This is a genomic window from Cohaesibacter marisflavi (genome assembly GCF_900115225.1).
GTDB lineage: Bacteria > Pseudomonadota > Alphaproteobacteria > Rhizobiales > Cohaesibacteraceae > Cohaesibacter > Cohaesibacter marisflavi.
In genome coordinates, this window is the sequence record NZ_FOVR01000005.1 from 57672 (window position 1) to 114157 (window position 56486).

General features: G+C 53.8%; 56 protein-coding genes and 1 pseudogene (2 of these 57 cut by a window edge). 33 read left to right on the forward strand and 24 right to left on the reverse strand.

The features are described from left to right. From mnmG to hemE, 5 genes are all read right to left on the reverse strand, one after another. Positions 1-417, reverse strand: the 5' portion of a protein-coding gene (gene mnmG / locus BM258_RS11345) for a tRNA uridine-5-carboxymethylaminomethyl(34) synthesis enzyme MnmG (protein WP_090072320.1). Its footprint begins 1428 nt before the window's first position; 417 of the gene's 1845 nt are visible here — the first part of the coding sequence; it begins with the start codon at positions 415-417; the stop codon falls past the left edge of the window. Positions 418-726: 309 nt separating this feature from the next. Continuing rightward, positions 727-2070, reverse strand: coding sequence for a tRNA uridine-5-carboxymethylaminomethyl(34) synthesis GTPase MnmE (gene mnmE / locus BM258_RS11350; protein WP_090072322.1), 1344 nt, complete (start codon positions 2068-2070; stop codon positions 727-729). Positions 2071-2387: 317 nt separating this feature from the next. Continuing rightward, the gene (rho, locus tag BM258_RS11360) at positions 2388-3653 is read right to left on the reverse strand and encodes a transcription termination factor Rho (RefSeq protein ID WP_090072325.1); all 1266 of its coding nucleotides are present in this window, start codon (positions 3651-3653) and stop codon (positions 2388-2390) included. Positions 3654-3920: 267 nt separating this feature from the next. Beyond that, complete coding sequence (gene hemJ / locus BM258_RS11365; protein WP_090072327.1) at positions 3921-4373, reverse strand: protoporphyrinogen oxidase HemJ; 453 nt, start codon at positions 4371-4373, stop codon at positions 3921-3923. Between the two features lie 57 nt (positions 4374-4430). After that, positions 4431-5462 (reverse strand): uroporphyrinogen decarboxylase, encoded by a 1032-nt coding sequence (gene hemE, locus BM258_RS11370; protein ID WP_090072329.1) that lies wholly within the window; start codon positions 5460-5462, stop codon positions 4431-4433. A 637-nt stretch (positions 5463-6099) separates the two neighbouring features. Between hemE and BM258_RS11375 the strand changes: the two genes are divergently transcribed. Genes BM258_RS11375 through dnaQ form a run of 4 tightly spaced genes read left to right on the forward strand, consistent with a single transcriptional unit; the run spans position 6100 to position 8987 of the window. Continuing rightward, on the forward strand, positions 6100-6696 hold the full coding sequence (locus BM258_RS11375) for a Maf-like protein (RefSeq protein WP_090072330.1): 597 nt from the start codon (positions 6100-6102) through the stop codon (positions 6694-6696). Positions 6697-6698: 2 nt separating this feature from the next. After that, complete coding sequence (locus BM258_RS11380) at positions 6699-7577, forward strand: shikimate dehydrogenase (protein WP_090072332.1); 879 nt, start codon at positions 6699-6701, stop codon at positions 7575-7577. A gap of 9 nt (positions 7578-7586) precedes the next feature. Continuing rightward, positions 7587-8189 carry a dephospho-CoA kinase gene (gene coaE / locus BM258_RS11385; protein ID WP_090072334.1) on the forward strand — a complete coding sequence of 201 codons (603 nt, stop codon included), beginning with the start codon at positions 7587-7589 and terminating at the stop codon, positions 8187-8189. A gap of 42 nt (positions 8190-8231) precedes the next feature. Further along, the gene (gene dnaQ, locus BM258_RS11390; protein ID WP_090072335.1) at positions 8232-8987 is read left to right on the forward strand and encodes a DNA polymerase III subunit epsilon; all 756 of its coding nucleotides are present in this window, start codon (positions 8232-8234) and stop codon (positions 8985-8987) included. 115 nt (positions 8988-9102) lie between these two features. Here dnaQ and secB read toward each other — a convergent pair whose 3' ends face one another. After that, complete coding sequence (secB, locus tag BM258_RS11395; RefSeq protein WP_090072337.1) at positions 9103-9600, reverse strand: protein-export chaperone SecB; 498 nt, start codon at positions 9598-9600, stop codon at positions 9103-9105. Between the two features lie 302 nt (positions 9601-9902). Further along, positions 9903-10481, reverse strand: a complete 579-nt coding sequence (locus BM258_RS11400) for an FxsA family protein (protein ID WP_090072339.1) — start codon at positions 10479-10481, stop codon at positions 9903-9905. A gap of 146 nt (positions 10482-10627) precedes the next feature. Here BM258_RS11400 and BM258_RS11405 point away from each other — a divergent pair, with 146 nt between their 5' ends. From BM258_RS11405 to BM258_RS11420, 4 genes are read left to right on the forward strand one after another with little or no spacing between them, the layout of a single operon-like run. Further along, the gene (locus BM258_RS11405; RefSeq protein ID WP_090072341.1) at positions 10628-11359 is read left to right on the forward strand and encodes a Tim44/TimA family putative adaptor protein; all 732 of its coding nucleotides are present in this window, start codon (positions 10628-10630) and stop codon (positions 11357-11359) included. A gap of 51 nt (positions 11360-11410) precedes the next feature. Further along, complete coding sequence (mltA, locus tag BM258_RS11410; RefSeq protein WP_090072342.1) at positions 11411-12526, forward strand: murein transglycosylase A; 1116 nt, start codon at positions 11411-11413, stop codon at positions 12524-12526. Positions 12527-12538: 12 nt separating this feature from the next. Beyond that, a complete protein-coding gene (locus BM258_RS11415) occupies positions 12539-13162 on the forward strand; it encodes a Smr/MutS family protein (RefSeq protein ID WP_090072344.1) in 624 nt (207 codons plus the stop codon). 48 nt (positions 13163-13210) lie between these two features. Further along, positions 13211-13612 carry a helix-turn-helix domain-containing protein gene (locus tag BM258_RS11420; RefSeq protein WP_090072346.1) on the forward strand — a complete coding sequence of 134 codons (402 nt, stop codon included), beginning with the start codon at positions 13211-13213 and terminating at the stop codon, positions 13610-13612. Between the two features lie 110 nt (positions 13613-13722). On the opposite strand, the gene hslU is transcribed toward BM258_RS11420, so the two are convergent. Next, a complete protein-coding gene (hslU, locus tag BM258_RS11425; protein ID WP_090072347.1) occupies positions 13723-15030 on the reverse strand; it encodes an ATP-dependent protease ATPase subunit HslU in 1308 nt (435 codons plus the stop codon). Between the two features lie 120 nt (positions 15031-15150). Continuing rightward, on the reverse strand, positions 15151-15723 hold the full coding sequence (gene hslV / locus BM258_RS11430; RefSeq protein WP_090072349.1) for an ATP-dependent protease subunit HslV: 573 nt from the start codon (positions 15721-15723) through the stop codon (positions 15151-15153). 355 nt (positions 15724-16078) lie between these two features. Between hslV and hisB the strand changes: the two genes are divergently transcribed. From hisB to coaA, 7 genes are all read left to right on the forward strand, one after another. Then, positions 16079-16672: an imidazoleglycerol-phosphate dehydratase HisB gene (gene hisB, locus BM258_RS11435; protein WP_090072351.1), complete on the forward strand. Its 594-nt coding sequence runs from the start codon at positions 16079-16081 to the stop codon at positions 16670-16672. 69 nt (positions 16673-16741) lie between these two features. Beyond that, the gene (locus BM258_RS11440; RefSeq protein ID WP_090072353.1) at positions 16742-17281 is read left to right on the forward strand and encodes a DUF2628 domain-containing protein; all 540 of its coding nucleotides are present in this window, start codon (positions 16742-16744) and stop codon (positions 17279-17281) included. Continuing rightward, the gene (gene hisH / locus BM258_RS11445) at positions 17281-17931 is read left to right on the forward strand and encodes an imidazole glycerol phosphate synthase subunit HisH (RefSeq protein WP_090072354.1); all 651 of its coding nucleotides are present in this window, start codon (positions 17281-17283) and stop codon (positions 17929-17931) included. The genes BM258_RS11440 and hisH overlap by 1 nt, the downstream gene beginning before the upstream one ends. Beyond that, on the forward strand, positions 17932-18684 hold the full coding sequence (gene hisA, locus BM258_RS11450) for a 1-(5-phosphoribosyl)-5-[(5-phosphoribosylamino)methylideneamino]imidazole-4-carboxamide isomerase (RefSeq protein ID WP_090072356.1): 753 nt from the start codon (positions 17932-17934) through the stop codon (positions 18682-18684). Next, positions 18678-19460 carry an imidazole glycerol phosphate synthase subunit HisF gene (hisF, locus tag BM258_RS11455; protein ID WP_090072358.1) on the forward strand — a complete coding sequence of 261 codons (783 nt, stop codon included), beginning with the start codon at positions 18678-18680 and terminating at the stop codon, positions 19458-19460. Before hisA ends, hisF begins: the two co-directional genes overlap by 7 nt. Before the next feature lie 96 nt (positions 19461-19556). Next, positions 19557-19880 (forward strand): phosphoribosyl-ATP diphosphatase, encoded by a 324-nt coding sequence (locus BM258_RS11460; RefSeq protein WP_090072360.1) that lies wholly within the window; start codon positions 19557-19559, stop codon positions 19878-19880. A 228-nt stretch (positions 19881-20108) separates the two neighbouring features. Next, entirely contained in the window at positions 20109-21062 is a 954-nt protein-coding gene (gene coaA, locus BM258_RS11465; protein WP_090072362.1) for a type I pantothenate kinase, read from the forward strand. 111 nt (positions 21063-21173) lie between these two features. On the opposite strand, the gene BM258_RS11470 is transcribed toward coaA, so the two are convergent. Further along, positions 21174-22172: an adenosine kinase gene (locus BM258_RS11470; RefSeq protein ID WP_090072364.1), complete on the reverse strand. Its 999-nt coding sequence runs from the start codon at positions 22170-22172 to the stop codon at positions 21174-21176. Between the two features lie 226 nt (positions 22173-22398). Between BM258_RS11470 and BM258_RS11475 the strand changes: the two genes are divergently transcribed. Continuing rightward, positions 22399-23097 (forward strand): sulfate transporter family protein, encoded by a 699-nt coding sequence (locus BM258_RS11475; protein WP_090072682.1) that lies wholly within the window; start codon positions 22399-22401, stop codon positions 23095-23097. An 83-nt stretch (positions 23098-23180) separates the two neighbouring features. On the opposite strand, the gene nth is transcribed toward BM258_RS11475, so the two are convergent. After that, the gene (gene nth, locus BM258_RS11480; RefSeq protein WP_090072365.1) at positions 23181-24011 is read right to left on the reverse strand and encodes an endonuclease III; all 831 of its coding nucleotides are present in this window, start codon (positions 24009-24011) and stop codon (positions 23181-23183) included. A gap of 159 nt (positions 24012-24170) precedes the next feature. On the opposite strand from nth, the gene BM258_RS11485 reads away from it, so the two are divergent. Next, complete coding sequence (locus BM258_RS11485) at positions 24171-25115, forward strand: methylated-DNA--[protein]-cysteine S-methyltransferase (protein WP_090072685.1); 945 nt, start codon at positions 24171-24173, stop codon at positions 25113-25115. A gap of 87 nt (positions 25116-25202) precedes the next feature. On the opposite strand, the gene BM258_RS11490 is transcribed toward BM258_RS11485, so the two are convergent. The 5 genes from BM258_RS11490 to BM258_RS11510 form a co-directional block, all read right to left on the reverse strand. After that, complete coding sequence (locus tag BM258_RS11490; protein WP_090072367.1) at positions 25203-25820, reverse strand: 2,3-bisphosphoglycerate-dependent phosphoglycerate mutase; 618 nt, start codon at positions 25818-25820, stop codon at positions 25203-25205. Between the two features lie 164 nt (positions 25821-25984). Continuing rightward, positions 25985-26797, reverse strand: a complete 813-nt coding sequence (dapB, locus tag BM258_RS11495; protein ID WP_090072369.1) for a 4-hydroxy-tetrahydrodipicolinate reductase — start codon at positions 26795-26797, stop codon at positions 25985-25987. Positions 26798-27066: 269 nt separating this feature from the next. Beyond that, entirely contained in the window at positions 27067-27630 is a 564-nt protein-coding gene (locus BM258_RS11500) for a GNAT family N-acetyltransferase (protein WP_090072370.1), read from the reverse strand. Positions 27631-27641: 11 nt separating this feature from the next. Next, positions 27642-28352, reverse strand: coding sequence for an orotidine-5'-phosphate decarboxylase (gene pyrF / locus BM258_RS11505; protein WP_090072372.1), 711 nt, complete (start codon positions 28350-28352; stop codon positions 27642-27644). 111 nt (positions 28353-28463) lie between these two features. Then, positions 28464-29048 (reverse strand): NADPH-dependent FMN reductase, encoded by a 585-nt coding sequence (locus BM258_RS11510; RefSeq protein ID WP_090072373.1) that lies wholly within the window; start codon positions 29046-29048, stop codon positions 28464-28466. A gap of 154 nt (positions 29049-29202) precedes the next feature. Between BM258_RS11510 and BM258_RS11515 the strand changes: the two genes are divergently transcribed. After that, a complete protein-coding gene (locus BM258_RS11515; RefSeq protein ID WP_090072375.1) occupies positions 29203-29763 on the forward strand; it encodes a GNAT family N-acetyltransferase in 561 nt (186 codons plus the stop codon). On the opposite strand, the gene BM258_RS11520 is transcribed toward BM258_RS11515, so the two are convergent. The 3 genes from BM258_RS11520 to dnaK form a co-directional block, all read right to left on the reverse strand. Then, on the reverse strand, positions 29760-30362 hold the full coding sequence (locus BM258_RS11520) for a class I SAM-dependent methyltransferase (RefSeq protein ID WP_090072376.1): 603 nt from the start codon (positions 30360-30362) through the stop codon (positions 29760-29762). The two genes, BM258_RS11515 and BM258_RS11520, sit on opposite strands and share 4 nt — an antisense overlap. Before the next feature lie 258 nt (positions 30363-30620). Further along, complete coding sequence (gene dnaJ / locus BM258_RS11530) at positions 30621-31745, reverse strand: molecular chaperone DnaJ (protein WP_090072379.1); 1125 nt, start codon at positions 31743-31745, stop codon at positions 30621-30623. An 81-nt stretch (positions 31746-31826) separates the two neighbouring features. After that, positions 31827-33746, reverse strand: coding sequence for a molecular chaperone DnaK (dnaK, locus tag BM258_RS11535; protein ID WP_090072381.1), 1920 nt, complete (start codon positions 33744-33746; stop codon positions 31827-31829). A 590-nt stretch (positions 33747-34336) separates the two neighbouring features. Between dnaK and BM258_RS11540 the strand changes: the two genes are divergently transcribed. The 4 genes from BM258_RS11540 to BM258_RS11555 all read left to right on the forward strand — a co-directional run bounded on the left by BM258_RS11540 (position 34337) and on the right by BM258_RS11555 (position 38057). Next, positions 34337-34942 carry an alpha-ketoglutarate-dependent dioxygenase AlkB family protein gene (locus BM258_RS11540; protein WP_090072383.1) on the forward strand — a complete coding sequence of 202 codons (606 nt, stop codon included), beginning with the start codon at positions 34337-34339 and terminating at the stop codon, positions 34940-34942. A gap of 119 nt (positions 34943-35061) precedes the next feature. Next, entirely contained in the window at positions 35062-35856 is a 795-nt protein-coding gene (locus BM258_RS11545; RefSeq protein ID WP_090072385.1) for an HAD-IIB family hydrolase, read from the forward strand. 27 nt (positions 35857-35883) lie between these two features. Then, on the forward strand, positions 35884-37110 hold the full coding sequence (locus tag BM258_RS11550; protein ID WP_090072387.1) for a glycosyltransferase family protein: 1227 nt from the start codon (positions 35884-35886) through the stop codon (positions 37108-37110). After that, complete coding sequence (locus BM258_RS11555; protein WP_090072388.1) at positions 37110-38057, forward strand: diacylglycerol/lipid kinase family protein; 948 nt, start codon at positions 37110-37112, stop codon at positions 38055-38057. Before BM258_RS11550 ends, BM258_RS11555 begins: the two co-directional genes overlap by 1 nt. Positions 38058-38122: 65 nt before the next feature. Here BM258_RS11555 and BM258_RS11560 read toward each other — a convergent pair whose 3' ends face one another. Continuing rightward, positions 38123-38572 (reverse strand): winged helix-turn-helix transcriptional regulator, encoded by a 450-nt coding sequence (locus BM258_RS11560; RefSeq protein WP_090072390.1) that lies wholly within the window; start codon positions 38570-38572, stop codon positions 38123-38125. Between the two features lie 229 nt (positions 38573-38801). Between BM258_RS11560 and putA the strand changes: the two genes are divergently transcribed. Together putA and BM258_RS11570 are read left to right on the forward strand one after the other, a co-directional pair. Next, positions 38802-42506, forward strand: coding sequence for a bifunctional proline dehydrogenase/L-glutamate gamma-semialdehyde dehydrogenase PutA (gene putA, locus BM258_RS11565; RefSeq protein ID WP_090072391.1), 3705 nt, complete (start codon positions 38802-38804; stop codon positions 42504-42506). A gap of 241 nt (positions 42507-42747) precedes the next feature. Then, positions 42748-43629, forward strand: a complete 882-nt coding sequence (locus tag BM258_RS11570; protein WP_090072393.1) for a LysR substrate-binding domain-containing protein — start codon at positions 42748-42750, stop codon at positions 43627-43629. Between the two features lie 593 nt (positions 43630-44222). On the opposite strand, the gene grpE is transcribed toward BM258_RS11570, so the two are convergent. Both grpE and hrcA read right to left on the reverse strand, forming a co-directional pair. Then, positions 44223-44858 carry a nucleotide exchange factor GrpE gene (grpE, locus tag BM258_RS11575; protein ID WP_090072394.1) on the reverse strand — a complete coding sequence of 212 codons (636 nt, stop codon included), beginning with the start codon at positions 44856-44858 and terminating at the stop codon, positions 44223-44225. 163 nt (positions 44859-45021) lie between these two features. Next, on the reverse strand, positions 45022-46131 hold the full coding sequence (gene hrcA, locus BM258_RS11580) for a heat-inducible transcriptional repressor HrcA (RefSeq protein WP_090072396.1): 1110 nt from the start codon (positions 46129-46131) through the stop codon (positions 45022-45024). A gap of 301 nt (positions 46132-46432) precedes the next feature. On the opposite strand from hrcA, the gene rph reads away from it, so the two are divergent. Genes rph through hemW form a run of 3 tightly spaced genes read left to right on the forward strand, consistent with a single transcriptional unit; the run spans position 46433 to position 49039 of the window. Further along, complete coding sequence (gene rph, locus BM258_RS11585; protein WP_090072398.1) at positions 46433-47158, forward strand: ribonuclease PH; 726 nt, start codon at positions 46433-46435, stop codon at positions 47156-47158. 18 nt (positions 47159-47176) lie between these two features. Continuing rightward, a complete protein-coding gene (rdgB, locus tag BM258_RS11590; RefSeq protein WP_090072400.1) occupies positions 47177-47818 on the forward strand; it encodes an RdgB/HAM1 family non-canonical purine NTP pyrophosphatase in 642 nt (213 codons plus the stop codon). Between the two features lie 6 nt (positions 47819-47824). Then, a complete protein-coding gene (hemW, locus tag BM258_RS11595; RefSeq protein ID WP_407062717.1) occupies positions 47825-49039 on the forward strand; it encodes a radical SAM family heme chaperone HemW in 1215 nt (404 codons plus the stop codon). 113 nt (positions 49040-49152) lie between these two features. Here hemW and BM258_RS11600 read toward each other — a convergent pair whose 3' ends face one another. Next, the gene (locus BM258_RS11600; RefSeq protein ID WP_244544683.1) at positions 49153-50427 is read right to left on the reverse strand and encodes a penicillin-binding protein activator; all 1275 of its coding nucleotides are present in this window, start codon (positions 50425-50427) and stop codon (positions 49153-49155) included. A 384-nt stretch (positions 50428-50811) separates the two neighbouring features. Between BM258_RS11600 and rsmI the strand changes: the two genes are divergently transcribed. The 5 genes from rsmI to BM258_RS11625 all read left to right on the forward strand — a co-directional run bounded on the left by rsmI (position 50812) and on the right by BM258_RS11625 (position 55306). Then, on the forward strand, positions 50812-51810 hold the full coding sequence (gene rsmI, locus BM258_RS11605) for a 16S rRNA (cytidine(1402)-2'-O)-methyltransferase (protein ID WP_090072689.1): 999 nt from the start codon (positions 50812-50814) through the stop codon (positions 51808-51810). Between the two features lie 4 nt (positions 51811-51814). Continuing rightward, entirely contained in the window at positions 51815-52243 is a 429-nt protein-coding gene (locus BM258_RS11610) for a YraN family protein (RefSeq protein ID WP_175528041.1), read from the forward strand. A gap of 152 nt (positions 52244-52395) precedes the next feature. After that, positions 52396-53349, forward strand: a complete 954-nt coding sequence (gene gshB, locus BM258_RS11615; RefSeq protein WP_090072406.1) for a glutathione synthase — start codon at positions 52396-52398, stop codon at positions 53347-53349. A gap of 148 nt (positions 53350-53497) precedes the next feature. Then, positions 53498-54691 (forward strand): cytochrome-c peroxidase, encoded by a 1194-nt coding sequence (locus BM258_RS11620; RefSeq protein ID WP_090072408.1) that lies wholly within the window; start codon positions 53498-53500, stop codon positions 54689-54691. Between the two features lie 114 nt (positions 54692-54805). Further along, the gene (locus BM258_RS11625) at positions 54806-55306 is read left to right on the forward strand and encodes a methyltransferase family protein (protein WP_175528042.1); all 501 of its coding nucleotides are present in this window, start codon (positions 54806-54808) and stop codon (positions 55304-55306) included. A 21-nt stretch (positions 55307-55327) separates the two neighbouring features. On the opposite strand, the gene BM258_RS11630 is transcribed toward BM258_RS11625, so the two are convergent. Beyond that, on the reverse strand, positions 55328-55855 hold the full coding sequence (locus BM258_RS11630) for a methylated-DNA--[protein]-cysteine S-methyltransferase (RefSeq protein WP_407062718.1): 528 nt from the start codon (positions 55853-55855) through the stop codon (positions 55328-55330). Between the two features lie 166 nt (positions 55856-56021). Between BM258_RS11630 and BM258_RS11635 the strand changes: the two are divergent. Further along, a pseudogene (locus BM258_RS11635) lies at positions 56022-56486 on the forward strand (magnesium chelatase domain-containing protein); its annotated part runs 225 nt beyond the window's last position; the annotation flags it as partial.

Below are 56486 nucleotides of genomic sequence, written 5' to 3' on the forward strand. Positions count from 1 at the left end.
ACCAGACAAAGTCACGCTGGTGACGCGCCCTTCATCAATGGACATATCGGCGACTTCCCCATCGACAATAATAAGATTGGGAATGTCAGCCAGAAGCGCCTGCACGGCATCTCGATAGAGCTTACGATCTTCCTGCGCGCGCGGTCCCTGAACCGCAGGCCCCTTGCGCCGATTAAGCAGACGAAACTGGATCCCGCCCCTATCCGCAGCAAGCCCCATGACACCGCCCAGAGCATCGATCTCACGAACGAGGTGACCTTTACCCAATCCACCGATTGCCGGATTGCAAGACATCACACCGATTGTCTGTCGACTATGAGTCACCAACGCAACCGTCGCACCAACACGCGCAGCGGCTGCTGCAGCTTCAGCACCTGCATGACCACCACCAACAACCACTACATCAACTCGGTTCATCCATATCCTCTTATGTCTTTAGTCAACATCGAACAGAGCATTGTCATCGGTACGAGCCCGAACGCCAAGAAGACCTTCCCTAAAGCGTTAACTCGCAGACCCCAATTCTTCAGAACTTGTTTACATCCCTCATGATAGCCTGAATCGGGTCGAAATTCAGGATTCACGTGAAACACGTCAAACCCGCAGATTTTCGCTATATAGCACGGATTCACGTGAAACTATTGGGACAAATTCCTCGTTTGATGATTCACGTGAAACAGAGTCAATCCTGAATTTAAAAAACTATGTTTCACGTGAAACGATCCACTATTTACCCACACAGAACTGTGAAAAAATCACGCCGAGCATTTCCTCGACATCAATTCTTCCAGTGATCTTCCCCAACTCATCCCCAGCTTGACGCAAGAATTCTGAGCGAATTTCTATAGGCGACTCTGTATAGATAAGGGAATTATTAACATTATCCACACAGGAGAGCAGATATTTTCTGTGACGCTCACGGGTTATAAGTACATCTTCAGCCCCATCAAACAGGGACTCTATTTGTTTCACAAACGAATCGTAAAGGAAATCCATCCCTTTGCCTGTTTTAACCGAGGCTGAAAAGACCATTTCCTTATCATCGCCTTTACCATTGGCATGAAACGGATCCGAATCGATTCGATCCTGTTTGTTAAACAGAACCATTCGTCGTGCGTGACTGCTCAGCTCCACCCGTTCCTCAGGATGCGTACCATCCACAACTTCAATCAACAGATCCGCATTCTCGCTTTTTTCCAAAGCGCGACGTATCCCTTCCCGCTCGACGACATTGTCTGACTCTCGCAAGCCAGCCGTATCAATCATCGTCACCGGGTAGCCTTCGATATCCAGATGCAGTTCCAAAAGATCGCGCGTCGTTCCGGCTTCTTCGGTCACGATGGCCACATCCCGTTTGGCAAACCAATTAAGCAAGGACGATTTTCCCGCGTTGGGATGACCGGCAAGCACCACGGTCAATCCGTTGCGCAGGCGCTCCCCATGATCGGCCTTGGAAAGGTGACGTTCGATATCAGCTTTCAACTCTCTCAACTTGGGCCAGATCACATCGGAAATCGCGCCCGGAATATCTTCTTCATCAGAGAAATCCAGTTCCGCTTCAATCATGCTTCGTGCCTGAAGCAATATCTCTCGCCAACCATCAATGACACTCTTATGTGCCCCGCTCGCCTGACGGATTGCCTGCTTGCGCTGATTTTCGGTTTCGGCCTGAATGAGATCAGCCAGCCCTTCGACAGCTGTCAGATCATATTTCCCATTTTCAAACGCCCGCCGTGTGAACTCCCCTGCTTCAGCCAGACGACAACCTTCGAACCGACCCAGAATTTCGAGCATGGCCTTAACCACTGCCCGCCCGCCATGAAGATGAAACTCGACGGCCTCTTCACCAGTGAAGGATTTGGTATCAGGGAAAACAATAACCAGTGCCTGGTCGATGATATCTCCACTATCAGGATCAGACAGATAACGCAGGGCCGCAAAACGGGGTTTGGGTTCCTTGTCAATCAGCTTGTTCATGACGAACCGCGCCTTGGGGCCGGACAAACGAATCACGGCAACACCAGCAGGAACCGCTCCGCTGGAAAGGGCAAAAATGGTATCTTGCGTCATGAGATCAATCCCTGCGCCCCAAAAGATGCGGGTCGCATGCTGTGCATTTGCAATGTTGATTGTTTCAGAACCGAATCCATCTGCATCAACCGGCCTGCCAAAAGGTCAGATCTACGCCCGTTATGCGGACCTGACCATCAGGCTGACAATCTGGTTATCCCATCGATTTCGCAGAAGATCCGAATATATCAAGAGCAGGTTTTTCGGTGATCCAGAAGAGAAGATCACAAAATGAAAGCCGCCCAACGACTGTCAGACGGCTTTCTAATCTTTTACATGCGATTGGGCAAGCCCAATTTACAAGCGGATGCAGGACATCAGGTATTCATATTGTCGAAGAATTCCGCATTGTCCTTCGTTGCACGCAATTTATCGAGCAGGAACTCGATGGCATCAACATTGCTCATGGCACCAAGAATACGACGCAGAACAAAGACCTTCTGCAAATCTTTCTTGTCGACCATAAGCTCTTCCTTACGGGTACCCGATTTGAGGATATCCATGGCAGGGAAGATACGCTTGTCGGAAACCTTACGATCAAGAACGATTTCGGCGTTACCCGTGCCCTTGAATTCTTCGAAGATAACCTCGTCCATACGGCTACCCGTATCAATCAGGGCGGTGGCGATGATCGTTAGCGATCCACCTTCCTCGATATTACGGGCTGCACCGAAGAAGCGCTTCGGACGCTGCAACGCGTTGGCATCCACACCACCGGTCAAAACTTTACCGGAAGAAGGAATAACCGTGTTGTAGGCACGCCCAAGACGCGTGATGGAATCAAGCAGAATAACCACATCACGGCCGTGTTCGACCAGACGCTTGGCTTTTTCGATCACCATTTCGGCAACCTGCACGTGACGGGAAGCCGGCTCATCAAACGTAGATGAGACCACTTCACCATTCACCGTCCGCTTCATGTCGGTCACCTCTTCGGGGCGCTCGTCAATGAGCAACACGATAAGGCAACTGTCCGGATGGTTGGCCGTGATTGATTTTGCGATATTCTGCAAAAGAACGGTTTTACCGGTACGCGGCGGCGCAACGATCAAAGCACGCTGACCCTTACCAAGCGGAGCGACCAGATCGATCACTCGACTGGACATGTCTTTCCCGGTTGGATCAGTCGCCTCAAGTTTGAAGCGGTCATCAGGATGCAACGGCGTCAGATTATCGAAATGAACCTTGTGACGCGCCTTGTCCGGATCTTCGAAATTGACAGTATTCACCTTCAGAAGGGCAAAGTAGCGTTCGCCTTCCTTCGGGCTGCGAATATGTCCTTCCACCGTATCCCCCGTACGCAAGGAAAAGCGCCGGATTTGGGAAGGTGAAATGTAGATATCATCCGGGCCAGGCAGATAGTTTGCATCTGGCGACCGCAGAAAACCGAAACCGTCCTGTAGTACCTCGACGACACCTTCGCCGATGATATCTGTTTCTCTTTCTGCAAGCTGTTTGAGGATCGCAAAAAGCAGTTCCTGCTTTCGCAGCGTACTGGCATTTTCGACCTCGAGCTCTTCAGCAAAATTCAGTAGCTCTGTTGGAGATTTTTTTTTGAGTTCTTTTAGTTTCATTTCGCGCATAGCGAAACTCTCATATAAGGGATAAGCAACCAAGGGAAAAAAGGTAGGAAGAAAACAAGGCACTGTTGTTTGTTATTGTGCCTCGCTAGAACCCCGGAAAACAAAGGAAAGAAAGCGTCTCCAAGGTATTCATCGTTAGAAACGATTTCGCGGAACATAGCTGCTTCGCATAGACTGGGCAAGCCCTGTGATACAAAAATATGACGCGAGACCAGATGAAAGAGCCAAATTGAGACGAATTGCTAGTCTCAAACCCCGAATTTGCCGTCAGTAAAAGGGTTTAACAACAGCCAGAATGACGATAGCCACCATCAACAGCGTGGGAACTTCGTTGAAATAACGATAGTAGACATGGTCTTTGCGATTTTCATCAGCAGCAAAGACACGCACATAGCGTGCACACACCATATGGTAAGCGGTCATCAGGCTTACAAGAAGAAACTTGATATGAAGCCAAATGGCATCAGCAGTCCAAATGCCATGACCAAAGGCCAGCCACAAACCGAAAATCCAAGATGCAATCAGAGAAGGGTTCATGATGCCCTTCAGCAATTTTCGTTCCATGACCTTGAATATTTCAGATTTCTCAGACCCGACCTCAGACATTGCATGATAGACAAACAATCGCGGCAAATAGAAAATCCCTGCCATCCATGTGATGACAGAGATGATGTGCAGGGCCTTTGTCCACTCATAGGGAAGAAATTCCAGAAAATCCATTTCAGTCCTCAATTCACTTGAACAAAAGCCCGGTCATTTGCTCGTTCAATATCAAGCTTAGCCCCTATAGGAACGCACCCGCTGAATCAGTCGATGAACCAGATCGATATTGCCTTGCGGGGAAATACCATGACCCAGATTGAAAATAAAAGGTCCGTTGCTCCAAGACGCCATGATCCGGTCAATGGATTCATCCAGATGTCGTTCATCAGACATCAACAAGGTCGGATCCAGATTACCCTGCAAAGCCACTTTCGGCTGCAAGACATCCCGCGCCCAGTCCAGTGGTACGGTCCAGTCCAACCCGATGGCATTTACGCCTGTGGCCTCAACAAAATCAACGAGCCGCACACCCGCCCCTTTTGGAAAGCCGATAATCTTCGCGCCCGGAATTTGAGCGCGGACACCCGCCACAATTCTGGCGATGGGATCACGGGAAGCCGAAAGATAGAGCGCATCATCCAGCACGCCCGCCCAGCTATCAAAAATCTGCACCGCGTCAGCGCCTGATTGCAGCTGTTTGACCAGATACAGGATGGATGCTTCAACCAGCACATCGATCAAGGCATGAAAAGCTTCGGGATACTTGCGAGCGAACAAACGGGCAGGAGCCTGATCCGGTGTGCCATGGCCTGCGATCATATAGGTGGCAACGGTCCAGGGAGCACCACAAAAACCAAGAAAGGTGGTTTCCCCTGGTAGCCCTTCTCGAATCTTTCCAATTGCTTCAAAAACCGGATTTAGATTCTCCAGAACGATCGAAGGGTCGAGATCCTTGATTTCTTCAGGAGAGATCGGATCAAGCTGCGGACCTTCCCCTTGAACAAACCTTACCGAACGCCCAAGTGCATCGGGAATTACGAGAATATCGGAAAACAGAATGGCTGCATCAAATCCAAATCGACGGATGGGCTGAAGGGTTACTTCGCAAGCCAAATCAGGATTGTAGCAAAGGGAGAGAAAACTCCCTGCCTCTGCTCTGGTAGCACGATATTCAGCAAGATATCTTCCCGCTTGCCTCATCAACCAGATAGGAGGAACTTTCTCAGTCTGGCCATTGAGCACGTTCATCAAGCGTCGATTGTTCACGAATTTTGTCTCCCCGTTTGCAGTCCGAATTGAGCACGATTCCCAACAAACTTCCTAATAAAATATTTAAGTTTTAGAATCTGTTTCTTCTTTTAGACCGTGGATTGTGGGAGTTATTTTTGGCCCACACATTGCCCACAATGACTCTTGAACAACTGTGATTCAACAGTCCTTACCTTCTAGTAACTTTTAGGGACCAATGGGGACAAGTCTTGTCTGAGGCAGAATTCTGCGGAGTCTTCTGTGGTCAAATCTGGGGGCTTTATGGAGACAGAAATTGAGCAAAGTTTAACAAAGTGTGTATTAACTGTTTGTTAACCTCAGTAAACAGAGTGTTAATAAAACAGGCGTTGCTCAACTCAGCTTGGGGATTAATAAATGGTTAACGGGCATGAAAAGCCAAGCTCGGGAAAAACGGCTTGATTATCCCCTGTTGCCCACACCCCCTGTTGAAGAATCGATTGTTGGAGCCGGTCTTAACCCTCTATTAAGACAGTCTCATGACGGAAATTGCTGTTTTCCGGCCTTTTCAGCCTGTGTAAATCGTGACAGAGGGGAAAGATCCACAACAGCCGTTTTGTTTGACGCCTGCTTGCTCTAAAACTCGGATCATCTTCTCAACGGTTGGACCTTTTTCATGATTCCATTGATTCTAGCTTCCAAAAGTCAGGCTCGGGCACAGCTCTTGTCCAATGCCGGCCTTTCATTTGAGACATCGGTTGCGCAAATTGATGAGCGCGCCGCCGAACAGCCTCTATTGGCAGCAGGGGCCTCTCCTGCCGATATCGCAACTCTGCTTGCTCAGGTGAAAGCAACCGAAGTGTCCGTTCGCAATCCTGGTGCGCTGGTCATCGGTGGGGATCAGACATTGGGCTTTGGGGATAAACGCTTCAACAAACCAGAAGACGAAGCCGCCGCGCGCCGCCAACTGCTGGAATTGGCCGGTCAGAGCCATCAGCTGAACTCGGCTGTGGCTTGTGCAAAAGATGGGGAGATCCTCTGGAACCATGTTTCGACAGCTACTCTCACCATGCGGCCATTGAGCCCGGAAGAGATCGGGCGCTATATGGCGCGCGTTGGCGATCAGGTGCGCTCCAGCGTTGGCTGTTACCAGTTGGAAGGGCTTGGCGTGCAATTGTTTGAAAAGATTGATGGCGACTATTTCACCATCCTGGGATTGCCCCTACTCCCATTGCTCGGCTATTTGCGTGACCAACAGGGACTGGATTTCTGATCATGACCAAAACCAATTCATCCAGTGCGCTCTCCTCCAGTGCGCCCAAAGCCTTTGTCATTGGCTGGCCCATTGAACAATCCAAATCACCGGTCATTCATGGATATTGGCTCAAAAAGTTCGACTTTGCCGGCTCTTATGAGAAGATCGCCGTTGAGCCGGGCGCATTAGCCAGCTTTATCGCAGAGATGAAAGACAAGGGATTTGCCGGTGGCAATGTGACAATCCCGCACAAACAGGCGGTTCTGGCCTTTGCCGATGTGGTTCATCCTGCGGCCAAAAGACTTCAAGCCGCAAATACCCTTTGGTTTGAGGATGGAAAGCTCCATGCTGACAATACTGATGGCTACGGCTTTCTGGCCAATCTTGATCAGCTACAGCCCGGTTGGGATAGCAAAAAGGGCGGCCATGCAATGGTGTTGGGCGCCGGAGGCGCTGCACGACCCATCATCAATGGCTTGATAGAGCGTGGCTTTTCGACCGTTACGATTGCGAATCGAACAAAAGAAAAGGCAGAAATGCTTGCGAAGCTCTTCACTGAGCTTGGATATGACGATCAATTGCAGTGCATCGAATGGGAGGAACGGTCTGAGCAGCTTTGCGATATCGACCTGCTTGTGAACACCTCGAGCCTAGGCATGATCGGTCAGCCACCTCTAGAAATTTCCCTTTCCGCTCTGCCCGCCTCTGCATTGGTGACTGATATTGTCTACAATCCCCTTGAAACGGATCTGTTGCGGCAGGCAAGGATGAGAGGCAATCTGGTCGTTGATGGGCTGGGCATGTTGCTGCATCAGGCAGTCCCGGGCTTTGAACACTGGTTTGGCAAGCGACCCACAGTAACTGAAGCCTTGCGCGAAGAGGTGCTGGCGCAGCTTTAGGAGAGACACATGATCAAGATTGGCCTTACTGGCTCCATTGGCATGGGTAAAAGCACCACAGGACAGATGTTTGTGCAGCGTGGCTGTCCGCTTCACGATGCAGATGCCGTGGTTCATGAGCTTTATCACGGTGAGGCCGTGCCATTGATTGAAGCCGAGTTCCCCGGAACCACCGGGCCTCTGGGGGTCGATCGTGCGGTGCTTTCTCAAAAGGTGATCGGAAATCCGGAAGCCATGCGTCGGCTGGAAAGTATCATTCACCCTCTCGTGCGGGCCGAGGAAAGGAAATTCTTCGAGAAAGCCCAATCGGATAAGGCCGACATTGTTGTTCTGGATATCCCCCTTCTTTATGAAACCCATGCACAGGACCGTGTGGACGTCGTTGTTGTCGTCTCCGCCGATGAGAGTATCCAGCGGAGGCGTGTGCTTGAGCGTCCGGGCATGACAGCCGAAAAGTTCGAGGCCATCAAGGCCAAGCAGATGCCCGATGCTGAGAAACGCAGCCGCGCTGATTATGTCATCGACACTGGCAAGGGGCTGGAAGCTGCTGCCCGGCAGGTGGAAGCAATTCTGGATGATGTCAGAAGCCGCTTTGCACAAACGGGCGAATAGATCATAGTCTGCAAAGTGATTTGATTTGGAAGAGAGTTTGAAATGGCGCTAAGGGAAATTGTATTCGATACGGAAACGACCGGCCTTGATGTCATGACTGGCGACAGGATCGTGGAAATCGGCTGTGTTGAACTCATCAACCATTTGCCGACCGAGAATAACTTCCACGTTTATATCAATCCAGAACGCGATATGCCCGAAGAGGCCTTCCGGGTGCATGGTCTTTCAGAAGAATTTCTCTCGGATAAACCGAAATTTGCTGAAATCGCCAAGGATTTTCACGACTTTATCAAAGACACCGTGTTGATCGCCCACAACGCCAGCTTCGACGTGAAATTTCTCAATTGGGAACTGGATAAAGCCGGTTTTCCCAAGATCAAGAATGATCTTGTCATCGATACGTTGGCCATGGCGCGCCAGAAATTCCCCGCAGGTCCAAACAATCTCGATGTTCTCTGTAGTCGCTTTGGTATTGATAACTCCAAGCGTACCTTGCACGGAGCCTTGCTCGATAGTGAGATTTTGGCCGATGTCTATCTGGAATTGATTGGTGGCCGCCAGACCAGCTTCATGCTGTCCAATGACCAGCAGAATGATTCCGATGGCGAGGATTGGGAAGCGACACGCGTGCGCAAACCTGCCAAGGCACGTCCCTCTCCGCTGCCTACAAGGCTTACGGAAGAGGAAATTTCAGCACATCGCGTTTTTCTTGGAGAGCTAAAAGGCGAGATGATCTGGTCACACTATATGCCACCGGAACCTGGTGAAGAAGCAGATCAGGATCAAACTGAGGCATAAGGCTTGCTTGAGACACGGATTCACGTGAAACGGGATCGCAATTTTCAAAATTGAGCAACAAAAAAGCCGACCGGATAAACCGGTCGGCTTTTGAATTTTGACAGGTGAAAGCAGCTTACTGGGTAGGCTGATCCTGCTGCTGCTGTGCAGCCATTTCCATCATGCGCTGACGGTAAAGCTGAGCAAAATCGATCGGATCCACGTTCAGCGGCGGGAAACCTCCACGTGCAGTCGCATCGGAAATGATCTGACGTGCAAACGGGAACAGCATGCGTGGGCATTCGATCATGATGAACGGATGCAGCTGATCCTGCGGAACGTTGGAAATGGAGAAGATACCGGCATAAAGCAGCTCGACGTTGAACATGGTCGTTTCGTCGCTGGTCGCGGTGGCGTTCAATGTCAGCTCGGCTTCGAATTCAGTTTCCGACAGTGGCGTTGCATTGACGTTGATCTGAACGTTAATCTCAGGCGCTTTCTCGCGAGGGCGCAGAGAATCTGGAGCGTTTGGATTTTCGAAGGACATATCCTTGATATATTGGGCTAGAATTCTCAGGCCTGGCAGTTTGAGTTCACCGCCTTCAGCTGCGCCATTTTCTTGTGCGTCGCTCATAAAACTGTTTCCTAATTTATTGGTTGAACAAATTTGGATCCCAAATGGATCGCCTGAACACCCAGCGCCAGAATTGTTGTCGAGATCAGGCTTTGATAACCTGATCGCCTCCCATAGCTTACCCAGGCGCTTCTGCAGGGTCCGAAATGATAATCCTCTTGTCTAAGAACCGCTGTAGCATGATGATCCGGCTGAAACAAGGTAAAGGCCAGATTAGCCAATCCATTTGCCAGCTTTGCCCAGAATATGTGAAGCAATTTCATCAGATCGTCATCTATTCGGGCGTGCAGCAGCCTGAGATCCTAGTTTTTATTCCAAGGTGAGTTGCCGTCTTTTTTGCTTTCAATGGCATCCCGGTCATTTACTTCCCCGAACTGATCCTCATCCAGATCAATGATGTCATCATTATCCGGGCGAGTATTGTTTTCTCTGTTCGGCGCGTCATAACTCTGGTAGCTGTAGCTTTCATAATAGGTGGAGCCGTTACTGAAAGACTGCCCCTGCATGCCGGCGATGGTGACGCGGGATTTGAAAAAGTGGAATATACCATCACGTATGCCGGGAACCAGAAGCAAAAAGCCGATGGTATCTGTTACGAAGCCCGGCGTAAGCAATAACAGGCCTGCTGCCAGCAACATGACCCCGTGGGCCATTTCCTTGCCGGGAATCTTGCCCTGATTCATCTGCTGCTGGGCCTGTCCGACCAGAGCAAAGCCTTGATGCCGCAATAGAATGGTGCCAATCACCGCGGTGAGCAAAATGCCAAGCAGGGTGTTGAGAACGCCAATTTGTCCACCCACAATGATGAACACGCCAATTTCCAAGATCGGCACTGCCAGCAGCAGAAAGGGAAGGAATGGAAAGAGCGATTTGTGCGTCACTTAAGCGTTCTCCTCAAAAGTCTGTGTTTTTTATGCTCCTTTCGTTATCCATTATGGATTTGCAAGGAGCCCTCCCCTAAATATAGAAAGAAAAGTGAAAGTTTCAGTGCTTTTTTGCAAAAATCAACTTGGTCAAGGCGAGCTATATGTCCCAATTCCTCGGTTTCGATTTAACTTCAGTCGTTTTCCTCATTATCGCTGTCGTCTTGTTTTGGCGATTAAAGGATGTTTTAGGCACGAGAACAGGCAACGAAGCCGATCCTTTTGATCCCTTTTCAGACCACGAGAGCAGCGAAGAGAAAAAGGCACCGCATGCCGATGATACCGGCGACAACGTAATTGCCCTGCCTGAGCGTGTGGACAATGAGCGAGAATCCACTGAAGAGAAAAGCAAGCGGATCGAGAAGATCGCGCCTGAAGGCTCATCGCTCAACGCGGCACTTTCCCAGCTGATGGCAATGGATCGCAATTTTGATCCAGATACCTTCCTCTCGGGTGCCCGTGCAGCGTATGAGATGATTGTCACAGCTTATGCACAAGGCGATCGGAAAACCCTCAAGCAGCTTCTGGCCGCCGATGTGTTTGCGGGTTTCTCCGCCGCGTTGGATGATCGAGAAGCCAACAAGCTGCGCGTTGATTTTACCTTTATCGGCATCAACAAATCGTCCATCGTGGAAGCCGAAGTGGCTGGCAATGAAGCGCAGATCACAGTGCGGTTTGTCTCCTCCATCACCTCCTGCACCAAGGACGAGATTGGGCATGTGATCGAGGGGGATCCGAACGCAGTGGAAGATGTTACAGATATCTGGACCTTCAGCCGCGATGTCACCAGCCGCAACCCGAACTGGAAACTGATCGGCACTGAATCGGCCCAATAAATCCGGATTTTCTGGCAGTTGATACGGGAAGATCCAAAGGAGCAACGCGCAATGGCAGGGCCCGAAAACATCTCTTTTTCAGACCTTGCCGGATGGCGAGACCATGATCACAAGGCGGCTTTTGCCGCCTTTTGTCATGCTGCCCGTTATCTATTGCAAAGCCCGCCAACCTCAAGAGCTGGCAGCGCACGGGCCGAAGACCTTCTGGCTGTCTGCGAGCAGGCGCTCCTTTTTGCTGAAAGTGTTGATCAGGCTCTAGACAACACACAAGCCCGCCATTTTTTTGAAACACACTTTCATCCCGAGGCTATCGCTGGACCGGGTCTGTTGACCGGCTATTTCGAGCCGGTGTTCGAAGGGCGCCACGAGCCGGATAAATGCTTCTGCTTTCCCTTGCATAAAAGACCCGATGATCTGGTGGCTCTTTCTGAAGATCAGGCTCTAAAGGCCGGGTTTACCGCCGAGACCAGTTTTGCGCGCCAAGGCGCTGATGGCTATCAGTTCCATCACAGTCGTGCCGAGGTCATGGCCGGAGCTCTTGATGACAAGCATCTGGAACTGGTTTGGCTGAAAGATCCCTTCGAAGCCTATATCATCCATATTCAGGGCTCGGCGACCATCGATCTGGGCGGTGGACGGCGCATGCGTATCGCTTTTGATGGCAAATCCGGCCATCCCTATCGTTCTTTGGGCAAGCTGTTGATCGAAAAGGGGGTCTTTACCGCTGAGACGATCACGATGGATGGATTGATCGATTATCTCAGGGCACGTGGTACCGATGGCCATCACTTTCTGGGTAAAAATCCATCCTACATCTATTTTAAAGCGATCAATGATGAAGCAGACGGAGCACAAGCCTTCGGCCCCCGTGCGGCAGCCAGAGTGCCTCTTGTGCCCATGCGTAGCATGGCGGTTGATCGGCATTTGCACACATTCGGATTGCCTTTTTGGCTGCAAACGACCTTGCCTGACGCGAGCGGAGAGGATAAACCCTTCAAGCAAATGGTATTTGCCCATGATACCGGGTCTGCAATCAAGGGTGCAGCCCGCGGCGATCTGTTTGTCGGAACCGGAACCGAAGCGGGCGCACGCGCCGGAAAGCTTCAGCAAGACACAACCTTTATCTGCCTGATGCCTAACCGGCCAAAGTTGGCAGTTGATGAATGAGAGGAGGAATCAATGGCCCGTAAACCTCCCCTCAGTCGCAAGGATATCAAGCTCTGGCAGAAAGTTGCCAAAACGGTAGAGCCGCTTGAAGGCCGCTCTGCAGAGCTGAAGGCGCTGATCGAAACAATCGATACACAAAGCCTGATGGACCCCGGCAATCAGCCTGATGCGACCCATCCGGTTCAGCGCCGGGCCAGCGATGCTGAATTGAATGCCCTCAAGGAAGCCGGTATACGCGGCAAGGCAACCTCGAAATCCAAAACGACTTTGCCTCTGGCAGGGATAGACCGGAAAGAAAAGAAGCGCATTGTGCGTGGCCAAATGGCCATTGATGCGCGGCTTGATCTGCATGGTATGACCCAGCGCGAAGCTCACACAGCCCTGTTCGGCTTCCTTAAGAGTGCTCACCAGCAGAATCGCAAGCATGTGCTTGTCATCACCGGCAAGGGCAGCCGGGGCGAGCGGGAAACCTACGCCATTGGACAGGAAAAAGGTGTGTTGCGGCGGGTCGTGCCAAAATGGCTGTCCGAGCCCGATGTCCGTAGCATCATTGTGGGGTTCGAAGAGGCCCACCCGTCGCTTGGCGGAGCGGGTGCCTTGCATATAAGATTGAGACGGCGTAACAAAATCCGCTAGAGTGGGCCCCAAGTTTTTCTTATTCTATCAGATACAAGGATCTGAGCCATGACTCCCTTTGGTGCAAAATTGCGGCGTATGCGCAAAGAACGCAAGCTGACGCTTAAGGAAATGGCCGATCGGCTGGATGTCTCAAGCGCCTATCTGTCGGCTCTTGAGCATGGCAAAAGAGGCAAGCCCACCTGGTTCCTCATCCAGCGCATCATCGCCTATTTCAACGTAATTTGGGATGAAGCCGAAGAATTGCAGCGGTTGGCAGAAATTTCGGATCCGAATCCAACCATCCGTACCGCCGGCCTTGATCCCCGCGCCACCGAGCTTGCCAACCTGCTGGCAGATCGTATCGATCAGATTTCAAAAGAAAGCCTTGAGGCGTTGATCTTACAGGTCCGGTCTGCCTCATCGCGCGGGCGCGGCATGGGAACACCCGATTTCAGGGATCAAACCTGACCATAAGAAATAATTATGGTCTGGACCGCATCAAGAGACGACATGAAAAAGGGCATTCCGAGGTGCGGAATGCCCTTTTTATTGGGTGCTTCAATGAAGTGAGAAGCCAACTACAGGATATAGCGGCTGAGGTCGGTATTCTTGGCCAGTTCACCCACATTATTGCGTACGAAGTCGCCGGTGATTTCGATGGTATCGCCACCGCGATCCGGAGCTTCGAATGAGATGTCTTCGAGGATCTTTTCCATCACGGTCTGCAAGCGACGCGCCCCGATATTTTCCACGGTGCTGTTCAGCTCTACGGCAATATCGGCAATGGTGTCGATGGCATCATCACTAAAGGTAAGGGTCACTTCTTCGGTGGCCATCAATGCCGAATATTGCTTGGGCAAATTGGCTTCCGTGTCGATGAGAATGGCCTTGAAGTCTTCTCTTGTCAGCGCCCGCAACTCAACCCGGATTGGCAAGCGGCCTTGAAGCTCCGGCAGCAAATCCGATGGTTTGGACACATGGAAGGCCCCTGAAGCGATGAAGAGGATGTGGTCGGTTTTCACCGGACCATATTTGGTGGTTACCGTCGTCCCCTCGATCAGCGGCAGCAAATCGCGCTGCACGCCTTCACGGGAGACATCAGCGCCCCCCTTGCCTTCTCGTGCGCAGATCTTGTCGATCTCATCAAGAAAAACAATACCGCTATTTTCTACCAATGATACCGCTTCCGAAATGATTTTATCCTCATCCAGAAGCTTGTCGGATTCTTCAGTGATCAACAGCTCGTAGGAGTCTTTCACATGAATCTTGCGCTGCTTGGTGCGTCCGCCGAAGGCTTTGCCAAACATGTCGGACAGGTTCATCACACCCATAGAGCCTCCCGGCATGCCGGGAATCTCGAAGGAGGACATCGGCGAAGAGGTATCTTTCACCTCGATCTCGATTTCCTTTTCATCCAGCAGCCCATCGCGCAGCTTCTTGCGGAAACTGTCTCTCGTGGCAGAACCGGCGCCCGGACCAACCAGAGCATCCAGCACGCGCTCTTCAGCCGCACCGTGAGCCTTGGCCTGCACATCCTTGCGTCTCTTTTCCCGCGTCAGCGCAATGCCGCTTTCAATGAGGTCACGCACGATCTGGTCCACGTCGCGGCCGACATAGCCAACCTCGGTGAACTTGGTCGCCTCGATCTTGATGAAAGGCGCATTAGCCAGCTTGGCCAGACGACGGGAAATTTCTGTCTTGCCGACACCGGTCGGCCCGATCATGAGGATATTTTTCGGCAGGACCTCTTCTCTGAGGTCGTCATCCAATTGTTGCCGCCGCCAGCGGTTCCGAAGTGCAATCGCCACGGCCCGCTTGGCGTCTTTCTGCCCTACGATGAAGCGATCCAGCTCGGAAACAATTTCGCGAGGGGAAAAATTGGTCATACTTGTATCTCCTGAAGGCTTCTGACTGATGTCAGATCCTGATGGTCTTGCCGAGGCTGGAATGGACATTAAGGGCAAAGGCCCTGATAGTCACACCAGCCCATGGGCAAGAGAGATGCCTTATTGGCTGGCATCCAGTATTTCGACGGTCAGATTGTCATTGGTGTAGATGCAGATTTCAGCCGCGATGGCCATTGCCTTGCGGGCGATTGCCTCGGCATCCATATCGGTATCCATAAGAGCCCGAGCAGCGGCGAGGGCATAGTTGCCGCCCGACCCGATGGCCGTAACGCCGTTTTCCGGCTCAAGAACATCACCGGTACCGGTGAGCACAAGGGAAACATCCTTGTCGGCCACGATCATCATGGCTTCCAGACGACGCAGATAACGGTCGGTGCGCCAATCCTTGGCCATGTCCACGCAGGCACGGGTCAATTGATCGGGATATTGTTCAAGCTTTCCTTCGAGGCGCTCGAACAGCGTGAAGGCATCTGCGGTGGCTCCTGCGAAGCCCGAAATCACATTGCCTTTGCCCAAAGGGCGTACCTTGCGCGCATTGCCCTTGATCACGGTCTGTCCAAGGCTCACCTGTCCGTCGCCTGCGACAACAACCTTGCCGCCCTTGCGAACGGTGAGGATGGTGGTTCCGCGCCAGCCGGGGAAAGCCGAATTGTTAGAAGACTGTTCTGTCATGAATGAATTAATCCATCATCTTGCCCGTTTGCTCCGGGCCGTGTGGGTAGGCGGATCAAGCTTGCTTGAGCCGCATGTGTCTAATCAGATGTAAGCATCACACTGCGATTTTCAATCTCGCTTTGATTGAAAGCCGAATGCAAGGCCTTTGCGTTCATTTGTGCCATTTAGGGCAGCTTTCGTTGGTATTCCGTCAACAAAGGGATTAAAACCACAAATATCGCCCCTTCTCAGTTGCATTTTGGACGCTACGCGCTATGGATTTGTCAACTGCGCCCTGATACATATCGATGGCCTTTACAAAACGGTGGCCTCTTCAATAACGCTGGAATGAACCAAACGAAGGAATGCCTTCATGCGCACAGCATCGATCACTCGTAAAACCAACGAAACCGACATCTCCCTTTCCATCAATCTGGATGGAACAGGCTCTTACAGCATTGATACAGGTGTCGGCTTTCTGGACCATATGATCGATCAATTGTCGCGCCATTCCCTGATTGATATGGAAATCAAGGCCAAAGGCGATCTGCATATCGACGCCCATCATACGGCAGAAGATATCGGTATCGCCCTCGGGCAGGCCTTCAAACAGGCGCTCGGTGACAAAAAGGGCATTGCACGCTATGCGGACGTTCATCTGCCGATGGATGAAGTGATGACCCGCGCTGCGGTGGATGTGTCTGGCCGCCCCTTCTTTGTCTGGGATGTGACCTTCACCCGAGACAAGGTGGGCGATTTCGACACTGAGCTGTTTGAAGAATTCTTTCATGCCTTTGCCCAGAATGCCGGTATTACGCTGCATATCGCCAATCTTTACGGCACCAACAATCATCATATTGCGGAAAGCTGCTTCAAGGCGGTTGCGCGGGTGTTGCGCATGGCAGTGGAAGTGGATCCACGTCAGGCCGATCGGGTTCCTTCAACCAAGGGAACATTGAATGGATAAATCCTGCGGGTCTGAGGTGATCTGTTCGGATATGTCCTGCAAGGCAGGCCCTCTCACATAGGCAAGGTTATGGCTTCCTATACGATCTATGAAAAACCGGGGTTTTCCCTCGATCAGACAGTGGAAAGCGCGGTTATTCTGAAGAACCATTACTCAGCGCTGGCTTTTTTCCTGCCCGTGCTGTGGATGCTGTTCAAGCGTTTATGGTGGGTTCTGCTCGGCTATTGCCTGTTCATGATTCCCCTTTGGTCGCTCTATGACACCCTGCCCTTATGGTCCGAGATGCTGATCAGCCTGATCATCAGTGTCTGGATCAGTGTTGAGGCCCCCAATCTGATTGGTTGGCAGCTTGAGAGAAAGGGTTATCAGGAAGTCGTGACCCTTTATGCGGAAGACCAAGAGCATTGCGAGCAGCGCTATATTGCCTTCCGTCTTGAAGCTGCAGACAGAGCCGACAAAAAAGAAACCCCGACCTACACGCAGGCATCGCGGTCGGTGAATGATAAGGGATTGAAGCGTTTTGCAACGGCTGAACCGACCGGTAAGATATCAAATGGTCCGGTTCTTGGCCTGTTTCCAACGCCCAATTCCTCCCAGGAGACGAAATAATGCGCATAGCAATCATTGACTACGGCTCGGGCAATCTATGCTCGGCAGCCAAGGCATTTGAGCGAGCTGCCAGAGAGAGCGGCTTTCAGGCTGAGGTGCTGGTGACATCGCATCCCGAAGATGTGCGCACAGCGGGTCATATCGTGTTGCCTGGCGTTGGCGCCTATGCCGATTGTCGGGCGGGGCTTGATGCGGTTGATGGCATGGTCGAAGCGCTCAACGAAGCGGTGATCAAGGGGGGAAAGCCCTTCCTTGGCATTTGCGTGGGGTTGCAGCTCTTGGCCAGCCGCGGGCTGGAATATCAAATCACTGAAGGGTTGGGTTGGATTCCGGGCGATGTGGTGTCGCTGGAGCCTGCCGATCCGAGCCTCAAGATTCCGCATATGGGCTGGAACACCGTGGAACTGGTGAAAGACCATCCCGTCTGGGCGGGCATTCCCACCGGTCCTGATGGCTTGCATGCCTATTTCGTGCATTCCTATCACCTGAAGGCAGCCAATCCCGCGCATGTTCTGGCCACCGCCGATTATGCCGAAACGGTTACCGCCTGCGTTGGGCGCGACAATATCATCGGAACCCAGTTCCACCCGGAAAAGAGCCAGAAACTCGGCCTTTCCCTGATTTCCAACTTCCTCAAATGGAGGCCGTAAATGATCATTTTTCCCGCTATCGATCTGAAGGATGGTCAGTGCGTACGTCTCAAACTGGGCGATATGGATCAGGCCACGGTTTTCAACAATGATCCGGGCGATCAGGCACGCCAGTTTCAGGACCAAGGCTTTGAATGGCTTCATGTGGTGGATCTGAACGGCGCCTTTGCTGGCAAGTCGGAAAACACCGCAGCCGTTGACAGCATCCTCAAAAATACCACCAACCCGGTACAGTTGGGGGGCGGCATTCGCGACTTGAAGGGTATCGAGCATTGGCTTGAAAAAGGCATCACAAGGGTGATTCTGGGTACCGTTGCCGTGCGTGACCCGCAGTTGGTCAAAGAGGCCTGCAAGGCATTTCCGGGGCGTATCGCCGTGGGGATTGATGCCAAGGGTGGCAAGGTTGCTGTTGAAGGCTGGGCCGAAACCTCCGAGCTGACCACGGTTGATCTGGCCAAACAGTTCGAGGATGCTGGTGTTGCCGCCATTATCTACACCGATATTGATCGCGATGGCATCCTGAAAGGGCTCAACATCCCATCGACGCTGGAATTGGCCAATGCAACCTCCATCCCGGTTATCGCATCGGGCGGTCTGGCATCCATCGAAGATGTTAAACGCCTGTTGCAGCCTGATTGCGCCATTCTGGAAGGCGCGATCACAGGCCGCGCCCTGTATGATGGACGCCTTGATCCGAACGAGGCCCTTGGCCTTATTGCCGCTGCCAAAGCCGCTGGAGAGAAAGAATGCTGAAAGCCCGTGTCATCCCCTGCCTTGATGTCAAGGACGGCCGTGTCGTCAAGGGCGTCAATTTCGTTGATCTGAAGGATGCAGGCGATCCGGTGGAAAGCGCCAAGGCCTATGATGCTGCCGGTGCTGATGAGCTTTGCTTCCTCGATATCACCGCCAGTCACGAAAATCGCGGCACCATTCTTGATGTGGTCCGCCGCACTGCCGAAGAATGCTTCATGCCGGTGACCGTCGGTGGCGGCATCCGCACGACGGACAATATCCGTGATCTGTTAAAGGCAGGTGCGGACAAGGTGTCAATCAACACCGCTGCGGTGCTGCGTCGTGAATTCATCAAGGAAGCCTCGGAGAAATTCGGGGCCCAGTGCATTGTGGCCTCCGTGGATGCCAAGCGCGTCTCCAAGGAAGGTGAGCCCCTTAAATGGGAGATCTTCACCCATGGTGGCCGTACGCCAACCGGTATCGATGCCATTGAATATGCGCAAGAAGTGGTTGATCTTGGGGCTGGCGAAATCCTGCTCACGTCTATGGATCGGGATGGTACCAAGATTGGTTTTGATATCGATCTGACCCGCAAGATTGCGGATATGCTGACGGTTCCGGTGATTGCGTCTGGCGGTGTCGGCACACTTGATCACCTGGTTGAAGGCGTGCGCGATGGCCATGCCACGGCTGTTCTAGCCGCCTCCATTTTCCATTTTGGCGAATATTCCATTCAGGAAGCCAAGGACTATATGGTCAAGGCAGGCATCCCGATGCGGATGGACCTCAACAAATAGGCTCGGCTATCAATCCGGGTCTGATGCCCGGAAACTAATAAAAAGGCTTGCCTCCCCGAGAGGCGAGCTTTCCTTTGCAGGAAAGGGACATACCCCGTGACACAATTCTCGCTCACTGATCTTGAAGCCATCATCGACAAGCGCGCCGGATCGGAAGACAAGAAATCCTACACCCGCAAGCTGATCGGCAAGGGCGTTGGCAAATGCGCCCAGAAGATGGGTGAGGAAGCCGTGGAAGCCGTGATCGCCGCGGTTGAGGGAGACAAACAGGAGCTGACCTCAGAGACCGCTGACCTGCTCTACCATCTCCTGGTGGTGCTGAAGATCTCCAATGTGCCACTTTCTGATGTTATGGATGAATTGGCGAGCCGCACCGGCCAAACGGGTCTTGAGGAGAAAGCATCGCGTCCGGCGGACTAAAGTCTACTGGAATGAGCCTTTTTGCGGGTTCGCAGATGCAAAAAAGCCTGTAGAGATTGAGCTTGATCAAGCCGTTGGCAAGATTCACTCGCTAGGGTGCGCGCGCTTGCCCCGCGCAGTTTTCCGGTATCGGAGCAAAACACCAGTAAGCGTGTGCAGGATCGGGCTAAAGGAGCGTGCAACTCGAAATCGACAGCCAGTCGATCAAAAAGGCTCCGAGGATTTACAATGAAGCAAACGGTAGACCGGCAACTGTCCCCCTACAGGGTTTTTTCCAGCGACGAATGGGCGACATTGCGCGCCGATACGCCCCTCACCCTGACACGTTCCGACCTTGAGAAAATCAAGAGTCTGAATGATCCGATTTCCCTTCAGGAAGTCGAGGAAATCTACCTGCCGCTGTCCAGACTGCTTAGCTATTATGTTGAGTTTGCCAAGGGCCTGAACAACGCGACACAGCATTTCCTGGGGACCAATGAACCCAAGACCCCCTTTATCATCGGCATTGCCGGTTCGGTTTCGGTGGGCAAGTCGACCACAGCGCGTCTGCTTCAGACGCTGCTCAGCCGCTGGCCTGCAAGCCCGAAGGTGGATCTGGTAACGACTGACGGCTTTTTGCTGCCCAATGCAGTGCTGGAAGCCGAAGGCCTGATGCGTCGCAAGGGTTTTCCCGAAAGCTATGACCGCACGGCCCTGATCGAATTCCTGACCGACATAAAGGCGGGCAAACGCAATGTGCGCGCTCCGGTTTATTCCCATTTCTATTATGATGTGATGTCGACCGAGGCCCAGATCGTTGATCAACCCGACATCCTGATCCTTGAAGGGCTGAATGTGCTGCAGACCAGCATTCTGCCCACTGATGCCAAGGATGTGCCGTTTGTCTCCGACTTTTTCGATTTCTCGGTCTATATCGATGCGGATGAAGACATGTTGCACCAGTGGTATCTGGATCGCTTCATGCGCTTGCGCGAGACCGCCTTCCGGGATCCCGGTTCTTATTTCCACCGTTACTCCCTGATTGAGGAAGAAGACGCACTCCAGATTGCCAAGGATCTGTGGCGCTCGATCAACCTGGTGAACTTGCGTGAAAATATCTTCCCTACCCGCCCTCGTGCCGATCTTGTATTGCGCAAGGAAGATGGTCACGCGATCACTACCGTCATGCTCAGAAAGCTCTGAGCAGCAGGGTTCGGCTATGGATAAAAAGAAAAGGCAGCCTTAAGAGCTGCCTTTTTTATAGAAATCTCGTCTTTTCACCTGCTTAGAAAGCGGCGATTACAGCCATCGACTTTAAAGCAATTGCGCCTGATCAGCCGCCTGTTTCAGGTCATGTTCCGGCCTTGGGCCGACATGCTGAATGACTTCCGAAGCACAGAAATTCCCCAGCAAGGCACATTTTTCAAGGCTCATTTCCTGAGACAGGCCATAAAGGAAGCCCGAGGCATATAGATCGCCAGCACCTGTGGTATCCACCAACTCGCGAATGGCACAGGCCGGTGCATGATGGGTCTGATTGCCAGAAATGGCAACCGAACCTTCAGATCCCAGCGTGACGGCTGACAGCGTGGTATCGCGGCGCAGCGCATTGAGCGCGGTTGCCCGGTCTGCCGTCTGATAAAGCGCCTTGGCTTCGGATTCATTGGCGAAAACAATATCAACCTGACCGGTCTGCATCAGCTCGAGGAATTCCTCGCGGAAGCGGTCAACGCAGAAACTGTCTGACAGGGTTATGGAAACCTTTCGACCAGCTGCATGGGCAACCTTGGCTGCCTTCCTGAAGGCATTCTTGGCATTTTCCTTATCCCACAAATAGCCTTCCATATAGAGGATGCCGGAGTCCTGGACGACTTGTTCGTCGATATCCTGCTCGGTCAGCTCGCTGCAAGCACCCAGATAGGTGTTCATGGTGCGCTCGCCATCGGGCGAAATGAGCACCATGCAGCGTGCGGTGGGGTCGCCGTCTACCAGAGGCTTGGTATCAAAATGCGCACCCAGCGAGCGCATGTCATGGCCAAAGATTTCGCCGAGCTGATCATCGGCAACCTTACCGAAATAGGCAGCCTTGCCACCAAGGCTGGTTAGCCCGAAAATCGTATTGCCTGCACTGCCGCCTGAAGACTCGATACCGGCACCCATTTTGGCATAGAGATATTCGGCGCGTTCGGTATCGATCAGATTCATGGAGCCTTTGTGCAGTTTTTCGGCGACCAGAAAGTCATCTTCAACGCGGGCAAGCACATCAACGATGGCGTTGCCGATCCCCAGAACATCAAAACGTGGTGCAGTCATCTCTTACTCCCGCCATAGTCTTTTCCGGTTACACAAGCGGGGTGCGGCCTGCTGGTGCCGACCGAAAAAGCTGGCGTATTCCTGATTGGTAAAAAGCTGGACGCAGTATAGGAAGACAAAGCGCCAAGGCAACCGGCAAATCGGCTGAATTCCCCTTGCACAAGCGCTTATGCCCGCCTATGTGAAGCAGGAAACTGCACAAAACCCTTTTAAAGAGAACCCAATCATGTTGTCTCCGGCCATTCTGGCACTCAATCAGCTTTTCTCCAAACCCTTCCGCTCGGTACTCTGGAAGATGTTGGGCATCACCCTTCTCTTGCTGCTTCTGGTCGGCATAGGCATGCAAGCGGGTCTGGAATATCTGTTGAGCATGGAATCTTTCCTGCCCGGTTGGGCGGAAACAGGCGCCAGCATTCTGGCGGGCCTTGGGCTGTTTTTCGGGCTTGGTTTTCTCATTATCCCCGTGTCGGCCATCGTCGCCGGGCTCTATCTTGATGAGGTCAGCTATATCGTCGAGAGCACTTACTATCCCCATGAAGCTCATGGTCGGGACTTGCCGATGATGGATGCCATCGTGCAGACGATCCGCTTCCTCGGGGTCGTGATTGGCGTCAACCTGTTGGTGCTGATCCTCATCCCGTTTCTCGGGCTCGGGGTGCCTCTATTCTTCGTTGCCAACGGCTATTTGCTGGGAAGGGAATATTTCGAGCAGGCAGCCCTGCGCTTTCGCTCTCGTGAGCAAGTCAAGGAGCTGCGCTCTCGTCACGGGGCCAAGATATTTCTGTCTGGCCTGCTGATTTCACTGTTTGTTGTGGTGCCCTTCCTCAACCTTCTGACACCTCTGTTTGCGACCGCTTTCATGGTGCATGTCCACAAATGGGTCTCTGGCTCGAAACCCTCACGCATTGAAAGCCCGGTTGTCTGAAACAGCCTGAATTGAAAAAGAATGGATGAAAAGAGAAAGCCGCCTTGTTAGAGAGGCGGCTTTTCTATGCGCTGATGCAGGCTCTACGAACTGAATTCACCCGTTTTATCAGGTGTGCTTTGCTTATTTTCATAAGAATCCAGCTCCACAATGGGGGCGGGCACTGAATAGGTCTTTTCCTTGTAGCGGCAGAGATCGGCAACAATACATTTCTGGCAATCGGGCTTGCGCGCCTTGCAGACATAACGTCCGTGCAGGATGAGCCAGTGATGGGAATGACGCACATAGGGCTCAGGGATCACATGCTCGAGCGCCATTTCTACCTCTTCCACGGTCTTGCCCGGTGCCAGCTCCAGCCGGTTGGAAAGGCGGAAGATGTGGGTGTCGACGGCAATGGTCGGCTGGCCGAAAAAGATATTGAGCACGACATTAGCGGTCTTGCGACCAACGCCGGGAAGACTGACCAGTGCATCCCGATCTGCGGGGACTTCGCCACCAAATTCATCAATCAGCTTCTGGCTGAGCAGAATGACATTCTTGGCCTTGTTGCGATAAAGTCCGATGGTCTTGATGTAGCTTTCCACGGCTTCCTGCCCCAGAGCCAGCATCTTCTCGGGCGTGTCAGCCACAGCGAACAGCGGGCCTGTGGCCTTATTGACGCCTACGTCGGTGGCCTGGGCGGAGAGAACCACAGCCACCAGCAGTGTATAGGCACTGGAATAATCCAATTCACCGCGCGGATTGGGCCGTTGCTTTGAAAAGCGGGCAAACAGCTCCTCGATATCCTCTTTGGGCATCTTGCTCCATTTGCGCCGACGCACGGGCTTTTTTGCTTTCGCGCTTGCTGCTCGGGTTGTTTTTGGCTTGCCTTTGGAAGCGGCGGTTTCTTTCTCGCTCACAATGGTCCCCTTCATGCTCAATTTCGGCAGTCACTTCCCTGCCCTTGCGTCTTCTTCTGTCTTTATCCGATTCTTCATGCCGGCTGACAAGAGACAAGTGCAAAGCAAGTTTCGGGTGGTTGAAACCGCCTGCGCCGAGTAGCATCCTTGGGAATGCGATTTCGGGATGACATCATGACGCCAAAACAAAAACCGCTGATACATCTGCCACTGGACGGGGATTGCCCCATCGTGACCGATGCCCAGACGAGCAAGGAAGACAAGCAGGAAGCCTTGCGGGATTATGACACCATCCGTCGCTCGATCGAGTATCTGACAGATCATTGGCGCGAACAGCCTAGCCTCGAACGTCTGTCTGATCATATCGGTCTGTCGCCCCATCACTTGCAGCGGCTTTTTACCCGCTGGACAGGAGGGCTTTCACCCAAGGGCTTCATTCAGGCTGTAACTTTAGATAATGCCAAGAAAATATTGGATCAGTCCGCTTCCGTAATGGAAGCCTCCTTCGAGGTCGGATTGTCCGGATCATCACGCCTGCATGATCTGTTTGTCACCCATGAAGCGATTACGCCGGGCGCCTATAAGGCCAAGGGTGAGGGGCTCACCATTCTGTTTGGCTTCCACCCAAGCCCCTTTGGCAAGGCTCTGGTGATGGTCACGGACCATGGTCTGGCAGGTCTTGCCTTTGCCGACAAGGGCGATGAGCAGGCCGCGCTTTCAGACATGTATAGCCGTTGGCCGCGGGCCAACTATCAGCAGGATGACGAGGCAACGCGCCCCTTTGCCGCCCATATCTTCACCCCTCAAGCCTGGCAGCAGGAGCAGCCCCTGCGCATTACCCTGATTGGAACCGATTTCGAAGTGCGGGTCTGGGAGATGTTGCTCAAGATTCCCTTGGGTAACATGACGACCTATTCCACCATTGCACGCCATATGGGCAAGCCCAAGGCCGCCCGGGCAGTGGGCTCTGCGGTTGGTCGCAACCCCATTTCCTTTGTCGTGCCCTGCCATCGTGTGGTTGGCAAAGGGGGCTCCATCTGCGGCTATCACTGGGGCCTCACGCGCAAGCGGGCAATCCTTGGCTGGGAACAGGGCCATTTGGGCGGCAATGATATTTAGGCGCGAATGCCCCGCGCGATCAATATTCGCTGTTCAAAAAAAGGGTGGCCAAAGCCACCCTTTTCACTATTCAGCATAACGCTTCGATTAGCCAAGGATTTCCTTGGAAGCAATCGTGGTGTCAGCGTTGAATTTGTAGATGATAGGAACACCGGTGCCCAGGTTGACTTCGAGAATTTCTTCTCTGCTCAGGCGGTCCAGAACCATCACGATGGAGCGCAGGGAGTTACCATGTGCTGCACAAAGAACAGACTTGCCAGCCATGACCTGTGGCAGAATGTCGGTGATGAAGTAAGGCAGCGTACGGGCTGCGGTGTCTTTCAGGCTTTCGCCACCCGGAGGAGGAACGTCGTAAGAACGGCGCCAGATATGCACCTGCTCTTCGCCCCATTTCTTGCGAGCGTCGTCTTTGTTGAGGCCAGACAGATCGCCATAGTCGCGTTCGTTGAGGGCCAGATCGCGGTAGGTCGTCAGGTCAGACTGACCAACGCCATCAAGGATATGCTGGCAGGTTTTCTGGGCGCGCTGCAGGTCGGAAGTGAAAGCAACGTCGAATTTCATGCCCATATCGTTGAGCTTCTTGCCAGCAGCAATCGCTTCAGCGGTGCCCTGTTCGGTCAGGTCGGGGTCTTTCCAGCCGGTGAAAAGGTTTTTCAGATTCCAATCGCTCTGGCCATGACGTGCCAGCACTAGTGTCCGTTCCATCGGATTCACTCCTTAACTGCAAATTGAAGCGCTTTTCTGTTGGTCTGAGCCGCAGAACGATCAGTAAAGCGCTGTGTTACATTGGTTTGCAGCATTCCTCACAGGATTGTTGCGTGAGAATTGCTCTCTTTGCGGTTTAAATCTTCGCCATGTGGCGTGTCTGTTCAATTCAGTCCCAGAACATCCATCATGGAGTAATAGCCAACGGGTTTGTCTTTTGCCCAGGATGCCGCCTTCACGGCACCACGGGCAAAAATGGAGCGATCCTGGGCCTTATGCGTGAGCTCGATGCGCTCGCCTTCCCCTGCCAGGATCACACTATGCTCGCCAATCACCGAACCGCCCCGCAAGGTAGCAAACCCGATGCTACCCCGTTCCCGGGCACCGGTCATGCCTTCGCGAGACATTACGGCATTGGCGTGCAAATCGATGCCGCGCCCCTGCGCAGCAGCTTCACCAAGCAGAAGAGCCGTGCCGGAAGGCGCGTCAACCTTGTGCTTGTGATGCATTTCAAGAATTTCAATGTCGAAATCAGCGTCAAGCGCCTTGGTGGCCTGCTCGATCAGCTTTGAGAGCAGATTGACCCCGAGGCTCATATTGCCAGAGCGAACCATGGTGGCGCCGCTTTCAGCGATACCCTTCAGCTCGGCTTCTTCTTCCGGTGTGAAACCGGTGGTGCCGATAATATGGATCTTGCTCTTGGCAGCCGTAATACGGGAAAAAGCGAGGCTCGCCTGTGGTGCGGTGAAATCAATAACCCCGTCCGCTGTGTCCAGCGCTGCGTCCAGATCGCTGGTTACCGGAATATCAAGAGGCTGAAGGCCTGCCAATGTGCCAGCGTCCATGCCGATGCATTCGGCGCCTTCCCGTTCCACGGCTCCTGCAACGCATACTCCCTGTTGTTCGGAGATAGCCGTAATGAGCGCACGGCCCATCCGTCCCTGTGCACCTACTACAACAAGCCGTAAGTCGGTCATAACGCAGTCCTTTGCGATTGCAAGAAAAACACGTTTGTTCTACGCATAAGGGAGCATCAAGGCAAGAACTGATTTTCAAACAGGCGGCGGAATTTGGGCTAGGTTTGGGCAAAAATCCTCCGCTCATGACGGACTCTATGCGACAGGATGGAACCCTGTTTTGCTCCTTTAAAAAGAGGACCAAGCCATTCACTCGGTGAGAGATGTGGCTGTACTCTTTCAAAGAATCCGCTGTCAAATCCCCGAAGGTCTAAAGATGGGACCCAAGCTTACTGTCGCGCCAAATCCATATGCATGATGCAGCGCGTCTCAGCATTGGCGCCCGTGTCAATTTCCTTTTGCAGGATGGTCTTGAGTTCGGAATTTGCCCTTGCGGTGGGGAGAATGGAAAATCCAGCCGAGCGATAGAAAGGGCCATTCCAGCTGATGTCCGAGTAGGTCGTAAGCGTGACACACGGAAAGCCCTTCTCGCGCGCATAAGTCAACACATGCTTGATAAGCGCGCGCCCTACTCCCCGGCCCTGATCCCTTTTATGGACAGACAGCTCATACAGATGCAGCCCCTCGCCTAACGGAGCCGCAACGGCAAATCCGGCTTTGACCATGCGTGTCTGATCTTGGTTCGCCTCGTTGTTTGTCTCTATCTCAGCAACAAAAACGGGATGCTTGTTGGCAAAATGCGTCTCATAGGTCTGAGCGGAAAGTGGCGGTGCGAGCGCCAATTCCGAATAGGGTGTCTTGTGAAAAAGAGAGCCTGCAGCCACTTCAATGGCCTGAAGGTCCGGTATGTCTGCCGCCAGAGCATACCGGATGGCTGGGAGCTTTCTACACATGTCCTATCGTATCAAGCGCGTTCAGAAAGCGCCGCCTCGATGTCAGCGACGATGCTGAGCGCCATGTCCTTGCGCTTTTCTGCTGCCAGAATCGGCCGTCCGACCACCAGATAGTCTGCCCCGGCTGCAATGGCCTTTTTCGGGGTCATGACGCGTTTCTGATCGCCGACATCAGTACCAGCAGGGCGAATGCCCGGCGTGACGATAGCTATGTCCGGCCCGACGATGGCGCGCATGGCATCGGCTTCCTGAGCAGAGCAGACAATGCCATCCATACCGGCGGCGCGGGCATCGGCGGCCCTTTTCGCAACCAGCTCGCCAGCCTTGAAGCGATAGCCCGCTTCTTCAAGATCTGCGTCATCCATGGATGTAAGCACCGTAACGCCCAGCAGGTTGAGCCCGCTTTCGCCCCTGCCGGCCACTGCGGCCCGCATGGCCTTGGGATAGGCGTGAATGGTCAGGAACTTGGCGCCGAGCGTTGAAATCGACACAACACCCTTCTCGATGGTGTTGTCGATATCCAATAGCTTGAGATCCATGAAGACATCTTTGCCCTCGCTGATCAATTCGCGCGCAAGATCAAATCCACCCGCATATCCAAGCTGATAGCCGATCTTGTAGAAAGAAACGCTGTCACCAAGATCCGCAATGATGGTGCGTGCATCTTCAACGCTGGGGACATCAAGCGGGACAATGAGGCGGTCACGAGGAGAAAGAGACATCGGCGGCTGTTCCTTTTGGTTGCTCGGGCTAAGTCAAATTGGCAAAGGCTTATCACTTCACCTCGCAAGGGTCCAGCTTGTCATGCGGTCTTTTTGCGCGCGCCTTTGCACTCAAACCCACTCCAGCGGTTTCTTGCGTTGAGCCATGTAAACCAGATTGCGCGCGCAGGCGCTCAGGAACATGGCATTCCTGTCATCCTTCAGGTTGCCTTTGTCATCGAAGGCCTCATGGGCCGCGCCGATACTGACCTGTTCGGGAATGGTCAATGCGCCCAAAGCCGTCAGAATATCGCGTAGATGGGCCAGAGAGCGCATGCCCCCCATCTTCCCCGGCGACGCAGCACCGATAGCATAAACAGGTTTGGTGAAAGGATCCTGCTCTTTTGCAGGCACGCGTGAGAGCCAGTCCAGCGTATTCTTCATCAAAGGCGGCACAGAGCCATTATGCTCCGGGCTGGCCAGAAAAACGCCATCATGTGAAGCAATCAGCTTGGCCAGCTTGATTGCATTTTCCGGCAAGCCTTTTTCTGCTTCGTCTTCGACATCAAAAAGGGGAAGAGGATAGTCGACAAGAGAAAGATAGGTGACATCCATTTCCATCAGGCTGAGTTCTTTGGCCATGGCCCCTGCGAGGGTCTGGTTGAAGCTGCCCGAACGGGTGGAACCGGCAAAGCAAAGAAGTCGTATTTGCTGCATGATAGAGCCTCTTGGTCATAGCAATCGCATTACTTTTAATGTCACTTTTCCATGTAAGGCTGATTGGACGATTTTTGCAATCGCTCTTCTCAAGAGCCTCAATTCATGCAAGGTATTTTGTTCATGTGCGTTACGGAAGCGATAAGGAGCCATCATGTTACCCACCTACGAAACGGAGCGGCTTATATTCCGTGAACGCACGCTGGACGATCTGGATGCCTGCGTCGCCATGGATCTGGACCCCGAGGTCGTCAAATATATCCGCCCGACACCACCAGAACCGGAACACCGGATCTTCATGCGGGAGAGCATTTCTCGTGACTATGGGGACGGTTTGGGTTTCTGGAGCATTTTTGAAAAGGCAGGGGAAGGGGTCGAGGGAGCGTTTATCGGCTGGGTTCTGCTTGTGCCTTTGGCCGGAGAAGGCCCCGAGGTGGAAATCGGCTACCGCTTTGTGCAGCGGGCCTGGGGCAAGGGCTATGCAACAGAAGCGGCCATAGTCATCCGGGAATATTCTTTTCAAAAGCTCGGTCTTGATGCGATTTGCGGTGTGACCGATCCTGATAATGCGGCCAGTCAGCATGTGTTGCAGAAAATCGGTCTAAGCCGCAAGGGCGATCGATTCGCCTATGGCGAAGTCCTTTCCTTCTTTCTTCTCACAAGAGAAAACTGGATAGCAGGAAGCGCGGAGCGCGAGACGCACGGCCAAGTCTAGTTGACAGGGCGTCGATAAACCCAGACCCGGGCGGGCGGCAGATTACCCAGAATCCAGCTGCTTGTCTCAACGGTGAAATCCCCTTCCCTTTCGGGCACCGGAGGCACCAGAGCATAGGAAAACTGAATGAAGGGGGCTCCCGGTTTCAGGGCATCAAGGCAAAGGGAAATCAAACGTTTGCGCATGGCTTTGGGCTTGGTGAAGAGCGGTAGGCTGGACACCACTGCCGAAAGCGGCGCATCTATATTCCGTTGCCGGATGGCAGCAAAATCATAGGCATCGCCTTCAATCACATTTACGCCTGCAAAGCGATCCCGCAACATGGAAACAAATTGGCTGGAATATTCAACAGCCAGAATATTGGCGGGTTCAACACCATGTTCAAGCACGGCATTGGTTACCACGCCGGTGCCCGGCCCCAACTCCAACACCAGCCCGGTTTGATCCAGTGGAATATAGGACGCCATCTTGCGTGCAAGCGCGGGACTGGACGGGGCAACTGCGCCAATTTTAAGCGGATCGTCAAACCATCGCCTCAAAAAACGGATCTCGTCCGGAATATGGGCCTTCAGTGCGTGGTTTCGCAGTTGCTTGAGCATGGGATCCCCGAAAACAAAGCTTCCAAATCATTTCCCCTTTAAAAGCTCGGTACAAGCTTTGCGTGGGGTGATGGTTCGTGCCAATAAAATCACGTCTATTATGCATGTAAGAGCAATTTGTGTCAGGCAAAAGGCCTTAACCAAATATGCTAATGATAATAGTGCAGTATCGGCGATGAATAAGGGAAAAGCCAGATACAAAAAAGGAGACACCCTCAAAAAGGGTATCTCCTCAAGCTTTGACAAGATCTGCTGAAGCTACTCGCTGATGCGCTCGATGAAGTCCTTCACCTTTGCGAAAAAGCCTGTGCTGTCAGGATGATTGTCGTCATTTGTAAGGGAATCAAATTCCTGAATCAGTTCCCGTTGACGCTTGGTCAGCTTGCGTGGTGTTTCCACCTCGACCTGAATATACATGTCGCCATATTGCTGGCTGCGCAGCACCGGCATGCCTTTGCCGCGCAGGCGGAATTGCTTGCCGCTCTGCGTGCCTTCAGGCACCCTCACCCGGGTTTTGCCGCCATCAACGGTGGGAACTTCAAACTGACCGCCCAGAATGGCCGTTGTCATAGAAATAGGCACGCGGCAGAAAATGTCCGCTCCATCTCGCTGGAACAGGTCATGCGGTTTCTGCGTAAGAAATATATATAGATCGCCCGGAGGGCCGCCACGAACACCGGCCTCCCCTTCGCCCGACAGGCGAATACGGGTGCCATCTTCGATACCGGCTGGAATATTGACGGACAGATTGCGATTTTCCGTGGTTCGGCCTACGCCGCCGCAGCTATCACAGGGATCATCGATGATTTCACCACGCCCATGACAGGTGGGACAGGTGCGTTCGACCGTGAAAAAGCCCTGTGTTGCCCGCACTTTGCCCATGCCAGCACAGGTGGGGCATGGCTTGGGAGAGGTGCCCGGCTTGGCGCCGCTACCCGAACAGGATGTACAGGTAACCGAGGTTGGCACTTCGATCTCTGCGGTCTTGCCATGGAAAGCCTCTTCAAGGGTGATTTCCATATTGTAGCGGAGATCGGCTCCGCGCTCGCGACCACGAGATCGCCTGCCGCCGCCCATCATGTCTCCGAAAATATCTTCGAAGATATCGGACATCGAGGATCCGAAATCGGATCCGAACCCTTGACCCATACCGCCCTGTTCAAAGGCTGCATGTCCATAGCGATCATAAGCGGCGCGCTTTTCGGGATCCTTCAGGATCTCGTAGGCTTCATTCACTTCCTTGAAACGGGATTCGGCATCAGGGTCGTCTGGATTGCGGTCAGGGTGAAACTGCATCGCTTTCTTGCGGAAAGCGCTTTTCAATTCTTTGTCGCCAGCCCCGCGGGAGACCCCGAGCGTTTCATAAAAATCGGCTTTAGACATACTTGCTCATCCACCTTTACCAAAAAGTCGACGCCAGTGAGGCGCCGACTTCATTTGGTTCTACTTGTTCATGAAGTCCGCTCAGGATTTTTTGGAATCGTCGTCTTGTACTTCTTCGAAGTCCGCGTCGACAATGTCGTCATCCTTTGCCGCATCGGCAGCAGCGTCAGCTGCAGCGCGTGCTTCTTCATCAGACTGTTGTGCCGAATACATTGCTTCACCCAGTTTCATGGATGCTTGCGTCATGGCTTCGGTCTTGGCCTTGATGGCTTCCAGATCATCGCCTTCAAGGGCCGTTTTCAGCTCTGCAATAGCGGCTTCAATAGCAGATTTGTCTGCTTCGGAAACCTTGTCGCCAAAGTCGGCGAGAGATTTCTCACCGGAGTGAACAAGGGCTTCACCCTGGTTCTTGGCTTCAACCAGTTCCTTACGGATCTTATCGGCTTCGGCGTTGGCTTCAGCATCCTTGACCATCTGTTCGATGTCTGCATCAGACAGGCCACCAGAAGCGCGGATAGAAATTTTCTGTTCCTTGCCGGTGCCCTTATCAAGAGCGGACACATTCACGATGCCGTTGGCGTCGATGTCGAAGGTCACTTCAATCTGCGGAACACCGCGTGGTGCCGGTGGGATACCAACCAGATCGAACTGGCCAAGCGCCTTGTTGTCGGCAGCCATCTCACGTTCGCCCTGGAAGACACGGATCGTTACGGCGTTCTGATTGTCGTCAGCCGTAGAGAAGACCTGGCTCTTCTTGGTTGGGATCGTGGTGTTGCGGTCGATGAGGCGTGTGAACACACCGCCCAGGGTTTCGATACCGAGGGACAGCGGGGTCACGTCGAGCAGCAGCACGTCTTTGACGTCGCCCTGCAGCACGCCTGCCTGAATGGCAGCACCCATGGCAACCACTTCATCTGGGTTCACACCCTTGTGTGGCTCTTTGCCGAAGAACTGTTTAACGGCAGCCTGAACCTTCGGCATACGGGTCATACCACCAACCAGAACGACTTCGTCGATCTCGGAAGCGGAAAGACCGGCGTCTTTCAGTGCAGATTCACAAGGCTTGATGGTGCGTTTGATCAGATCGTCAACCAGCGCTTCAAATTTCGCACGGGTCAGCTTCAGGGCCAGATGTTTCGGGCCAGAAGCGTCTGCCGTGATGTAAGGCAGGTTGATTTCGGTCTGGGTCGAGGAAGAAAGCTCGATCTTGGCTTTTTCGGCAGCTTCCTTGAGGCGCTGCAGAGCCAGATTGTCTTTCTTGAGGTCGATGCCGCTTTCTTTCTTGAACTCTTCAACCAGATAGTCGACCAGACGCATGTCGAAGTCTTCACCACCAAGGAAGGTATCCCCGTTGGTGGATTTCACTTCAAACACGCCATCGCCGATTTCAAGAACGGACACGTCGAAGGTACCACCACCAAGGTCATAAACCGCGATGGTCTTGCCGTCATTCTTGTCCAGGCCATAGGCCAGAGCAGCAGCAGTCGGCTCGTTGATGATACGCAGGACTTCCATACCGGCGATCTTGCCAGCGTCCTTGGTAGCCTGACGCTGGGCGTCGTTAAAGTAGGCAGGAACCGTGATGACCGCCTGAGTTACAGGCTCACCGAGATAATCTTCTGCGGTTTCCTTCATTTTCTGAAGGATCATGGCGGATACCTGTGAAGGAGAGTATTTTTCACCCTCGACTTCTACCCATGCATCACCATTGTCGCCTTTGATAATCTTGAACGGAACCAGATCCTTGTCTTTGCCAACAGCCGGATCTTCATAGCGACGGCCAATGAGACGCTTGACCGCGAACAGAGTGTTCATCGGGTTGGTCACAGCCTGACGCTTGGCCGGCTGACCAGCAAGGCGCTCGCCATCGTCGGTGAAGGCGATCATGGAAGGTGTGGTACGTGCACCTTCTGCGTTTTCGATGACTTTCGGTTCTTTGCCATCCATAATGGATACGCACGAGTTTGTGGTACCCAAGTCAATACCAATGACTTTGCTCATTCTCTCTTCTCCTTTCGGCAGGCCGGTCAAACCCTTTAAAAGCGGTTATAAGCGCCGATAATTCGGCCCAGCCCCCATGAAGATGCGCATTTGATGCGCGGGTTGGGTTTTACATTCATGGCACATATAGGAGCCGTTTACGCGGACTGCAAGGCGCAAATCCAGCATCTTTGAATGCATTTGCGACGTTTTTTGAAATTGGCACCCCTCATATAAGAGTAAGGCGAGAAAATAAAGAGGGTCAGGCAGGTTAAGGGCAGGTTAAAGCAAAAAATTCCCCACATCTGTGAAGGTTATTCAGAAAAGCGCGTCCAATCGGAGCAATGGGATGAATTCGGCGTCCATTCTGCCTTGGCGGCTATTGAGATAGGCTGGAAGGAAGCTGCATTTATCCCGATTTCTAGCATGGGCAAAAAATGTCCATGCGCATATGATATGGGGTGCATTGGTTAATTCAGCTGAGGGATGGTCCCGGTCTGTCATATGGATGCATGCAAAGGGCGAATCACGGCAAACAGAACCTCTCCGCTGGCTTATAGGTTCGCGGATTGAAAAAGCTGATCGTAAATCAGAAAGGAGCGCACCAAACCATGCAATATCTGTCCGGATATCTTGATGAAGCCGCCCAGCAGGCCCTTGTTGTAGAAATTCGGGCTCTCGTGGCCAAAGCACCTCTTTTCACACCCACCATGCCGCGCTGGGGGCGTCCCTTTTCCGTTCGCATGAGCAATTGCGGCCCGCTGGGCTGGGTGTCGGACAAATCCGGCTATCGCTATCAAGCCACCCATCCGGTCACCGCAGAGCCATGGCCGCCCATCCCGCAGAGTCTGTTGGATTTGTGGGATGTGACCACTGGCTACCCATTGCCGCCGGAAGCCTGTCTCATCAACTATTACCATCCCGATGCCAAGATGGGCCTTCATGTCGATAATGATGAAGAGGATTTCGATGCACCCATTCTGTCGGTCTCGCTGGGCGATGATGCGCGTTTTCGTCTCGGTGGCAGGGAACGAAAAGACTCAACAGAGAGTTATATCCTCAGGTCAGGAGATATTTTCATTCTCGATGAGGAGGATCGGCTTGCCTATCATGGCATCGATCGGATTTATCCGGGCACTTCGATGCTTCTCAAGGAAGCCGGAAGGATCAACCTGACCATGCGACGGGTGACGCGCGACTGCGCTAAGGGGCGCTGACGTCACACCCGCGTTATATGACCTGTCTACCTTATGTGGCTGGTTTGGCTTCAGAAATGATGCTATCTGTTAGGGAATGTTTTTTTGCGCGCCTTATAAGGCCAACCGTCAGGCAGGTTATGTCCTTCGTTATTTTTACTGATCTCGATGGAACCTTGCTGGATCATGCCAGCTATTCTTACGCTCCGGCCAAACCGGCGCTGGCGCTGCTGCACAAGCATGATATTCCGCTCATTCTGGCCTCAAGCAAAACCGCCTTTGAAATCGCCCCCCTGCGTGATGAGTTAGGCTTTGCCCATTGTCCGGCAATTGTCGAGAATGGGGCTGGCCTGTTGCCTGCGCACGCTGATCCGGAAAGCCTTGCCGGGGCGCAAAGTGACTATCAGCGCATCCGCACGATACTGGACGCGATGCCAGCCGATTTGCGGGCTCTTTTTGCCGGCTTTGGGGATTGGAGCGTCGAGGAAATCGCACAGAATACCGGTCTGCCAAAAGACAATGCGGCCCTAGCGGCCCGTCGGCTTTTCTCCGAGCCGGGTCTTTTTTCAGGCAACGCGCACCAGAAGCAACGCTTTGAAAGCTATATTGAAGAAAGAGGCCTTAAGGCACGACAGGGCGGGCGCTATTACACCCTCTCTTTTGGCGCCACCAAGGCCGACCAGATGCGGGGCATCTTGAAGCAGCAATCCTTGGCCGCACCACCGGTCAAATCGATTGCGCTGGGCGATGCCGCAAATGATATTGAAATGCTGGAAACAGCCGATTTCGGCGTCATCATAAGCAATCCCGCAGGCAAGCCTTTACCGCCGCTCTCGGGAGAAGATGAAGGCCGAATCATGCGTGCTGACAATCCCGGCCCAACCGGCTGGAACGAGGCAATATTGAATCATATTGGCGGACCGGCGACGGCCTGACAAAGAAAAATAGAAACGGAGTGTCATATGGGCGATTTTCATCAGAATGGCAAAGTAGCGACCCTGCACCATTTTCCAACAGCATCGGCGGAAAATATGGAGCGGATTCTGGAGACCTACGCCCAGAACAGGAAAATCACCCTGATCCTGCCTTCTCTCTTTTCAGAACTGGAACAGCCCGCCCTCTCCAACATCCTTGATGAACTGAGCAAGGCCAAATTCATCAATCAGATCGTGATCGGGCTGGATCGCGCCAATGAAGAGCAATATCGCCACGCCAAGCAATATTTTGCACGCCTGCCGCAAGATCATGTCGTGTTGTGGAATGATGGGCCGCGGCTGAAGGCCATTGATGAGCGTTTGCAGACCCTTGGTCTTTCCCCTTCCGAACCGGGCAAGGGGCGCAATGTCTGGTATTGCATGGGCTATGTGCTTTCGGCAAAGAATAGCGATGTGGTGGCCCTACATGATTGCGATATCGTGACCTACAACAAGGAGATGCTGGCGCGTCTGGTCTATCCGGTGGCCAACCCCAATTTCTCCTATCAATTCTGCAAGGGCTTCTATCCGCGCATCGCGGACGGCAAGCTCAACGGCCGCGTTACCCGCCTTTTCATCACGCCGCTGCTGCTCGCCTTGCGTAAATTGATCGGCAACAACGAATATCTGGAATATCTGCAGGCTTTCCGTTATCCGCTGGCGGGCGAATTCGCCATGCGCACCTATATGCTGCCGGATATGCGCATCCCTTCGGACTGGGGGCTGGAAATCGGCGTTCTCTCAGAGGTACACCGGAATTTCTCCTCCAAGGCGGTCTGTCAGGTGGAGATCGCCGATATCTATGACCATAAGCATCAGCCGCTTTCGGAAGAAGATGCCACCACTGGTCTGTCGCGCATGTCGACCGACATCGCCAAGGCGCTTTATCGCAAGCTGGCCATTGATGGCATTATTTTCTCAAGCGAATTCTTCCGCACCCTCAAGGCGACCTATCTGCGCATGTCGCTGGACATGGTCGAGACCTATTACAATGATGCCATGATGAATGGGCTTCATACGGACAGGCATATGGAAGAGCGCAGCTGCGAGCTGTTTGCTGCCAATATCGTTGAAGCGGGGTCTGCCTATATGGACAACCCGATGGAAGTGCCTTTCATTCCCAACTGGAGCCGCGTCAGCGCCGCAGATTATGATCTGCTACTCGATTTCTACAATGCGGTGAAGCAGGATAATGAAGAATATGGTGTTGCTTGATGCAATCGCGCGATCATGAAGAAGGCTCTCCCATGCAGAGTGATAAACAATCGGGCCATATCGCCGCTTTTCTGAATACCGGAAGTGGCACCTTCCAGATGCTGGAAATAGGCCATGTACGCGGCATGCTTGAAAGGGCGTTCGGTGACGCAGGCTATGAACTGACCATCTATACAGGTGGCGGAGCCGACCTGATAAGCCAGATGAAAGAGCATAGCCAGTCGGACGATTTTGATATCCTGTTGGCTGGTGGAGGCGATGGCACGGTGTCCGCTGCGGCAGAAACTGCTTGGCGCAACAACAAGACTCTTGCAGTGCTACCTGGCGGCACGATGAATCTTTATGCCCGCGCGCTCAGCATCCCTCTGGATGTGGAGCTCGCAATTGATGCGCTTTCAAGCGGCAAAAAGAAAGACGCCGATATTGCAACAGCCAACGGTGACCCCTTTGTGCATCAGTTTTCGGTGGGCCTGCATCCAAGAATGATCCGGAAGAGAAACAATCTTGATTATCAGTCGCGCATTACCAAGATGCTGGCCAGCACACGTGCCTTTTGGGAAACAATTTCCCATATGCCGACCTGCGGCGTGACCATTGATCTGGATGGCAAAAGCGAAGAACGCCAGCTCAGCGCCCTATCGGTGTCGAACAACATGTTCGGCTCGACTGCTCCGCCCTATGCGGAAAGGCTGGATGGTGGAGAGCTGGGTGTCTATATGGCAGGGCAGCTCACATGGCAAAGAGCATTGGTGCTGGGGACGGATCTTCTGATCGGGCAGACGCCGAACAATCCTGATCTGGAAATTCACTCGGCCAAATGCGTCAAACTGACCGTGCATGAAAAGCCTGAAGGCTCACAATGTGTGCGTGATGGCGAGCTTTACGATCTGCCTGACGAAATCACCATCGAGCTGCACGCCAAGGAGCTGTCGGTTCTGGTGCCTTGAAAATTTGGTACCTCAGAAGACATCTCTTGTGATGAGAAAGGGCTTTTGATGCAGTGGATTTGCCTCTATCCCCTATCCTTCACGCTTTCCATCACCACGAAGGTGGAGGTGTGTGAGACATAGGGAAGAGCCGAGATCTTCTCGCCCAGCACCTTGCGGTAGTTGCTCATATCGCGGGTGCGGATCTTCAAAAGATAATCAAAATTCGATGCAATCATATGGCATTGCTCGATTTCTCGGATATGGCGTGTGGCTTCGTTGAAGGCATTCAGAGCCTCCGAACGGGTGTCGCTTAGGGACACCTGCACAAAGGCGATATGACCCTCGCCGAGCTTCTCCGGGTCAAGGATGGCGCCATAGCCACGGATGAAGCCGCCCTCCTCCAGACGACGCATGCGAATCTGGCAGGGCGTCTTGGATAATCCGACCTTTTTTGCAAGCTCGGTGATGGTGATGCGCCCATTCTCTGCGAGTATGGTCAGGATGTTTCGGTCGAACCTATCCAATTTGTCCATATATTGTCTCTTTCATAGTGAAAGCGGAAAATATGTCGAAAAATTTCGGTCATATATCCTAAATGTACCTGAATATTGGTCACTCTGACTAGGGCTTTTTCGCTATCCTTGTAGACATAATAAACGACAATCACACATCCCTTCGGTTTTTAAGATCTCAAACAAAACTGCGTCAAAAGCAGGATGGATCGCTATGCCAAAACCGGAGCCCTACTTCCAGGAGTGCCCAATGGATCAACAGTCTTTCGACACGCATCGCGATCTGGACGCCCGCCTCTCAGAGCTGCGTCAGGTCATTCGCGAACATTATCTGGCAGACGAAGCAAGCAACGTTCGTCGCCTGATCGAAGAAGCTCATATGGATGAACGCATGAGCCTGCGCATTTCCCAGCGTGCGGCCGATCTCATTCGCACCATCCGTACCACCACCAAGCCATCCATGATGGAAAATTTTCTCGCGGAATATGGCCTGTCCACCCGCGAAGGTGTGGCGCTGATGTGCCTGTCCGAAGCGCTGCTGCGCGTGCCGGACGCTGAAACCATCGATGCCTTGATCTCCGACAAGATCACCCCGAGTGAATGGGGCCAGCATCTGGGCAAGTCCACCTCTTCTCTGATCAATACGTCCACCTGGGGTCTGATGCTGACCGGCAACATCCTCAAGGAGAAAGATGAAGAAGGTCTCGCCGCTTCCATGCGCTCCATGGTCAAGCGCCTCGGCGAACCGGTGATCCGTACCGCCGTTGGTCAGGCCATGAAGGAGCTGGGCCGTCAGTTCGTGCTGGGTACCACCATCGAGAAAGCCATTCAGCGCGGCAAGCATTACGAAACCAAGGGCTTCACCTATTCCTACGACATGCTGGGCGAAGCAGCCCGCACCGAAGCAGACGGCATCAAATATCATCTGGCTTATTCCAAGGCGATCGCCACGCTGGCTCCTTACTGCAAGTCAAAATCGGTTCATAAGAATCCGGGCCTGTCTGTGAAGCTTTCTGCGCTGCATCCGCGCTATGAAGAAGGCAAGAAAGAGCGCGTCATGTCCGAGCTGGTCTCGCGCACCTTCGGTCTTGCCCTTCTGGCACGATCAGCCAACATGAACTTCACCATTGATGCCGAGGAAATGGATCGTCTTGATATTTCCCTCGATGTGATCGAAGCTGTGCTTTCCAATCCGGCCCTTGAAGGCTGGGATGGCTTTGGCGTGGTCGTGCAGGCCTTTGGTCACCGTGCAAGCTTCGTCATCGACTGGCTCTACATGCTTTCCAAGAAGCTGGATCGCAAGATCACCGTGCGTCTGGTGAAGGGCGCTTATTGGGATAGCGAAATCAAGCGGGCGCAGGTTATGGGGCTGGAAGGCTTCCCGGTTTTCACCCGCAAGGCCAACTCCGATGTCTCCTACCTGTCCAATGCCCGTCGCCTGCTGGATATGACCGATCATATCTATCCGCAGTTTGCCTCTCATAACGCCCACACCGCAACAGCCGTCATGGAAATGGCCATTTCAGCTCGTGTGGGCAAAGGCTCCTATGAGCTTCAACGCCTGCATGGCATGGGCGATGCGCTGCATGACACGCTGGTCAAACAGGAAAAAGTCGCCTGCCGCATCTATGCGCCGGTGGGGGCTCACTCTGACTTGCTGGCCTATCTGGTCCGTCGCTTGTTGGAAAATGGGTCCAACTCTTCCTTCGTCAACCAGATTGTCGATACCCATATCAGACCGGAGGAAATTGCGGGTGACCCCTTTGCCAAGGTGCGTGAGCTGGGCGATGCTATCGAAAACCCGTTCCTCACCAAGCCTAAGGATATTTTCAAAGGCGTGCGTCGCAATTCCAAAGGCTGGGACCACACTGATCCGCTTTCCATTGAGGCGATTGACGAGAAACGTGGCAAGTTCAAATCCCATCTGTGGGAGGCAACGCCGCTGATCGCCGGGCACAAATCCAAGGAAGACCCCTCCCCGATCTACAATCCGGCTGATCGTAGCGAACAGATCGGCACAGTGGTCAAGGCTTCCGAGGCAGATGTTGAAAAGGCTCTGGCAGCCAGCGAGAAAGGCTTTGCTGTCTGGTCAGCCAAACCGGTGGCCGAACGCTCTGCCATTCTGACCAAGGTTGCTGAGCTTTATGAAGCCAACGCAGAGGAACTGTTTGCCATTGCCTCCCGCGAGGCCGGCAAGGTGATGACCGATGCCATTGGCGAAGTCAGAGAAGCGGTCGACTTTGCGCATTATTATGCCGCTGAAGCCGAAAGGCTCGAAAAGGAAGCCAAGGACGGACGCGCCGCGCGTGGCACAATCGCCTGTATTTCGCCATGGAACTTCCCGCTGGCCATCTTCACCGGCCAGATTCTCGCCGCCCTTGCTGCTGGTAACGCCGTAGTCGCGAAACCGGCAGGTCCGACCGGCATCATGGCCTTCCGTGCGGTTAAGCTGATGCATGAAGCCGGTGTGCCCAAGGGTGCCATACAATTGCTGCCCGGCAGCGGCTCGGTGGTTGGCACGCCCATCACCTCTGATCCGCGTATTGCTGGCGTCTGCTTTACCGGTTCCACCGGAACAGCGCAGACCATCAACCGTGCGATGGCGGCAAGCCTTGACCCGAGCGCTCCGTTGATTGCGGAAACAGGCGGCCTCAACGCCATGATCGTTGACTCCACCGCCCTGCCCGAGCAGGCGGTGAAAGACATCGTTTCGTCTTCGTTCCAATCTGCAGGTCAGCGCTGTTCTGCTCTGCGCATGCTGTATGTGCAGGAAGATATCTATGATCATCTGATGGAAATGCTCAAGGGGGCCACTGATGAGCTTTCCCTTGGCAATCCGTGGGACTGGTCAACTGATGTTGGTCCGGTCATTGATGAAGCCGCAAAAGCGGGCATCGATAACCATTGCGACAAGATGCGCGCCAAGGGCCGCTTGATCAAGCAGCTCTCCACCCCGAAAGACGGTGTTTTCTGCGCGCCGACCATCATCGAACTGAACGGCATTGAAGAGCTGGAAGAAGAAATCTTCGGTCCGGTTCTGCATGTGGCCAAATTCAAGGCGGGCAAACTGAACGACGTGATTGCGGCTATCAACGCCAAAGGCTTCGGCCTCACCTTCGGTCTGCATACCCGCATGGATAATCGGGTGCAGGAAGTGATTGATCAGATCAAGGTCGGCAACGCTTATGTCAACCGCAATCAGATCGGCGCCGTTGTGGCCTCGCAGCCCTTCGGTGGCGAAGGCTTGTCCGGCACTGGACCGAAAGCCGGTGGACCAAACTATGTGGAACGTTTCTACATGCCCTTCAAGCATGAGGAGCCAGCCGCACCGGAAGGGGATTCTGCTCCGGTCACGGAAATCCAGTATGCCATCCATGAGCTGCGCGCCGACAAGGCCAAACGCAGTAAATGGGCCGAGAAGGACTATCGCTTCGCGGCGCTGAAGAGTGCTTACAATCTGCCGGTTTCGTTCGATGTCTTTCTGCAGCGCGACATGAGCCCGCGGGACATGTCCGGGCCAACCGGTGAATCCAACCGCCTCACCTTCGCACCGCGTGGTGTTGTGATGGTGGTCGGGGCAACAGAGCGGATGACTCTGTTGCAAGCTGTGGCAGCTCTGGTTGCTGGCAACAGTGTTGTTCTTGTTGGCAAGGGTGCAAAAGCCATGGCCACCAAGCTCGCCGAGAGTGGAGCACCAATTATCGGCTTCGACGGCGTGCTCGCAGCCGATGCGATTGCCAAATTCGAAGGCATCGATGCCATTGCCTATATGGCTGACAATGAAACTCTGCGCACTGTCCGTGTGGCAATAGCCAAAAGAGATGGCGCTTTGACTCCTCTGATCACGGAAGCCAACCCCTTCCGCTTTGCTCTGGAGCGTCATGTCTGCGTGGACACCACGGCAGCTGGCGGCAACGCAACCTTGCTGGCAGCCGCCGAAGGAGAGGCCAACTAATCAAAATAATAGGAAAGCCTTACAGTCCTGGAAGCCCCGGAAGCGCTTTGCTTTCGGGGTTCTTTTTTGCTTTCTGGCGTTGAGTGATGGCACTTGTGCCCTGAAAACTGCGGTAGCCGTGAGTCGGAAAAAACCGGTTTCGTCTTAGGGCGGACCATTCCCCGCTTGAGAAATCTGCCATGTCCTGTAAAACAGGAAGCAGACAAGTTCTCAACACAAGCGCTGCAGTGCGAGGCCTATCGTGCAAAGAAAACTCCCTCCTTTCAGTGCCCTCAAGGCGTTTGAAGCGGCCGCAAGAAACGGGTCTTTTGCACGCGCTGCAGCAGAGCTGAATGTCACCGCCACCGCTGTGAGCCAACATGTCAAAGGTCTTGAAAACTGGCTCGGGGAAGCCCTTTTTGTTCGTCATGCCAATGGCGTTGAGTTGAGCGACAGGGCCAAAGCGCTTGTGCCCGAGGCGTCTCGCCTGCTCGATGAAATCGCCACGCTCTTGCCTCCGGCGCAGGAAGAAAATAATTCCGTATCCGTAACGATATCGGCTCCCAGAGCCTTTGCGGACGGATGGCTCGGGCCGCGTTTGGCAGATTTTCAGAATGAGAATCCCGGCATTACCGTATTTGTGGATGCGGAAGACAAGCAAAGTCATCCTGAGCGCAATGTCACAGCCGATTTGATGATTTCGCGAATGCCCGCAACAGATGACGGCCTCTTGTCCGAATTGTTGTTTAAAGACCGCATCATGCCAGTCTGTACCGAGCAATATCGCGACCTGATGGGGCTGGATCATGCAGAGGGCTGGAAGTCCGTCACTCTTTTGCATGATGCGCATTGGGAAAAGGATTGGCCCTTCTGGGGTACGCAGCAGCCTGATGTCAAACTGGATTGGCTTGCGGGTCCTCGCTATCCCAATCATTGGCTGCTTCTGGAGGCGGCAAGGCAAGGGCGCGGGGTCGCCATGGCCCATATGGACTTGGCCGCAGACTCCCTAATGGAGCAATCGCTTGTATCGCTGGCGCCTCAATCCGTCGCAACAGGGGACAGCTATTTCCTCACGAGACGACGGGGCCATCGCTCACCGGCGGCCATTCAGTTGCGCGCCTGGCTTCTGGGCTGCATGCGTTAAGGCCCAAACACAAGTTCCCGATGAGCTCACACGAGGTCAAAGTGATCCTTCAAGTAGGGCGCTGGAATCAGCACGCATCAAAGCGCGCGTTATATTGGCTCCTGCTGTAGCCTTTAAATAATGGATTTGAAAAAGAAAAGGAGACTCACGGCGGAGCCTCCTTGAGAATGTGATCCATGGACGTAGCACCAGCAGAGGAACGTCGAGGGGAGGAGAGAGACGCACTGGCAAGCCCGAACCACAAGGTTATAATAAGTCTAGACGGCCCGCTTTGGACCAACTTTGATCAATGTCATATTTGACGAGCAAAGGGCTTTGGGCATATGCGACGAAACAGCGCACCTGGGTAATTTTGCAAAGACTTTGGTCTTAAAGATCTGACGCTTACGTTAGGGTAATGAGACTTTCGGCGTATGAGGATCAAGCAAGAGGGCACATTGCTGATCTTAAAAGGCCGGATAATTCAAAATGATAAAGCACGCTGTGGTTCTTTATAGGACAAATGAAAACACCCGGAGGGTGTCCGGGTGTTTTGAAATTTCGAATTCATATCTTCCACTTACGTTAAGGGAAGGTGACGTAGCAGCGCCGCGTTAGACGCTCTTGTCGACGCCGTCTGCATCATCGGCAGGCTGCGCGGGGAACTTCGGTCCACCCTTGGCAACACCAACCATCGCAGGGCGCAGAACGCGGGTTCCGATAACGTAACCGGACTGCACGACCTGAATAACCGAATTGTTCGGAACATCCGGGTTGGGTACTTCAAACATGGCCTGATGATAATTCGGGTCGAATTTCTCCCCTTCCGGGTTCAGCTTCTTGACGCCGTGCTTTTCCAGGGTTTTGAGCATTTCCCGTTCGGTCATCTCGGTGCCTTCCAGCAGAGCTTTCAAAGCGCCATCAGCGTTGGCCCGTTCTTCCTCGGGAATGGCTTCCAGACCACGACGCAGATTGTCAGCCACCGCTAGCATGTCACGTGCAAAGCTGGTAACGGAAAACTGCTTGGCATCGCGGATTTCCTTTTCGGTCCGGCGACGCAGATTTTCCATTTCCGCCACAGTGCGCAGCAGCTGGTCTTTCATCTCGGAAGCTTCTTTTTCCATCTCCTGAATGCGCAGCTCGGCAGCTTCCAGGGGATTGAGATAAGTCTCCTCTTGGGAAACCTCTTCAGCCGGAGCCTCGGCAAGCGGGTCTACGACAGCTTCAGGATTACGGGTTTCGTCAGACATCTACTAGCCTCTATTTTGATTGCGTGCCCAAAATGGCAGGCAGCGTGCATCCACTGCCCGGGCATGAGTTTGAACCGGATATCGAGCTTTCTGATCAAAAAATCAAGAGCTCAGGGCCAAAGAGTTGAATAAAGCGGCCCAATTGTTCAGATTGTGGAACCAATCAGTCGCTTTCAAATCGTCTTTTCGGATCTGTCAGCATGCTGCTCAGCACCCGCGCGGTATAATCGACCATGGGCACGATGCGCGCATAATTGAGCCGGGTCGGGCCAATAACGCCCAGCACGCCGACGATCTTCTGGTTGCCGTCGCGGTAGGGAGATACAATGACCGATGAGCCCGAGAGCGAAAAGAGCTGGTTTTCCGAACCGATATAAATGCGAACCCCGTCGCCCTGTTCGGCCAGTTCCAGAAGCTGAACGAAATCCTTCTTGGATTCCAGATCGTCAAACAGATGACGGATGCGTTCAAGATCTTCCTGCGCTGTGACATTTTCCAAAAGGTTGGAGCGCCCGCGAATGATCAGGCTCTGTGGCTGGTCCTCGCTGGCTCCGGCCCATGTGGCGATCCCGGATTCCACCAGCTTTGCGGTGAGATCATCCAATTCGGCCTGCAGCTCCACGTGATGGGCTTCAATTTCCTTTTGCGCTTCAGACAGGGTCTTGCCCCGAATATGGGCGTTGAGAAAGTTGCTCGCCTCTGTGAGCGCCGAGGCGGGCAAACCCTTGGGCAGGGTCATAAGGCGGTTTTCCACCTTGTCATCTTCATCCACGAGGACTACCAGCGCCTTGGTGGCTTCCAGCCGTACAAATTCAACATGCTTGAGGCGCTGATCCTGCTTGTTGGCCAGAACGAGCCCCGCGCCGGAAGATAGGCCGGACAGCATCTGGCTCGCCTGTGTCAACAGACTCTCGAAGCCGGCATCAGGCTGATGGGAAGACGTCATCTGCCGTTTTATGGCGTTGCGCTCGTCGTTCGACAGGTCGCCAAATTCCATCATCGCATCAACGAAAAAGCGCAGGCCCATTTCTGTGGGCAAGCGGCCGGCACTGGTGTGGGGCGAATAGATCAGCCCCAATTGCTCCAGATCGGACATCACATTGCGCACCGATGCTGGCGACAGGGAAATGGGCAAGGCGCGGGAAATGTTGCGCGATCCCACAGGATCACCAGTCGAAAGATAGGATTCCACGATGGTGCGGAAAATATCCTTTACCCTGTCATCCATTCCAACCAATGGCGGTATCTGGTTCAGACGGTCTCGTTCAAACATTTCTATATCCGTGTTCAAGCAGCCCGGAAGCAGCCGGATTGACGATTGGCACCACAAAGCGGTTGGGCAACTGTTCCATTTATGCCCCAAAAGCAGGAAAAGCTGCAAGCGCCCCTTGTCACCTGCTGCTGACGCTTTTAAGAAGCTTGAGGAAACGCCACAAGGGCGTTCGCACAAATTGGATCATGCATAGCATAACGATATATAGGTGCGAATATTCAAGGGAAAACTGTCTATGACAGCAAACAGCCCCGAGCGCCCACTATTTTAACATCACAAGAAAGCAAGGCAGGAGAGCATAATGCGCCCTTCCAAACGGAATCCCGACCAGAAACGCGTCGTCACCATGACACGCAACGTCTCCAAACACGCGGAGGGCTCTTGCCTGATCAAATGCGGCGATACCCATGTATTGTGCATCGCCAGCCTTGAAGAGCGCATTCCGCCCTGGCTGCGCGGACAGAATCGTGGTTGGGTCACCGCTGAATATGGCATGTTGCCGCGCGCCACTGGCGATCGTATGCGCCGCGAAGCACAGGCTGGCAAGCAGTCTGGCCGCACGCAGGAAATTCAGCGTCTGATTGGTCGTTCCCTGCGCGCCGTTGTCGATCTTGAAGCGCTCGGCGAGCGTCAGATCACCATCGACTGTGATGTGCTTCAGGCAGACGGCGGCACCCGCACCGCTTCTATCACCGGTGCATGGGTAGCGCTGAATGACTGCATCGAATGGATGCGGGCCCGTGGCATGATCGCTGCTGACACAAAGGTTCTTAAAGATCAGGTCGCCGCCATTTCCTGCGGTATCTATAACGGCACCCCGGTGCTCGATCTGGATTATCTGGAAGATTCCGATGCGGAAACCGATTCCAACTTTGTCATGACCGGCAAGGGTGGCATCGTGGAAATTCAGGGCACCGCCGAAGGAGACCCATTCTCCGAAGACGAATTCGCCCAGCTGATGGCGCTTGCCAAAAAGGGTATCGGCGAGCTGGTTACCCAGCAGCTTGAAGCCCAGCCTCAGGACTAGTCTCAGGAGTAAAGACCCATGGCAAATAGATTATCCGCTGACACCCCGCTTGTTGTGGCCAGCCATAACAAGGGCAAGATCCGCGAAATCAAGGATCTGCTTGGCCATTATGGCCTCAGCATCAAAACCGCGACCGAACTGGATCTGGAAGAGCCTGAAGAAACCGGCACGACCTTTGAAGCCAATGCGGAGCTCAAGGCCATGGCTGCGGCCAAGGCAACCGGCCTGCCTGCGTTGGCCGATGATTCCGGCTTTGCGGTTGATGCACTTGATGGTGATCCGGGAATCTATTCTGCCCGTTGGGCTGGCCCTGACAGGGATTTTGCTCAAGCCATGCGCAACGTGGAAGAAAAGCTGCAGGCGCTTGGCGCAACCACGCCGGAAAAACGCAGCTGTCGCTTTGTTGCGGTGCTTTGCCTTGCCTGGCCAGATGGGGAAACCCGTTTCTTCCGCGGCGAAGTGGAAGGACTGGCCGTTTGGCCGCCACGCGGTGAAAAGGGCTTTGGCTATGATCCGATGTTCCAGCCCGAGGGCTTTGATATCACCTTTGGCGAAATGGAACCGGACCAGAAACATGGCTGGAAGCCGGGGGAGGAGACTGCCTTGTCGCATCGCTCCCGCGCGTTCAAGCTTTTTGCCGATGCATGCCTTGAAGGGTAATTGCCCATGGTGACAGGTGAGCCTATGCGCCTTGACAATCAACAACTCTCAAAGCCGGGACCAGACAATCCCGGCTTTGGCATTTATTTGCACTGGCCTTTTTGCAAGGCCAAATGCCCCTATTGCGACTTCAATTCCCATGTGCGCCACCAGCCTGTGGATCAGCAGCGCTTTGCTTCTGCCATGATTGCCGAGCTTGGCCTTTATGCCAGTCGCATCAAGGGGGCAGGGCGGAGCGCGCCTGTTACCTCAATCTTTTTCGGTGGCGGCACACCTTCTCTGATGCAGCCCGCCATCGTTGGCCAACTGCTCGATGCTGTCGCTGATCTCTGGACCGTGGCGCCAGACGCCGAAATCACGCTGGAAGCCAACCCCACATCTGTGGAAGCGGAGCATTTCAGGGGCTACGCCAGCGCGGGGGTCAATCGCGTTTCCCTTGGGGTACAGTCGCTCTATGATGATCAGTTGCGTTTTCTGGGCCGGATGCACAGCGCCGATGAGGCGAAGGTCGCCATCGAGCTGGCACAAAAGCATTTTGACCGCATGTCGTTCGATCTCATCTATGCCCGCCCGCATCAAACGCCAAAAGCATGGGCCAGGGAGCTGGACGAGGCCATCGCATTGGCTGCCGATCATCTCTCGCTCTATCAGCTCACCATCGAGCAGGACACGCCCTTCTTCGCGCTGTATCGCAATGGCAAATTCGAGCTGCCCGATGAAGACACCTCGGTGGCGCTCTATGAAATGACCCACGAGCGGCTGGAAATGCATGGCATGCCTGCCTATGAAATTTCCAACCATGCCCGTCCGGGCTATGAATCCCGCCACAATCTGACCTATTGGCGCTATGGCGACTATGTCGGCGTTGGCGCCGGTGCCCATGGGCGGTTACAGCTGGCCAATGGCAGGCTCGCGACCAGCAATGAGCGCCACCCTGAAAGCTGGCTGAAGCGGGTCGAACAACAGGGTACGGGGGCGATCGAAGAGGAAATTCTGACCCTTGAAGAGCAAAGCGATGAATTTCTTATCATGGGCCTGCGTGTCAAGGAAGGCATAGACCTTGATCGCTATGAGAAACTGGCAGGCAGACAGCTTGATGCAGGGCGCATTGACGGTCTGGTCGGCGAGGGGCTGTTGGTGCGCGAGGGTAACCGCATCCACGCCACCCGCAAAGGCTTTCTTGTGCTCAACGCACTGGTCGCCGATTTGGCCAGTGAATAATCAAGAGCACCCCGCCTTTGGAAAGTGGCTATAAAAACAGGCCATAGAATGAGCGCAAAAAAAGGGAGCCATTTGGCTCCCTTTTTGAGTCTGTTTTGATCAATAGTGCGTGCCTAGTTTGGTAGGCCTGCCGCCGACATGGGGGCTTGATCAATAATTCTGGCGTTGCCATCGGAAATTTCCATGATCGCAAGGCTGCGCTGGGATGTGCCATCCGCGCGGAAGCGGAAGAAGCCATCACCAAAGCCGATGAAGCCATTGGGATCGGTCAGGGTCTGCGGCGAGAAGCGACGCTCCCCGGACTGGGCCACCAGAGCCGCAGCGAGAATAACGCTGTCATAAGCCAGCGAAGCAACGCGCGGTGGCTGTGAGCCGAACTGGGCTGCATAGCGATTGGCGAAGCTGTCAAACCCGATGGTGCGTCCATCAAGATTGCGCAAAACTTTTGGAGCGGCAGGATACCAGGCGCCCGACAACATGGGTTCACGCGCAATGGCCGGCTGATCCCACTGGCCGGAGCCAAGGAATGTAACGGATTTGTTGCGAACACCCTGTCCGGCAAGAAGCTGGGTCGCAGAAACGGCCGCAGCGCCTTCGGGAATGAAGATCGTATCGATCTGGTCCTTGACCTTGGCAATCTGCTCGGCGGCATTCTGCAGGCCGAACGGATCAGGCTTGTTGCCCGATTTATAGCTCTCGATGGTCATCACGCGCATGCCATGACGGGCTGCATTCTGACGCAAGGAAGCCTCTACGATATTTCCGTAAGGTGTCTGGGGGACCATGGCAGCGATGCTGCGTTTCCCCTGAGACGCCGCATAGGAAATGATGCGCTCGACGTCATTCTCTGGCGTGAAGTTGATGAGATAGACACCCTGCGCCGCAGCGCCGGTATCCGTTGTGAAGGCAATCATCGGAACGCCAGCCGGTTTTAGCACCATGCCAGCGCGTTTGACTGCATCAGAGCGAAGCGGGCCGATGACCAGCTGAGCGCCTTCGGCCAGTGCGCGGCTGGCCTGCTGGGAGGCACCACTTGTGCTCTGGCCAACATCTTTCACGATGACTTGCAAATCAGCGGAGCTGTAATCCTGCAGCGCCATGGCAGCCGCATTTCGGAGTGCCTGCCCGGTTTGCCCGAAGACCCCTTGCGCAGAAGAGGGCGTCAGCAACGCCACGCGCACAGAACCCGACCCGAGCACTTCGCCCGTGGGTTCGGCAATGGTCACTGGCTGGTTGGTCCCGGTTCCGAAGCCAGGCCCTGAGAGCGTCGTCGGATTACAGGCAGCGAGCAGGGAAGCAGCGCCGATCACGGCGCCGGAAACGGTGTGACGGATCAGCCTGTTCAGGAGCGGGCGAGCGTCAGGGGACGAGCGAAATAAACCTATCAATTTCTGGCCTCCAAATCAGACCACATGTCCGTATTGATTTGCATCGTTTGAATGGTGGAGCTGAATAGACCTATGGCAGCACATTAGAAGGAGCCCGTAAAGAGCTATCTATGCACGAATGCATCCCTCAAATCATCCCAACAACGCAGCGTGTTTGATTCCTTGATTTGTCAGAATTATGGTTTGATAACAAGCGCCTTGGGGAACGCACAGAGAAAAGTGTGATATTTCAACAAAACTGTGGCCTATTTGTCGCGAATCACCCCGGCTATTCACACGACAGGCGCGCCGCGGTGTGGCATGATCAAATGCAGCAACAAAAGCTGTGAAACGCTGTGGCGGGGGTGAAAATGCACCTCAAAGAGCGAAATGAAAGCGCAAGAGATGACCGAAATAGACGAAACAGCCCATGCAGATGAACCTGATGGAGCATCGCTTTGCGCTCATGAAGACGGGGATGAAGCCACCGATGGCCATGCCCGCAGGGATTATATTCTGCTTGGCTCCAAGCAACGGGCCCCTAGTCTTGCCTCAGCGCTCTACATCGTAGCGACCCCGATTGGCAATCTGAAAGATATGACGGTGCGCGCGCTTGAGGTTCTGGCCGGTTGCGACATCATCGCCTGTGAAGACACCCGCGTCTCGCGCAAGCTGCTGACCCACTATGGCATTCACACGCGCCTCATTACCTATCATGAGCATAATGCCGACAAGCAGCGCCCCTATTTGCTCAATGCCCTTGACGAGGGAAAGGCCGTGGCGCTGATTTCAGATGCTGGCACGCCGCTGCTTTCAGACCCGGGATACAAGCTCGTTGCCGATATGCTGGAAGCGGATCATGCTGTTGTGCCCATTCCCGGCGCGTCGGCTATGCTTTCCGCGTTGGTTGCAAGCGGTTTGCCCACTGATCAGATCCACTTCGCCGGTTTCCTGCCCCAGAAGGCGGGCGCCAGAAACCGCAAGCTGGCAGACCTCAAGGATATCCCCGGTACGCTGGTCTTTTATGAAAGTCCGCGCCGCCTCGGGGCTGTTCTGCCAGCCATGGCCGAGCATCTGGGCGCAGGGCGCGAAGTTGTCATCGCGCGCGAGCTCACCAAGAAATTTGAGGATTTCCATCGCGGCGCGCTTGGGGAACTGGCTGAGCATTACGCCAATGTTGATGCTCCCAAGGGGGAAGCAGTGGTTCTGCTTGGCCCGGCAGAGGAAGAAGCTCCTGATGAAAATGATATCGATGCAATGATCATCAGGGGCCTTGAAGAGGGCCAACATATCAAGGCGCTGTCTGGCGAGATTGCCCAGAAGGTCGGGGCCAAGAAGAATGATATCTACAAGCGCGCACTGGGCTTGAAAGATGCTTTGGGCAATGGTGGAGACAAGGCATAGACCGATGGCAAGTTTGCAGCCTTCCAAACCCGCTTTGAGGCCCAAAAGAAAAGCCAGCAAGACCCGGCACCGCAAGGAAAGCTATGAGCGGGGTGTGCGTGTCGAGCGCTGGGCAGGTTGGATCATGCGGGTGAAGGGCTTTGAGATCATCAAGCGGCGCTACAAGGCGCAAGGGGGAGAGATCGATCTCATTTGCCGGAAGGACGACCTCATCGTCTTCCTCGAGGTCAAATATCGAGACTGTCTTGATGATGCCCTTTATGCCATCACCCCGCGCAATCAGGGTCGGATTGTGGCTGCCGCCAGTCACTATATCGCAGAGGCCGAAGAGGAACCCGTCAGTAGTTACCGGTTTGACATCATGGCCTTTGCAAAGGGGGCGGGCCCTGCACCCCGCTGGACGCATCTGGAATCCGCATTCGAGGCCTTTTGAGAGACGTCGGATCATAGCCGACTATTCTGGATGGCGGCCCTGACAATCGGCACCTTGAAATATGCTTTCAAAGCGGACATATAGGAACTGACACTTTCTTCCGGACCAACGCTTCCGGACAATCCCGATATTCTCAAGCCGGAGCATCCGTCATGGCTCAGTCACGCACGCTTAAAGTCGCGTTTCAAATGGATCACATCAAGGGCATCAATATTGCAGGGGATTCCACCTTTGCCATGATGCTGGAAGCGCAAAAGCGCGGGCATGAAATTTTCCACTATACGGTCGATACAATGGCCATGGAAAATGGCGAGGTCTTTGCCTCGGTAGAGCCGGTTGAAGTGCGCGACGAAGCGGGCAGCCACTTCACTCTTGGAGATGCCGTGCGGACCAATCTGGCCGAGTTCGACGTCATTCACATGCGTCAGGATCCACCGTTTGATCTCAACTATATCTCCGCTACCCATATGCTGGAGCGCATTCACCCCAAGACGCTGGTGGTCAACGATCCGGCCAACGTGCGTAACGCGCCCGAGAAAATTTTCGTCACCCAGTTCCCAGACTTGATGCCGCCAACCATCATCACCCGTTCGGAAGATGAATTGCGTGCCTTTAAGGAAAAGCACGGCGACATCGTCATGAAGCCGCTTTATGGCCATGGCGGTGCGGCGGTTTTCCGGTTGAACAAGGAAGATCAGAATTTCGGCTCTCTGGTGGCGCTGTTCGGCGACATTTTCCGCGAGCCATGGGTTGCCCAGAAATTCCTGCCTGACGTGAAGGCTGGCGACAAGCGCATTCTGCTGGTCGATGGTGAGGCCGCTGGTGCGGTGAACCGGATTCCTGCCGATGATGATCTGCGTTCTAACATGGTGCGTGGCGGGGCTGCTGCCAAAACAGAGCTGACTGATCGCGAAAAGGAAATTTGCGAACGCATCGGGCCTGCGCTCAAGGAAATGGGCTTTATTCTGGTGGGGATTGATGTGATCGGTGGCTATCTCACCGAAATCAACGTGACGTCCCCGACGGGCATCCGCTCCATTCAGAAGCTTTCGGGCATTGACGTTGCGGCCATGGTCTGGGACGCAATCGAAGCCAAGCGCGCTTAAAAAGAAGGCTCCGGTTCAGAAGCCTTTTTGACAAAGCTTGACCAGTTGCAAGACATATGTGTATCTACGAAGCAAGAGACCTGAATGGACCGCATTTGTCTTGCGTCTGGTGTGACCTGCCAGCCGCTATGCTTTGAATGAGGATAGCATGTCCCGACTGGAAAAGCTGCGGGTGATGGCCCTGTGCGTCTCAATGTCTGCAGGTGCGGCCCCCATGGCTGTGGCTGAAGATCTGCCGACCTTGCCTGACGACAAGGCAACATTGGAAGGCCTCGGCGCGGCCCTGTTTTTTGACGAAAATCTCTCCAAGAATCGCAATCAGGCCTGTGCGACCTGCCATTCTCCGGATGTGGGCTTTGCCGATCCGCGCCCCAATGGCCTTGATGGATTGGCTGGACGCGCGGCGTCTTTGGGCGATGATGATCAGTCGATCGGGGATCGTAACGCCCCGACGGCGAGTTACGCTGCCTTCAGTCCGAAGTTCCATCTCAATGAAGACGGCCTTTATGTTGGTGGCCAGTTCCTTGACGGACGCGAGCCCGATCTGGAAGGGCAGGCGGGTGGACCGCCGCTTAATCCCATTGAAATGGGCATGCCGGACAAGGCCTCCGTTGTCGAACGGCTCAAGGAGAATGAGGAATATGTCAACGGTTTCAAGTTGCTCTATGGAAAAGACATTTTCGAAGAGTCCGAGCGCGCCTATCGAGCGATGACCGAAGCCATCGCGGCTTTCGAGCGTACGGAATTCTTTAGCCCGTTTGATTCCAAATATGATCGCTATTTGCGCGGGGAAGCCGAGTTTACCAATGAAGAGGAATTGGGGCGGACCTTGTTCTTCTCCCAGCAGTTTACCAACTGCAACCAGTGCCATCAGCTGCGTCCTCGCCCGGGCATGGAGAAGGAAACCTTCACAAACTACCAGTATTTCAACATCGGTGTGCCTGCCCACAAAGCCTTGAGAGCGGCCAACGGCTCAAAGGCCGATTTTATCGATCACGGCCTTTTGGAAAACAATCCGCACGTGACCGACAAGAAATGGGATGGCACCTACAAGACCAGCACATTGCGCAATGTAGCCGTGACAGGCCCCTATATGCATAACGGGGTGTTCAACGACCTTGAAACGGTGATCCGCTTTTACAACAAGTATAATTCACGCGCCAAGAGTGCTTTGATCAACCCCGAAACCAATGAGCCATGGGGTGAACCGGAGGTGGCTGATACCATCGATATGGAAAAGCTGACCGATGGTCCGGCGCTGGATGAACGCCGCATCAAGGCTCTGGTTGCCTTCTTGAAAACGCTCACCGATCAGCGCTATGAATATCTATTGGAAGACTAGCCCCTTGATGTGTCCGGCTGTGGCTGATCAGTATCTGATCAGCCTTTGAAGAGTATGGGCCGGAGGCCTTCGCTTACGGAAGGCACTTCAAGACAAGAGAAAGAGCCCAGGACCATGTGTGCCAATCTCAAGAAGCCAACCTCTCCGGGTATCCGCATCGCCATTCCGCCGCTGATCTTTGTTTTGTGCGGTGGGGGCGCTCTGGCGCTGGAGTGGTTTTATTTCTATTCTGTCGGCCCACTTTCGGCTTTGGGGATTCCCATTCTAACGCTCGTTATCTGCGGTTTCCTGATTGGTTGGGCTGGTTTCGCCTTTATGGGATGGGGGTTTTTCAAGTTCAAGCTGGTTGGTACGACAACCAACCTGATTGACCCAGCTTCGCAACTGGTGAGCAGCGGGGCGTTTCGCTTCAGTCGAAACCCGATGTATGTGGGTTTTGTGGTGATGCTGTTCGCAGGGATCATCCTGTTTGACAGTATACCCTTCCTGATCGCCACACTCACTATGTTCTTCTATCTGGATCGTTTCGTGATACCACGCGAGGAAGCCTATCTCCGGGCCGAATTTGGCAAGGCTTTTACAGACTATTGCGCCCGAACCCGCCGTTGGCTCTGATCAGGCATCTGCCTAAAAAGGTCAGAAGGCAAAGCCAAGCTGTCCGGGACTGCAAATCTGCCCCGGGGTGATGCCTTCATGGGATAGCAGCCAGAGTTTCAAGTCTATGCCGCCGCCAAAACCAACCATGGAACCGTCTGCGCCAATAACCCGATGACAGGGGATGATAATCGGCAAGGGATTGGCATGATTGGCCATGCCCACCGCCTGTGCCCCTTTTGGTTTGCCAACCCGCTTGGCGATTTCCCCATAGCTGACAATCGAGCCATAGGGGATGGAGGAAAGGGCGCGCCAGACGGAGAGCTGGAACTGTGACCCCTTGAGCAGATAGGACACGGTGAAACGCTCCAGCTTCTTTTCGAAATAGGCGTCCAGCTCGCGCCGCGCATCAGCAAAGCTGTCAGGATTTTCACGCCATGCAGTATCGGCCGGGATCGCGTCTCCGTCGACGGGGAAGGAGAGCGCGTGCAAACAGTCCTCCATTCCGCTGAGCAGAAGGGGACCAATCGGGCTCTCATGATAACAAAATTGGATCTCGTTTGCGTTCACTTCACGACCTGCCAATTCGATAGAGTTGTGCGTCTGACCTCTCCTGTATAGGGCAAAATTGTGTTCACATATTGTTCTTGAAGCACAACTAGAAACATCATATGGTTGTTAAAATTTCTTCATCACGCAGAAATGGTTTTGTTCTTTTCAATTTTTTGAGTTTACCATGGTTTCCCATGTTCAAACGGTTTCCTTTCAGGGCATAGCCGCCACGCCCGTTGATGTTCAGGTGCATGTGGCTTCGGGCTTGCCAGCCTTTACCATTGTTGGCCTGCCTGACAAGGCTGTGGCGGAAAGTCGCGAGCGGGTGCGGGCCGCGCTTTCGGCCTCTGGCCTGTCGCTGCCGCCCAAACGCATCACCATCAATCTCGCTCCGGCGGATTTGCCCAAGGAAGGCAGCCATTTCGATTTGCCCATCGCTCTTGGCCTGATGGCAGCCATCGGAGCGGTTCCGGCCGACAGTCTGGATGCCTATACGGTGCTGGGCGAGCTGGCGCTTGATGGCCGGTTGGCACCCGTTGTCGGGGTGCTGCCAGCAGCCATTGCAGCCAATGGCGAGGAGCGGGGCCTCATTTGCCCGTTTGATTGCGGGCCGGAAGCGGCATGGGCCGATCCGGATATGGATATACTG

Bases quoted from the DNA above. Each gene is read 5' to 3' on its own strand.
- hemJ (WP_090072327.1), bottom strand. From the start codon at position 4,373: ATGGATTTTCTGGAATTTCTTCCCTATGAGTGGACAAAGGCCCTGCAC.
- gshB (WP_090072406.1), top strand. From the start codon at position 52,396: ATGGCTCAGTCACGCACGCTTAAAGTCGCGTTTCAAATGGATCACATC.
- hisA (WP_090072356.1), top strand. From the start codon at position 17,932: ATGATCATTTTTCCCGCTATCGATCTGAAGGATGGTCAGTGCGTACGT.
- hslU (WP_090072347.1), bottom strand. From the start codon at position 15,030: ATGACCAATTTTTCCCCTCGCGAAATTGTTTCCGAGCTGGATCGCTTC.
- dapB (WP_090072369.1), bottom strand. From the start codon at position 26,797: ATGACCGACTTACGGCTTGTTGTAGTAGGTGCACAGGGACGGATGGGC.
- BM258_RS11510 (WP_090072373.1), bottom strand. From the start codon at position 29,048: ATGCAGCAAATACGACTTCTTTGCTTTGCCGGTTCCACCCGTTCGGGC.
- dnaK (WP_090072381.1), bottom strand. From the start codon at position 33,746: ATGAGCAAAGTCATTGGTATTGACTTGGGTACCACAAACTCGTGCGTA.
- secB (WP_090072337.1), bottom strand. From the start codon at position 9,600: ATGAGCGACGCACAAGAAAATGGCGCAGCTGAAGGCGGTGAACTCAAA.
- BM258_RS11375 (WP_090072330.1), top strand. From the start codon at position 6,100: ATGATTCCATTGATTCTAGCTTCCAAAAGTCAGGCTCGGGCACAGCTC.
- BM258_RS11625 (WP_175528042.1), top strand. From the start codon at position 54,806: ATGTGTGCCAATCTCAAGAAGCCAACCTCTCCGGGTATCCGCATCGCC.
- hisH (WP_090072354.1), top strand. From the start codon at position 17,281: ATGCGCATAGCAATCATTGACTACGGCTCGGGCAATCTATGCTCGGCA.
- dnaQ (WP_090072335.1), top strand. From the start codon at position 8,232: ATGGCGCTAAGGGAAATTGTATTCGATACGGAAACGACCGGCCTTGAT.
- BM258_RS11620 (WP_090072408.1), top strand. From the start codon at position 53,498: ATGTCCCGACTGGAAAAGCTGCGGGTGATGGCCCTGTGCGTCTCAATG.
- hrcA (WP_090072396.1), bottom strand. From the start codon at position 46,131: ATGTTTGAACGAGACCGTCTGAACCAGATACCGCCATTGGTTGGAATG.
- BM258_RS11405 (WP_090072341.1), top strand. From the start codon at position 10,628: ATGTCCCAATTCCTCGGTTTCGATTTAACTTCAGTCGTTTTCCTCATT.
- BM258_RS11380 (WP_090072332.1), top strand. From the start codon at position 6,699: ATGACCAAAACCAATTCATCCAGTGCGCTCTCCTCCAGTGCGCCCAAA.
- mltA (WP_090072342.1), top strand. From the start codon at position 11,411: ATGGCAGGGCCCGAAAACATCTCTTTTTCAGACCTTGCCGGATGGCGA.
- BM258_RS11490 (WP_090072367.1), bottom strand. From the start codon at position 25,820: ATGGAACGGACACTAGTGCTGGCACGTCATGGCCAGAGCGATTGGAAT.
- nth (WP_090072365.1), bottom strand. From the start codon at position 24,011: ATGAAGGGGACCATTGTGAGCGAGAAAGAAACCGCCGCTTCCAAAGGC.
- BM258_RS11475 (WP_090072682.1), top strand. From the start codon at position 22,399: ATGTTGTCTCCGGCCATTCTGGCACTCAATCAGCTTTTCTCCAAACCC.
- BM258_RS11560 (WP_090072390.1), bottom strand. From the start codon at position 38,572: ATGGACAAATTGGATAGGTTCGACCGAAACATCCTGACCATACTCGCA.
- BM258_RS11470 (WP_090072364.1), bottom strand. From the start codon at position 22,172: ATGACTGCACCACGTTTTGATGTTCTGGGGATCGGCAACGCCATCGTT.
- coaA (WP_090072362.1), top strand. From the start codon at position 20,109: ATGAAGCAAACGGTAGACCGGCAACTGTCCCCCTACAGGGTTTTTTCC.
- rho (WP_090072325.1), bottom strand. From the start codon at position 3,653: ATGCGCGAAATGAAACTAAAAGAACTCAAAAAAAAATCTCCAACAGAG.
- BM258_RS11520 (WP_090072376.1), bottom strand. From the start codon at position 30,362: ATGCTCAAGCAACTGCGAAACCACGCACTGAAGGCCCATATTCCGGAC.
- coaE (WP_090072334.1), top strand. From the start codon at position 7,587: ATGATCAAGATTGGCCTTACTGGCTCCATTGGCATGGGTAAAAGCACC.
- BM258_RS11500 (WP_090072370.1), bottom strand. From the start codon at position 27,630: ATGTGTAGAAAGCTCCCAGCCATCCGGTATGCTCTGGCGGCAGACATA.
- rdgB (WP_090072400.1), top strand. From the start codon at position 47,177: ATGGCAAATAGATTATCCGCTGACACCCCGCTTGTTGTGGCCAGCCAT.
- hemW (WP_407062717.1), top strand. From the start codon at position 47,825: ATGGTGACAGGTGAGCCTATGCGCCTTGACAATCAACAACTCTCAAAG.
- grpE (WP_090072394.1), bottom strand. From the start codon at position 44,858: ATGTCTGACGAAACCCGTAATCCTGAAGCTGTCGTAGACCCGCTTGCC.
- BM258_RS11555 (WP_090072388.1), top strand. From the start codon at position 37,110: ATGCAATCGCGCGATCATGAAGAAGGCTCTCCCATGCAGAGTGATAAA.
- BM258_RS11440 (WP_090072353.1), top strand. From the start codon at position 16,742: ATGGCTTCCTATACGATCTATGAAAAACCGGGGTTTTCCCTCGATCAG.
- dnaJ (WP_090072379.1), bottom strand. From the start codon at position 31,745: ATGTCTAAAGCCGATTTTTATGAAACGCTCGGGGTCTCCCGCGGGGCT.
- mnmE (WP_090072322.1), bottom strand. From the start codon at position 2,070: ATGACGCAAGATACCATTTTTGCCCTTTCCAGCGGAGCGGTTCCTGCT.
- BM258_RS11420 (WP_090072346.1), top strand. From the start codon at position 13,211: ATGACTCCCTTTGGTGCAAAATTGCGGCGTATGCGCAAAGAACGCAAG.
- BM258_RS11515 (WP_090072375.1), top strand. From the start codon at position 29,203: ATGTTACCCACCTACGAAACGGAGCGGCTTATATTCCGTGAACGCACG.
- BM258_RS11550 (WP_090072387.1), top strand. From the start codon at position 35,884: ATGGGCGATTTTCATCAGAATGGCAAAGTAGCGACCCTGCACCATTTT.
- putA (WP_090072391.1), top strand. From the start codon at position 38,802: ATGGATCAACAGTCTTTCGACACGCATCGCGATCTGGACGCCCGCCTC.
- hisB (WP_090072351.1), top strand. From the start codon at position 16,079: ATGCGCACAGCATCGATCACTCGTAAAACCAACGAAACCGACATCTCC.
- BM258_RS11485 (WP_090072685.1), top strand. From the start codon at position 24,171: ATGACGCCAAAACAAAAACCGCTGATACATCTGCCACTGGACGGGGAT.
- hisF (WP_090072358.1), top strand. From the start codon at position 18,678: ATGCTGAAAGCCCGTGTCATCCCCTGCCTTGATGTCAAGGACGGCCGT.
- pyrF (WP_090072372.1), bottom strand. From the start codon at position 28,352: ATGTCTCTTTCTCCTCGTGACCGCCTCATTGTCCCGCTTGATGTCCCC.
- rph (WP_090072398.1), top strand. From the start codon at position 46,433: ATGCGCCCTTCCAAACGGAATCCCGACCAGAAACGCGTCGTCACCATG.
- BM258_RS11610 (WP_175528041.1), top strand. From the start codon at position 51,815: ATGGCAAGTTTGCAGCCTTCCAAACCCGCTTTGAGGCCCAAAAGAAAA.
- rsmI (WP_090072689.1), top strand. From the start codon at position 50,812: ATGACCGAAATAGACGAAACAGCCCATGCAGATGAACCTGATGGAGCA.
- BM258_RS11415 (WP_090072344.1), top strand. From the start codon at position 12,539: ATGGCCCGTAAACCTCCCCTCAGTCGCAAGGATATCAAGCTCTGGCAG.
- hslV (WP_090072349.1), bottom strand. From the start codon at position 15,723: ATGACAGAACAGTCTTCTAACAATTCGGCTTTCCCCGGCTGGCGCGGA.
- BM258_RS11540 (WP_090072383.1), top strand. From the start codon at position 34,337: ATGCAATATCTGTCCGGATATCTTGATGAAGCCGCCCAGCAGGCCCTT.
- BM258_RS11545 (WP_090072385.1), top strand. From the start codon at position 35,062: ATGTCCTTCGTTATTTTTACTGATCTCGATGGAACCTTGCTGGATCAT.